Source organism: Chromobacterium sp. ATCC 53434, assembly GCF_002848345.1.
Classification (GTDB): domain Bacteria; phylum Pseudomonadota; class Gammaproteobacteria; order Burkholderiales; family Chromobacteriaceae; genus Chromobacterium.
Map to the genome: position 1 here is coordinate 1392698 of NZ_CP025429.1, position 55855 is coordinate 1448552.

Sequence of the window (55855 nt, forward strand, 5' to 3'; positions counted from 1 at the left end):
ATCGGTCTGCGTTATCTGCGCGCCAAGCGTCGCAACGGATTCATCTCCTTCATTTCGCTGATCTCCATCGCCGGCATCGGCCTGGGGGTGGCGGCGTTGATCATCGTGCTGTCGGTGATGAACGGTTTCCAGAAGGAAATCCGCGGCCGTATCCTCAGCGTGGCGTCCCACCTGGAAGTCAGCGGCTATGATGGCCGGCTCGCCAACTGGCAGGGCACGCGCGACATGCTGGTCAAGCAGCCGCATGTGCTCGCCGCCGCGCCCTTCGTCAGCAGCCAGGGCCTGTTCGTCGCCTACGGCAATGTGCGGGGCGGCCTCTTGCGCGGGATAGAGCCTAAGCAGGAGGACCAGGTGGTCGACGTCGGCCGCCACATGGTGGCCGGCAAGCTGGAGAATCTGAAGCCGGGCAGTTTCGGCATGGCGCTGGGCGTCGAGCTGGCGCGCCAGCTCGGCGTCGGCGTCGGCGACAAGGTGACGCTGATGACGCCGCAGGGCAGCGTCACGCCGGCCGGCATGATCCCGCGTTCCAAGCAGTTCACCGTAGTCGGCCTGTTCAAGGTCGACATGTACGAGTTCGACGCCTCGCTGGCGATGGTCAATCTGCGCGACGCCCAGGTGATGGAGCGGATGGGCGACGCCGTCAGCGGCGTGCGGCTGAAGCTGGACGATCCGCTGCTGGCGCCGCAACTGAAGGCTGATCTGCGGCCGCGCTTGCCGCAGCTGATGGTGACCGACTGGACCGACACCAACGCCAATTATTTCCGCGCGGTGCAGATCGAGAAGCGGATGATGACCATCATCCTGACGCTGATCGTCGCGGTGGCCGCGTTCAATCTGGTGTCGACGCTGGTGATGGTGGTGACCGACAAGCAGGCCGACATCGCCATCCTGCGCACGCTGGGGGCCTCGCCCGCCAGCATCATGAAGATCTTCATGATCCAGGGCGCGGTGGCCGGCGTGCTGGGCACGCTGGCCGGCGCCGTCAGCGGCGTCGTCATCGCGTTGAATCTGGACGTGATCGTGCCGGTGATCGAACGCATCATCGGCGCCAAGATCCTGTCCAGCGACGTCTACATGATCGATTATCTGCCGTCCGACGTGCAGTGGGGCGATGTGTCCACCATCACCGTCATCTCCTTGCTGCTGGCGCTGTTCGCCACGCTGTATCCCAGCTGGCGCGCCGCGCGCACCCAACCGGCGGAGGCGCTGCGCTATGAATAAGGTATTGAGCTGCCGTCAACTCGGCAAACGCTACGAGGAAGGCAAGCTGGCGCTGGACGTGCTGTCCGATGTGAATCTGGAAGTGGGCAAGGGCGAGCATCTGGCCATCGTCGGCGCCTCCGGCTCAGGCAAGAGCACGCTGCTGCATCTGCTGGGCGGGCTGGATACGCCGACCTCCGGCGCGGTGGAGGTGTTGGGCCGCGATCTGTCCACGCTGTCGGAAACCGAGCGCGGCAAGCTGCGCAACGAGGCTATGGGCTTCGTCTACCAGTTCCACCACTTGCTGCCGGAATTTTCGGCGCTGGAAAATGTGATGATGCCGCTGCTGATCCGGCGGATGAACAAGGGCGAGGCCGCCGCACGCGCCGAGGCCATGCTGGAGCGGGTCGGTCTCGGCAAGCGCCTGGCGCACAAGCCGGGCGAGCTGTCCGGCGGCGAGCGCCAGCGCGCGGCGATCGCGCGGGCGCTGGTCACCGAGCCGACCTGCCTGCTGGCCGACGAGCCCACCGGCAATCTGGACGTCCATACCGCGCGCCAGGTCTTCGAGCTGATGCTGGAATTGAACCGCACGCTGGGCACCAGCCTGATCATCGTCACCCACGATCTGGAACTCGCCGCGTGCACGCAGCGGGTGCTGAGGCTGAACGAAGGCCGGCTGTCGGTGTCGGAGACGGTATGACGCTGACCGGGCCGCCATGCTAGGCGGCCCGGCGTTTTGACAAGGAGTCGGAATTGCTGTTGTTCATCCGCAAGGAAATGGATTTCTTCGCGCTGCTCGACGCGCTGCAGACCCGCAACGGCCTGATCGAGCTTTGCATCGGCGCCTTGTGCGTGGTGGCCGCCTTCCTGATCGCGCGCCATCTGTTCCTGCGCTGGTTCGCCCACAGGCCCCAGCGTTACGAGCGCTTCCTGCCCTATGTGGGTTTCCGCCTGGTGCTGCCGCTGTCGGCGCAGCTGCTGGTGATCGCCGCCGGCCTGGCCTGGAGCCATTACGAACACGCGCCGATGCTGGTGTTGCACATCTTCAGCGCGCTGCTGTTCTGGCTGGCGGTGATACGGCTGTGCACGGCGGTGGTGCGGCAGGCCTTTCCGAAGGGGCGCCTCGAGCGCACCTCCGAGCACTTCCTGGCCACGGTGCTGTGGCTGGGCTTCGTCAGCTGGGCGATAGGCTTCGACGTGGCGGTGATGGACTGGCTGGAGTCCATCTCCTTCCATATCGGCAAGACCCGGCTTGATTTGCTGACCATCATCAACGGCCTGCTGTGGGTGACGGTGATCGTCGTGGTGGCGCTGTGGGCCAGCCGCCTGATCGAGGCGCGCATCATGAAGCTCAGGCACCTCGATCCCAATCTGCGCATCGTGTTCGCCAAGCTGACCCGCACCGGCCTGGTGGTGGCCTCGGTGCTGGTGGCCTTGCCGGTGATGGGCATAGACCTGACGGTGCTGTCGGTGTTCGGCGGCGCGGTCGGCATCGGCCTGGGCCTGGGCCTGCAGAAGATCGCCAGCAATTTCGTGTCCGGCTTCATCATTCTGCTCGACCACTCGATCCGCATCGGCGACCGGCTGATGGTCGACAACCGCGTCGGCTACGTCACCAAGATGACCTCGCGCTACGTGGTGCTGAAAGGGGGCGACGGCACCGAGGCGCTGATCCCGAACGACGCGCTGATGTCCAATACCGTGATCAACCAGTCGTATTCCGACAAGAATATGTGGACCAGCCTGCCGGTGCAGGTGGCCTACGGCACCGATCTGGACCTGGCGCTGGAGCTGCTGAAACAGGCGGCCGAGCAGCCGCGGGTGCTGAAGACCCCGGCGGCCAACGCCTTCGTCACGCTGTTCGCCGACAGCGGCATCAATCTGGAGCTGGGTTTCTGGGTGGCCGATCCGGAGAACGGCTTCATGGGCCTGAAGTCGGACATCAATCTGGCGATCTGGCGCTTGTTCAAGCAGCATGGCATCGACATCCCGTTCCCGCAGCGCGAAGTGCGCATCGTCGGCGACAAGCCGGCCGGCAGGGCGGACGCGGAGGCATCATGAGCGCGAAACGGCTGGCCATCATCGACGACGACGAGGCGGTGCGGCAGGCGTTGTTGTGGCTGCTGGACGGCCAGGGTTATCTGGCCGACGGCTTCGACAGCGGCGAGGCCTTCCTGGCCGCCGGCAGCGGCGATGAATACAATGGCATCATCCTGGACCTCAGGCTGTCCGGCATCAGCGGCATCGTGCTGCTGGAAAAGCTGGCCGATCGCCCCTACTGTCCGCCGGTGATCATGCTGACCGCGCACGGCGACGTGCCGCACGCGGTGGCGGCGCTGAAGCTGGGCGCGCTCGATTTCATCGAAAAACCGTTCGACGACGTCCATCTGCTGCAGCGGGCCGCCGCCGCGGTGGAGCTGGACGAGCGCAACCGCCGGCTGCACGGCCGCCAGCGCAAGGTGTCGGCGGCGCTAGCGCTGCTGACCGAGCGCGAGCGCGAGGTGATGGGGCTGATCCTGGCCGGCAAGCTGAACAAGCAGATCGCCGAGGAGCTCAGCATCAGCATGAAGACGGTGGAAGTCCACCGTTCCCGGGTGTTCGAGAAAATGGGCGTCAAGTCGGCGGTGGAGCTGGCCGGCATGCTGGCGGCGGGAAGCGAGATCTAGATGGGCAGCAAGCAGCCGGTATCGGTACTGGTGGTGATACACAGCGCGGACGGCAGGGCGTTGATGCTGGAGCGGGCGGACAAACCCGGCTACTGGCAGTCGGTGACCGGCAGCCGCGAGGGCGGCGAGGAGCTGATGGCCACCGCGCGCCGCGAAGTGGCGGAGGAGACCGGTCTGGACGCCTCCCGCTTCGAACTCAGCGACTGGCATCTCGCCAACCGCTACGAAATCTACCCGCATTGGCGCCACCGCTATCCGGAAGGCGTCACCCACAACGACGAGCACGTGTTCGGCCTGCTGCTGCCCGAGCCGTGCGAGGTGGCGCTGGCGCCGCGCGAGCACCTCGGCTATCGTTGGTTGCCGTGGGACGAGGCGGCCCAACTGGCGTTTTCGCCATCCAACGCCGAGGCGCTGCGGCTGTTGCCCGAAAGGCTGGGTCTGAGGGTCTGAGGCTCGTCTCGTCTGGATTTCCACTTCGAAACACCCGCTGTCACAGCGGGTGTTTTTTCGTCCGGCTTCATGGGAAAAGTCTGAAAAGCACCGCTCGCTGCCTGAGTAGGCCGGGTGGGGCGCCCAATTGCTGCAATGATTCCCGGATGTTCGGTGCCAGGCGCCGCATGGCGACGGCGTTTTCATGCATGGCCGAGGCGGCCGGGAGGGTGCGATGTCCTATGACTCCTTTGAATTTGTCTTGCAGGATCTGAAATACGCCGTCGTGCATCGTCCGGGCATAGACGGCGCCTTGGGCGTGCCGGTGCATCTGCACACCACGTCGATGGAGTATTGTCTGGCGGAGATGAAAACCTCCGGCCTCCATATCGCCATGCATCCGAATGGCGATTTGCTGGAACGATCGAACGCGGTGCCCGGCGCGCGGGCGATGCGGCTGGGCGGGCCTGCCGGCGCGGAGCGCAGGTGGGCGGTGACGCTGCAGGGGGCGGACAGGGTCGGGCACGCGGTGCTCGCCGTCGGCGCCGCCGGCGACATCCTGCTGAATGCGCGGTATCCGATGGTCGACGCCGACGACGAGTTCGTCGGCGCCGGCTATGCGATATCGGTCTGGCGCGAGCCGCCGTCCGGCGCCGCGTCGCCTGAGCTGCGCTGGCAGTACCGGCTGCCGAACCGCCGCATCGGCCACGGGATCGTCGAGGCCAATATGGGCAGTCCGGTCATCGCCGACGATGCCGTCTACCTCTCTCATGTCCAGCTGAGCGGGGACGGCGGCGAACAGGCGTCCACCGTCACCGCGATTTCGCTGGCCGACGGGCGCTTGAAATGGGCGCGCGAATACCCGGGAAAATATATCGGACAACTGCGCCTGCTCGGCGATCGCGCGCTGTACGCGTCGTTTCGCGCCGCGCCGTCGACGGTGCGGGACGGCGGGGTGGTCGAGCTGTCGATGCGGGACGGCGGAGAGCGGCGGATTCTGGCGCGGGGCGCGCCTTATATCGGCATGGCGGCGGCGGACGACGGAACGGTCTATGCGTTGACCGGAAAAAAGCTGGCGTCGTCGGGGCATTGGCGCGCGTTGGCGCTGCATAAGCTGATACCGGTCGGCACAGGCTATGAGCAGCAGACGCTTTTCACCTTCCCGGCCGATTTTGAAAGCGCCGGCTACCATCCGGCGTTGATCATCGGGAGCGGGAGACGAATATATTTCGCCGGCAGCCGCGTCGTGTCCGGAGCAGGGCGCCGGACGGCCCGGGCGTCGGAGGTTTATGCCTTCAAGGACGACGGGACGGTGTCATGGCGGCATTTCGCCGACGGGGACATCTGCGGCGTGCCGGCGCTGGCCGTGGATGGCACGCTGTATTTCAGCCTGAGGCTGAACCCATCGGCCGACGAATGCCGGCAGCAGGTGACGCAGGGCGAGATCCGGGCGGTCTGCGCCGAGAGCGGAGAGGAAGAGTGGCATACCGTGATCGGGGACGTCGTCGCCGACGTCGGCAACGGCGACCCCTTGCTGACTTCGCCGCTGATCACCGCCGACGGCATCGTGTATGTCGCGGCGATGCTGGCGAAGAAGACGCTGGGCGGGCAGACGTACAATGGCTGCGTCATCGGCCTGAGGGCGCGCAAGCCGATGCCCGCCGCAAGGGTGGGACGAATCTGAAAAATCAAACTCCGCTGAATCCGGGCCGGTCTCGAGCCTAAGCTTGCGCCGCAATTCTTGAAGGGTGGCGCTGTGGCGCAGGCGATCGTTGTCGATAGCCCGCCGAACAGCAAGTCAAATACGGCCGCCGTCTGTTCAGCCAGACGGCGAGGCCGGCACTTACAGGAGTTTGATCATGTCTTTCACGCTATCCGATCTGAAATACACCGTTAAGCGCGCGGAAAAAGTCGAGGAAAAGCTGGGCGAACCGCTGGCTCTGCTCAATTACTCCTCGCTGGAGCATGTCAGCGAACTGAGAAACGCAGGCATGCAGATCGCGATGCACCCCAACGGCACCATTCTGGCCAAGGCGACCTGGGATCAGAACATTCACGCGCTGTCGCCGCATGCGTCGGAAGGGCTGCGCACGAAATGGACGCTCGCGATTCCGTCAGACGATCAAAAGCTGCAACGCCTTTGCGTGGGTTCGAACGGGGATATCCTAGTCAATTCGCTATACACGATCGAGCACGCGAATATCTTCCTCGGCTTCGGATGCCGGATCAATCTGGTGCGCGAGGATCACGACAAGCCGTCGTCAGTGGCGATGCATTGGCATCACGATGTGTCGAACCGGATTTCGAACGGCACGGTGGTCAGCCAGAACATGTCGTGGCCGACCATCACGAATGACAGCATTTATTTTTCAAACGTGCAGTTCACCGATGGCGGCGGGCAGGGGACGTATTTTCATCGGCTCTCGCTGACGGACGGCAAGGTCCTGTGGGAGAAGACCCGCGCCGAGCGCGGTTTCGACAAGATCGCGCAATTGCGCTTCGGCGAGGATCATGCGCTTTACGTGCCGCTGTGCGAGGACCAGGGCGGCGCGGGGGAGATTCTGAAGGTCTCGCCCAGCGACGGCCTGATCGAAACCGTAGTCAAGGGCAGCGGCTGCTGCTGCATAGGCTTGAATGCGGGCGGCAGCATGTATGGACTGACCGGTACCTACGACGAGGGCATGGGCGTGTGGAGCCATCTCGCGCTGTCCAGCTTCGTCCCGGACAACAAGACCTACGTCAAGAAAGTCCTGTTCACCTTCCCGGAGGATTTCACGACCACCGAGTATCATCCCAGCCTGATTCTGGGGCCGAAGAAAACCGTCTATCTCGCGTTGAACCGGGTCAAGTCCAATGTCGGCGAGGCACAGATCTACGCGATCCGGGAGGATGGTTCGCTGCTGTGGATGCAGCACGTCGACGGAACGGTGTCGGGATCGCCGGTGCTGACCGAGGAGGGGACCCTGTACTTCAGCGTCGTCAAGACCCCTTCCAGTGCGGAGAAGGCCCGCTTTGTGCACAAGGGCGAGATCGAGGCGCGCAACGCGGCCACCGGCGCGCCGATCTGGTCGACGACGATAGAAGGCATCGCCCATGACTTCGGCAATATCAATCCCTTCCTGACCTCGCCGATACTGGCGCAGGACGGCACGGTCTATGTCGGCATCGTGCTGGCGCGCGACGACAAGAGCAAGTCCGAGGGCATGACCTTCAATTCGTGCGCGCTGGCGCTGCGCGCGCATCAGCAGCTGGCCAGCGCCGACGCCGCGTGGCCCATCGCGCACGGCACGGCCGGCCATTCCGGCATCAGTCCGCTGTGGCCGCTGTGATGTCGTCCTAGCCGCGGAGTGCGGGAACCGGTTTCCCGCATTCCGCCGGCCCAGGGCCGCACTCCGGAACTTGCGCTCTTTATGGTTTTGGCATTGATGGTATGCTTGCCGACTGGACACTGTCAGGAGAGGGCGCATGACGTCTAGTGATCTGTTGCCGCGCATCGTCGCCGAACTTGAACGCGATCCGCGGCTGCACACGGTCTTGCTCTACGGTTCGCGCGCCGACGGCAGCGCCAATCAGGGCAGCGATTACGATATCGCGGCGTTCGGCGCGCTAGAGCAGGTGGCGCGGGACACCCGCCGCATCGATGGCGAGTATCTGGACTTGTTCCTGTACCCGGACAGCGTGCTGGACGCGCCGACCGAAGAGCACCTGTCCTTGCGCGGCGCGAAAATCCTCCGCCAGCGCGGCGAGGAGGCGAGCCGTTTCCTCGATGGGCTGGAGGCGCTACACGCCGCGGGACCGCAGCGGCTGCCCGACGACGAATTGCAGGCGCGACGGGATTGGGCGCACAAGATGGCGGCGCGGATCCAGCGCGGAGACGTCGAGGGCGACTATCGCCGGGCGTGGTTGCTGATGGCCTTGCTGGAGGATTACTTCGCGCTGCGCGGCCTGTGGTTCGAGGGGCCGAAGAAGGCGCTGCGCTGGTTGGCGCTGCATGACGAGGACAGCCGGCGGGCGTTTGAACTGGCTTTGAAGCCGAATGCCGGATGCGAGGCGATCGCGCGGCTGGTGCTGAGCGTGGCGGGGCCGCTGCGCGAATGAGGGCCCCGGCTTGAGCCGGGGCCTGGGCGCGCGCTAATCCGGGCTGGCGCCGGGTTCGGGCAGCGGCTCGATGCGGCCCAAGAGGAAGACGAAGGCCAGAATGCCGATGACCAGCATGCAGCCGGCGACCAGGAAGGCATTGGCGAAGGAGTGGGTGGCGCCGACGATCAGGCCGGTGACGATGGGGGCGACGGCGCCCATCATATTGTTGGCGAAGTTCATGATGCCGCCGACGGTGCCGGTGCCGCCGCGCGGCGCGATCAGCGACGGCAGCGACCAGCCCACCGGCGCGGCGGCGGCCAGGCCGCTGAGCGCGATGGTGATCCAGACGATGGCGACATAGGGATCGGTCGTCGTCGTCGCGCCGAACACCGCCATGCCCATGGTCATGCCGCACAGCAGCACCGTCTTGCGGACCCGGGTCTCGTCGCATCCGCGCGCGATCAGCCGGTCTATCAGCCAGCCGCCGACGAACAGGTCGGACGCGGTGGCGAACAGCCAGGGGATGGCGGAGAACCACGCCGATTTCAGGATATCCATGTGCATGGCCTGCACCAGGTAGCCGGGCAGCCAGGTCAGGAACAGGTAGAACACATAGCCGTAGGCGGCGAAGCCTATCGACAGCCCCCATACCTTGCGCTGGCGCAGCAGATAACCGAGCATCGCCAGCGAATTCTGCCCGCTGACGCCTTCCTCGGCCGCGCCGCCGTCGACGATGTAGCGGCGCTCGGTCTCGCTCAGCTTGCCGTCGGCGCTGGGGTCGCGGTAGATCAGGCAGAAGGCGAGGAAGTACAGCACGCTGAGTACCGCCGACACGCCGAAGCCCCAGCGCCAGCCCAGGTGCACGACGGCCAGCGCCACCAGCGGCACGCCTATCACATTGGAGAATTTGGCGGCGGCGTCGAAGATGGCGGTGGCCATCGCCCGCTCGCGGCGCGGAAACCAGTAGCCGGTGGCCTTGGAGCTGACCGGGAAGCCCGGCGCCTCGGCGACGCCCAGCAGCACGCGGGCGGCGAAGATGCCGGCGAAACCGCCGGCGCAGGCCGTCAGCGTGGCGGCCACGCCCCACAGCAGCGCGCCGATGCGGCCGACGCGGGTGGTGCCGAAGCGGTCCAGCACCAGGCCGGTGGGAATCTGCAGCAGCGCATAGCTCCAGAAGAAGGCGCTGAACAGCAGGCCCAGCTCGGCGTTGCTCAGGCCGAACTCGTGCTGCAGCTGCGGCGCGGCCACCGACAGGCTGATGCGGTCGAAATAATTGACCAGGATGCCTATGCCCAGCAGCCAGCCTATGCGCCAGCGCCGGGTCGGAATCTTGAAGTGGTGCGGGGACGGGGCGTTCATTGTTGTTCTCCTCCTAGATACTGCCTTTGCGTTGAAACGGTCAGGGGCGGCCCAGCGCCGCCAAGAGCTGCGCCAGCATCGCCTCGGGCGGCTGGGCGATGTCCAGCTGGATGGCCCGCTCGTCGGCCGTCGGGGCTTCCAGGTCGCGAAACTGGCTGTCGAGCAGGCTTTCCGGCATGAAATGGCCGCTGCGCTCGCGCATGCGGCTGGCGATCAGCGCCCGGTCTCCGGCGAGATGGACGAAGAGCAACTCCGGATCGGCGCCGCGCAACAGGTCGCGGTAACGCCGCTTCAAGGCCGAACAGCTCAGCACCAGCGGCGCGCCTGCGGCGCGGCCCCGGCGCAGCTGATCGGCCAGATTGGCCAGCCAGCCGGCGCGGGCCGCGTCGTCCAGCGGGATGCCGGCGCGCATTTTTTCGATATTGGCCAGCGGATGGTAGGCGTCGCCCTCGATGAAGCCGGCGCCGAGCGCGTCGGCCAGCAGGCGGCCGACGCTGCTCTTGCCGCAGCCGGCCACGCCCATCACCACAATGTTGCGGATATTCATGTTAGCGCTAACATCAGAATGTAAGACAAAGCCGGCGCGGGGCCGGCGACTCGTCAATGATGTTAGCGCTAACAAAACGCGGGGAACAAGCAGTCGGATCAAGTTTCGCATTGTCGGACAAGACAATGTAGTCGGCGCACCACAGCGCCCGCCGCGGCCGGAGGGGAGAGGTTTTAGCTGCTGCGGCGCAGCATCAGCTTAAAGCCGAGGTCGGCGCGCAGCGTCTCCGGCTCGCCGCCGTCCAGCCGCGCCAGCAGCGCGTGCGCGGCGCGGACGCCGATCTCGCGCCGCGGCGTCGCCACCGTGGTCAGCGACGGCGTGCACCAGGCCGCCGACTGCAGATCGTTGAAGCCGGCGATCGCCAGCCGCTCCGGCACCGCGACGCCCAATTGCTGGCAGCGCGCCAGCGCGCCTATGGCCAGGTCGTCGTTGCAGCAGAACAGCGCGTCGCAGTCGGGCCGCGCCGCCAGCGCGGCATCCAGCATGTCGGCGCCCATCCGCATGCTGGACGGCGCCGGATCCAGCCATTCCAGCCCGGCGTCGGCCAGGCCGGCCTCGGCCAGCGCCGCGCGGTAGCCGGCCAGCCGCTTCAGCACCCGCTCGTCCAATTGCGCGCCGAGAAAGCCGATGCGGCGCTTGCCGCGCGACAGCAGGTGGCGGGTGATGGCGGCGCCGGCGTCCTCCTGCGAGAAGCCGACGCAGCAGCGGCCGTCGTCGGCCAGGTCCATCATGTAGACCGCCGGCAGCGCGTGCCGGCGCAGCAGCGCCTCCACCGGTTCGGCATGGGACAGCCCGGTCAGCAGCACGCCGTCCGGCCGGTGTTGCAGATAGGCGCGCAGCAGCTTCAGCTCGCGCGCCTCGTCGTAGCGGCTGTCGCCTATCAGCATCTGATAGCCGGCGGTGTCCAGCACCGTCTCGATGCCGGCCAGCGTGTCGAGAAACACGGTGTTGCCGAGCGACGGGATCAGCACCAGCACCGTGCGCGAGCGCGCAGACGCCAGCGTGCGCGCCGAGCGGCTGGGCACGTAGCCCAGCGCGTCGACGGCCCGCATCACCTGTTCCCTCAGCTGCTCGGACACCTGCTGCGGCTGGTTCAGCGCGCGCGACACGGTGATGGCGCTGACGCCGGCGGCGCGGGCCACATCGTGCATGGTGGCGCCGCTGCCGGAGCGGATGCGCGGCTTTCTCGACATGTTTTTCCCGCATGGAGGATGTGGACCGCCGCCATTGTAGCGCAGCCGGCGGCGCGCCGGCTTGCCATCGCATGACGCTCGCTTGTAATGTCTGAAATGTCGAACTTTTCCGGAGCGACGCGATGTATCTGCCCAGACATTTTCAACAGGACGACGCCGACGCGCTGCTGCGCCTGATCGCGGCGCGGCCGCTGGCGACGCTGGTGGTCAACGGCGCCGACGGCCCGCTGGCCAACCATATCCCGCTGCTGGCCGAGCGGGACGGCGAGACCTTGACGCTGCGCGGCCATGTGGCGCGGGCCAATCCCTTGTGGCGGCTGTTGGACGGCGGGATGCCGGCGCTGGCGGTCTTCCACGGCGACGACGCCTATGTGACGCCGTCCTGGTATCCGGCCAAGGCCGAGCACGGCAAGGTGGTGCCGACCTGGAACTACGCGGTCGCGCACGTCCGCGGCCGGCTGCGCGCCATCGACGATCCGGCCTGGCTGCACGGCCTGCTGCGGCGGTTGACCGACACGCGGGAGGCCGGCTTCGCCGCGCCTTGGCGCGTCGACGACGCGCCGGCGGACTATCTGGACCAGCTGCGGCGCGCCATCGTCGGCATCGAGCTGACGGTGGACAGCCTGCAGGGCGCGTACAAGCTCAGCCAGAACCAGGACCGGGCCACGCGGCGGCAGGTCAGCGACGGGCTGTCCGCGCTGGGCGACGCGCGGGCCGGCGGCGTCGCCGCGGCGATGAAGGAGGCCGAGGACAGGCGCTAGCGCCGGAACCGCGCCAGCAGCGTCGCCACATCGCCCTGAACGTGGCGCTGTCCCTGCCGCAGCTGCTGCAAAAAGCCGTCCAGGAAGCCCGGCAGTTGCGCGGCGGACGAGGCGACCGCGCCGACGCCGGCATGGTCCCATTCGCATACCAGGCCCTGCAGATAGGCGGTCAGGCGGTTGCTGTCCTGTTGGAAGGAATGATACAGGCTGATGGCCGGCGCGCCGCGCAGATGGTAGTAGTCCAGTAGGCCGGGCTTGTCCAGCCTGGCGCGGCTGAGGATGTCGCGGCTGTCGAATTCGACGAACAGCGGTTGCATGGCCTGGCTGCGGCGGCTGTCGCCGCGGTAGGCGCGCGACACGATGCCGATGCCGGCCGGCAGCGGCGGCGCCGGCCGCGGGCCAAGCGCCGGATAGCCCAACAGCAAGGTGAAGGCGCTGGACAACGGGTCCGGCGGCCCGGCCCGGCCCAGCTCGAAGCGGTGCGCCACCGGGTGGCGCGCCAGCCAGGCTTCCGGCAGATGGATGGCGGCGATGTCCAGGTGCTGCGGGCTGGCGCAGGCCAGATCCTGCAGCGGCCATTGGCGGCCGTCGGCGCAGGCGACCGCCTTTTGCCGGTGCGTCACGCAGATTTCGGACAATGCCGCCTCGGCGGTGACGATGAAGGTCTCGCCGCGATATTCCAGCAACAGGCCGCTGCCCAGGCAGGGCCCGGTCTTGCCACCGGTTTTCTTCGGGTGCAGCGACACCACCATCGGATTCAGCCGCTGGTAGATCTGCTCCAGGCACTGCAGGGGATCATCCAGATCGAACAGAAACTCCATCCCCGGCTCCTCGCGCGAACGGTCGTTACCGCTCAAGCATAGTTCAGATGCGAACCGGTCGGCGGTCGATTCGGCGCCCTGACCGGCTTGGCCGGCGCGGAATGCTATACCGGTAGTGGACATGCCCGCGCGCGCCTTGGCGGCGGCAATCGCCGGACCCGTCCGCCCGGCCCGGAGACGACAACGCCATGCAGATGAGTCCGCGCACCCGCTTCTCGCTGCTCGCCGCCGCCAGCTACGTGCTGTTCGCGCTGGGCTGGGTTTTCTTCTCCGATCAGTTGCTGGCCGGCGTCGCGCCGGGCCGGACCGGCGATTTCACCACCGCACGGGGCGTGCTGTTCGTGCTAGCCACCACCGCCTTGTTGCTGGCCGCCCTGCGGGCGGTGCCGGCGGCGCAGAGTTCGGCGCCGCCGGATTGGCTGAGCGCCTTGCCCGGCGGCATGCTGCCCGGGCGCTGGCCGGCCTGGTGCGCTTATCTGCTGGCGCCGGCGCTGACCGCCGGCGCGGTCGGCTTGCGGCAACTGTTGCTGGGGCCGGAGGCGGGCGAGCATCCGATGCTGGCGTTGTTCCTGCTGCCGGTCATCCTCAGTTCGACGCTGGGCGGATTGGGACCCGGCCTGCTGGCCACGGCGCTGGCGGCGCTGGCGGCCGATTACGGCGTGCAGCCCTATCTGCACGCGGCCGAGGCGTCGTGGTACGGCAAGCTGCAACTGGCCTTCCTGGTGGTGGACGGCCTGACGGCCAGCCTGCTCTGCGCCGCGCTGCGCAAGGCCTTGTCCCGGGTGGAAGTCAATCGGCGTCTGTTGGACGCGGTGGTGTCCAGCACCTCCGACGCCATTTTCGTCAAGGATGTCCAGGGGCGCTATCTGATGGCCAACCGCGCCGCGCTGGCCGTCGTCGGCAAGAGCGACGGCGACGTGCTCGGCCGCGACGACCGCATGCTGTTCGACGAGATCACCGCGCGCGACCTGATTTCCAACGACCGCGCCATCATGCAGTCGGGGCGGGTGCAGACGCGGGAGGAGTTCCTGACGCTGTTCAACGGCGACCAGCTGGTGTTCTTGGTGACCAAGGGACCGTTCTATTCGCCGGATGGACGGCTGGGCGGCCTGTTCGGCATTTCGCGCGACATCACCGAGCACAAGCAGGCCGAGGACGCGCTGCGTGAAAGCGAGGCCGCCTTGCGGCTGGCCCAGCAGTTGGCCGGCATCGGCAGCTGGAGCTGGGACCTGAACGGCGGCGGCCAGAAATGGTCGGTGGAAACCTACCGGCTGTTCGGGCTGGACGGCCGCGATCCGCCGCCCGACTACCTGGCCCTGAGACGCTTTTTCACCGCCCAGAGCTGGGCCGAGCTGGATGAGGCGGTGGAGCGCTGCCGTTCCATCGGCCTTGGCTACGAATGCGATCTGGAACTGCCGCGGCCGGACGGCTCCTTCAGCTGGATGACCGCGCGCGGCGAGGCGCGGCGCGACGACAGCGGCCAGGTGACCGGCGTGTACGGCACGGTGCAGGACATCACCGCGCGCAAGCAGATGGCCCTGCAGCTGAAGGCCAGCGAGTCCCGGCTGCAACTGGTGGCCGAGGCGACCAGCGACGGCTTCTGGGACTGGGACCTGCGCAGCGGCCGCGTCTACCGTTCGCCGCGCTATTACGAGGTGACGGGCACGCGGGCCGAGGACGACAGCGGCGATTTCCGCTTCTTCCGCCAACTGGTGCACCCGGCCGATCTGCCGTTCGTGCTGCAGGCCATCGAGGCGCACCGCCGCAACAAGACGCCGCGGGTCGAGCTGGAGTTCCGGCTGGCTAACCAGGACGACGGCGTGCGCTGGCTGCAGGTGCGCGGCCGCGCGGTGGAGTGGGACGAGAGCGGCGCGGCGGTGCGGCTGGTCGGCAATCTGTCCGACGTCACCGAGCGCAAGCGGGTGGACGAGGATCTGAGACTGGTGTTGAACGAGGCCGGCGACGCGATCTGGGTCACCGACGCCGAGGGCTACTACATCTTCGCCAATCCGGCCGCCTGCCGGCTGACGGGCCATGGCATCGACGAGTTGCGCGGCATGCATATCCGCGACCTGGTGGCGCCCGAGTGCCTGCCCATCCTGCCGGCCCATCTGGCCAAGCTGAACAACGCGCCGTTCCAGCGCTCGGAATGGCTGCTGCGGCTGAAGAAGGGCGGCAGCATCTGCGTCGATCTGACGACCGGGCGGCTGAAGGACGGCCGATACATGGCCTTCGGCCGCGATCTGACCGACCAGCACCGCGCCGAGCAGGCGCTGCGCAACCGCGAACAGCAACTGGCGCGGGTGATAGACGGCTCCGACCAGGGGTATTGGGACTGGAACCTGAAATCCGGCGATTTCCAGGTCAGTCCGCGCTGGGAAAGCATGCTGGGCTATGGGCCGGGCGAAATGCGCGTCAACGCGGAAAACTGGTACGAGCATGTCCACGCCGACGACGTGGCGCGGGCGCGCGACTCGATCCGGCGCAATCTGGAAGGCGGACTGGCCAGCCATGAGGTGGAGATACGCTGCCGCACCCGGCTGGGCGACTGGCGCTGGATACTGTCGCGCGGGCGGGTGGTCGAGCGCGACGACGACGGCGTGCCGCTGATGATGTCGGGCACTCATACCGACATCACCGAGCGCAAGGTGTTCGAGCTGGCGCAGAAGGAGGCGGCGGCGGTATTCGACAGCAGCTACGAAGGCATACTGGTGGTGAGCCCCGACGGCGTGATCACCAAGGTCAACCAGGCCTTCACCCGCATCACCGGCTACGAAGCCGGCGAGGCGGTGGGGCAGCGCCCCAGCATGCTGTCTTCGGGGCAGCAGGCGGCCAGTTTCTACGAGGAGCTGTGGAGCGAGGTCCGGGGACACGACTTCTGGCGCGGCGAATTGTGGAACCGCCGCAAGAGCGGCGAACTGTACGCCGAACTGCTGTCGATCTCGGTGGTGCGGGATCAGCAGGGCCAGATCCAGCACTATATCGGCATCTTCTCCGACATCACCCAGCTGAAGCAGCACGAGGCGGAACTGGACCGGGTCGCCAATTTCGATCCGCTGACCGGCGTGCCCAACCGCCGCCTGTTGTCCGACCGGCTGCGGCAGACCATCGTCCGCGCCACCCGCAGCGGCAAGTCCTGCGCGGTGTGCTTTCTCGATCTAGACGGCTTCAAGGCGGTCAACGATCAGCACGGGCACGAAGTCGGAGACAAGCTGCTGGTGGCGGTCAGCAGCCATCTGAAATCCATTCTGCGCGGCGATGACACGCTGGCCCGGCTCGGCGGCGACGAATTCGTCGTGCTGCTGTCCGATATCGGCTCGCCGGAGGAGTGCATGCTGGTGCTGGACAGGGTGCTGGCCGCGGTGGCGACGCCGGTGCCGGTCGGGGAGGGCGAGGTCAGCGTCACCGCCAGCATAGGCGTCAGTCTTTATCCGCAGGACAATGCCGATCCGGACACGCTGCTGCGCCATGCCGATCAGGCGATGTATCTGGCCAAGGAGGCCGGCAAGAACCGCTACCAGCTGTTCGATCCGGAAAACGACCGCAAGGCCCAGGAGCACCGGCAGTTCCTGGAGTCGCTGCAGCAGGCGCTGGCGCGCGACGAGTTCGCGCTGCTCTACCAGCCCAAGGTCGATTTGCAGGGCGGCGAAATCATCGGCATGGAGGCGCTGATCCGCTGGCGGCATCCGCAACGCGGCCTGCTGGAGCCGGCCGAGTTCCTGCCGCACCTCTACGGCAACGAGCTGGAGACCGCCTTCGGCCTGTGGGTGCTGGACGCCGCGCTGGAGCAGGCCGAGCGCTGGCGGCGGGAGGGCCTGGACCTGGGCGTCAGCGTCAACGTCAGCGCCCATCATCTGTTGCGCGCCGATTTCTGCCGGCAACTGGAAGAGGCGCTGGCGCGCCATCCCGGCATCGATCCGGCCCGGCTGGAGCTGGAGTTGCCGGAAAACGCGGCCTCCGACGTCGAGCAGACGGTGGCGGTGCTGCAGCGTTGCCGCAAGTTGGGCGTCGGTTTCGCGCTGGACGATTTCGGCACCGGCTATGCGTCGCTGACCTATCTGCGCCGTCTGCCGGTGAACACGCTGAAGATAGACAACAGCTTCGTGTGCGACATGCTGGTCAATGAGGACGACCGGCGCATCGTCGAGGGCGTGATCCAGCTGGCGGCGGTGTTCAAGTGCGCGGTGATCGCCGAGGGCGTGGAGACGCTGGAGCACGGCGCGCTGCTGCTCCGCCTCGGCTGCCGCCATGTCCAGGGTTTCGGCATCGCCCGGCCGATGGAGGCCGCGGCGGTGCCGGACTGGTGCCGCCGCTGGCGCGAGGATGCGACCTGGGGCCGGCTGGACGGCGAGGACGGCTGATTCCAGCCCTTGTCCTCATGGCTTTCTTCCGGTTCCGGGCTGGAATGCCGCCGATTTTCACCGCGGCCGAGCCGTCAGGTCGCGGCGTCAGCGTTGCAGATAGGTGAACAGCGCCAGCAGCACGATGCAGACAATGACCATCAGATTGAGGGCGACTTCCTCCTGCAGCGGCTCGAAATGATGCTTGTCCTGGACGGACAGGCGCGTGCCGGACAGCTTGTGCAGCCAGTATTGCAGCAGATTGCGCGGACTGGGGCCGTCGGGGTCGGCTTTCATGAGGGTTGGCCTGTGTAAAGGAAAATTGATGTTGCGGCCATTCTACTCTTCCCGGCTATGCTTTCAACATTTTTTCGAAATGGAATAGTCGATTGTTCGAAAGCGAATTAACAATGGGACGGCGCGCGCCGGGCGCCGTCGCGCGGCGGCGGGACTGGTCTACACTACGGATACGTATTTCCAGCTAGCGTGGCCGCCAGCATCGCCGGCGGCCGCGATTTTGCACCGGACGGGGAGGGGCGATGCGAGGGGCAATGATAGGAGGCGCGCTGGCATTGGCGGCGGCCACCGCGCTGGCGGTGCCGGCCCATTACCTGTCCTACACGCTGTCGGTGGAACCGTGGGGCGTGGCCGATACCGATCGCGGCGTCGGGCCGGACTTCATCCGCTTTCTGGCCGCCCAGGCCGGTTTCGCCGTCACCGCGGAGACGCGTCCCTATCTGCGCGTGATCGACGGCATGCGCAGCGGCGAGAACGCGATCAACCTAGGCATTCCCACCGCCGAGCGCGAGCGCTACGGCATCTCCATATGCACGATAGGCTCGGTCAAGGTGTCGCTGGCCTATCTGAAGGCGGCGGGGCGCGAACACAGGACGGCGGCCAGCTTCTCCGGCCTGAATATCGGCGAGCTGCGCGGCAGCCGCACGCTGGACGAGCTCGACCGCGCGGTGCCGCACAACCGGGTGCTGATCAGCGACATGGCCCAGGGCCTGCGCATGCTGGGCGCCGGGCGTCTGGACGCCACCATCTGTGTCCGGCCGGGATGCGGCAATCTGCTGGGCGAGGCCGGCGTCGACGAGGCTCAGGTCGGCGAGTGGCTGTTCAGCGAGCAGCCGCTGGCGATCTATGTGTCGCGCGAGAGCGCGCTGTCGCGGGACGCCGCCGCGATGCTGCGACTGCGGCTGGCCTGCGATTCCTATGCCGGCCGTCAGGAAATACGCCGCTTGCTGGCGCCTTACCATTAGTTTGACGATACGATGAAAAACGGACGCCGGCAGGCGTCCGTTTTGCGTCTGGCCGGCTCAGGCCGACATCGACATCAGCAGGCTGGAGATGTCGCTGGTGCCGGCATTGGCCTGGTACAGGCTGAGCATGGCCTGCATCTGCTGCTGGCTGGCGCTGCTGCTGGCGGAGCTGGACGCGCTCGACGAGCCGGCGCTGCCATTGCTCGCGCTCAGCAGGCTGTCCAGGCCGTTGTTCTGGCCTTGCTGCTCGCCGCCGCCGTGATGGTGGTGGTGATGGTGGCCGCCGGCCTGCTGGCCCGCTTGGGTGCCGTCGGCCTGTTGCAGGCCCTGCTGCAACTGCTGGAAGGCCTGTTGCGCCTGGCTGAGGTTGCCGGCCTGCAGATCCTGGCCCAGCGTGTTCAGCAGCGAGGACACCGAGCTGCCGCTGCCGGCGGTCGAACCGGTCTGGCTGGCGTTTATGGCGGCGAACGGGTCGCTGGCGCTGGCGGAGCTGGTGGCCGAGGCGCTGCTGACGGCGTTGTTCAGCGCCGAGGCGAAGTCCTGGCCGCCGTTGCCGGAATTGGCGCCGTTCAGCTGCTGCAGGGCGGCCAGCGCCTGTTGCGCGCCGGTCAGGTCGCCTTGCTGGACCGATTGGGTCAGATTGCTGAAATCCTGGCGGCGCTGCTGGTGCAGCGACTGCATTTGCTGCCAATAGCTGTTGGAATCGCTGGTGTTGCTGATAGACATGTTGCCTCTCCTTGAGAACGGGTTTTCAGGCCAGAGCTTGCACGGATCAGCTCGTGTCCCTGGCAGCGGCAGGCGTTGACCACCTTGGCGCCGATCTGCCGGCAATTGTTGCCGCCTTGCCGTTTGTGCTTGCCGCCATTCCGGCCCTTGTGGCCGGTTTTGGCGTTTTTTTCCAGCAAGAACAATGGCTTGGATGCGTAGCTATCAGCAAGAGGCGTGCCAGCGGGCGAGGCTGGCGACGAGGAGATGTTTACAGATGTTGCGGCTGTCGGAACCGGTCAGCCGGGCCGCTTGCTCAACAGCGGCGCGCCGTCGCGGAACAGCAGCAGCTCGCCCGGCGCCAGCGCGGTCCAGCTCTCGTTGTCGGTCAGCGGCTGGGTGGCCACCATCGCCACCTGGTCGCGGGGCGTGGTGACGGTGGCGAAATCGACGCTGACGTCGTCATCGACCAGATGGGCGGTGTTGAACGGCGCGCGGCGGATGATGTAGTGGAGATGGGTCGAGCAGTGGGTGAACAGCGACTCGCCGTTGCTCAACATGAAGTTGAACACGCCGCTGGCGCTGATCTCGGCCGCCAGCCGCGCCACTTCGTCGAACAGCGCCTCCAGCTCCGGCGGTTCGGACCACTTGGCGCGCAGCCTTTCCATCAGATGGCAGAAGGCCAGCTCGGAGTCGGTGCTGCCCACCGGATGGAAGTATTGGCCGGTCGCCGGCGCGAATTTCTCCAGATTGCCGTTGTGGGCGAAGATCCAGTACTGACCCCACATCTCCCGCATGAACGGATGGGTGTTGGCCAGATTGACCTCGCCCTGGGTGGCCTTGCGGATATGGGCGATGACGTTTTCCGACTTGATCGGATAGCGCCTGACCAGATCGGCCACCGGCGATTCCACCGACGGCTTGTCGTCGAGAAACACGCGGCAGCCCTTGCCCTCGAAGAAGGCGATGCCCCAGCCGTCGGCATGATGGTCGGTCAGGCCGCCGCGGCGATGGAAGCCCTCGAAGGAAAACAGGATGTCGGTAGGGGTGTTGCAATTCATGCCCAGCAGCTGGCACATCGGCTTGATTCCACGTCTTGTCAGGGTTGTCACGTCTTCGGCGGATACCGAAGCATTCATGTAGCTGAGCTTAGGCGATCTGGCGGCGGCGGGCAATCGCCGCGCGGCAAGACCCGGCGCCGGCGCGCCGGTTCGTCCGCCAGCGGCGCGAGCCGGCTTCCCTGACAATCGTGTGGATGGCCTCGGCCTATATCGCGGCGAGCAGCTGTTCCGCCAGGCCGAGCAGCGGCGTGGCCAGCGTGCGCGCGGATTCCGACAGCAGACTGAATTGCACTTTCGCCAGTGCGAGCAGGCCTTCGGCCAAGGCCTTGTCTTTCTTGGCGACGCCTTGCTCGAATTTGACGAGATAATGCTCGAGCTCGCCCAGCTTTTCCTTGTCGTGGTCCATCGCCATCAAATCCTTCGACGCGGTCTCGAAGGCGGCGGCGCTGAATTCCTGCCGCAACACGGTCGCGACGGACTGCATGGCCTGATTCACGGTCTGGGCCTCCGCGGGCAGGTTCTTGCGCTCTTTTTGAGCGCTTTCAAAATCGAGACGGGCCTTCTCCATCCATTCGGTCCGTTTTTCGGGGTGCGCCTGCGCCGATTCGATCTCGTTGAGCGCCAAAGACAAGAAATATCCCAGGCCATTCCAGGCCAGATACCTGTCGTTACTGTCCTTCAGCGCCTTGTCGAACGCCGCCATCGTTTCTTCTAGCGTTGCCATCGAAATCCTCCGGTGAAAGAAAACGGGCCGCCTCTCGGTCGGGTCGCCGGCGGCCATATCCCGATTCTGCGGTTCCGGGCGGGCCGCATGGTTTTATCCGACCGTCCACGGCGGACTGTTCCGGGAGTCTATTTTCACCGGGGCGCTGAAAGAGGCGGCGTCAATTCAAATCGGATCGATCCTAGCGAGGACTGCCCGCGCGAAAGGGCGGCGGCAGGCGAGGCCCGGGACTGGGCCTAGGTCCGGTCCCACGGCGCTTGCGGGCCGCCGAACTTCTCCACCAGGAAATCCAGCAGGCTGCGCAAGGCCAGCGGCAGCAGCCGCCGCGACGGGTAGAGCGCATGGATGCCGAGCACGGCCGGCTGCCATTCGGGCAGCAGCGCCACCAGCTCGCCGCGTCGCACGTGCGGCGCGGCCAGATAGCTGGGCTGCAGGCTGACGCCGGCGCCGGCCAGCGCGGCGCTGAGCAGCGCGCTGGCCTCGTTGGCGCTGATATTGCCGGCCACCCGCACCCGCGACTCCTGCCCCCCGCGGCGCAGCCGCCACTCGCTGCGGCCGAAGTTGCTGTAGCTGAGGCAGCGGTGGCGCTCCAGTTCCTGCGGCTCCCGCGGCGTGCCGTGGCGCGCCAGGTAGGACGGCGAGGCCACCAGCAGCGACAGGCAGTCGCACAGCCGTCTGCCCACCAGGCCGGGATCGGGTTCGTTGGTGATTCGGATGGCGAGGTCTATTCTTTCTTCAATCAGGTTGACGGTGCGGTCGCCCAACTGCAGGTCCACCCGCAACTGGGGGTGCAGTTCGCCGAATTCGGCGATGACGCCGCCCAGCACCGCGAGGCCGAAGGAGGTGCTGGCCGCCACCCTGAGCAGGCCGCGCACCTGTCCGTCGCGCTGGCTGGCGTCGGCGCGCACCTCGGCCGCCAGCTCCAGCATCTGCTGGCAGCGCGCCAGACAGGTCAGGCCGGCGTCGGTCAGCGTGACCTTGCGGGTGGAGCGCTGCAGCAGCCGCGCGCCCAGCCATTGCTCCAGTTCGTCGACGTAGCGGGTGACCATCGGGCGCGACATGTCCAGCTTGTCGCCGGCGGCGGTGAAGCTGCCCAGCTGCGCCACTTCGGCGAATACCTGCATCGCGGTCAGCCTGTCCATTTATTTGCTCGATTTTTGAAACAATAATGTGCAGTTTAGCGTATTTATTGGTTCGATTCGTGAGCTTATAGTGTGCGCATCCACTGAAACACAGTGCAAACCGCCGGCGGGCGCCGGCATTAGACCCAAGGAGTCAACCATGATCCGTCAAACCCTGATCGCCGCCGCTCTCGCCGCCGCCGGTTTCGCCCACGCCGGCGACCTGAAACTGTCGGTCTACAACGCCGACGGCAACAGCTTCAACGTTTCCTCCGTGCTGGTCACCGGCGACAAGGACGCCGTGCTGATCGACACCGGCTTCACCCGCGCCGACGCCTACCGCATCGCCGCCAAGGTGCTGGACAGCGGCAAGAACCTGAAGACCATCTACGTCAGCCAGGCCGATCCGGACTACTACTTCGGCGCCTCGGTGCTGAAGCAAATCTTCCCGAAGGCCGAACTGGTGGCCGCGCCCGAGACCCTGGCCCACATCAAGGGCAATGTGAAGGGCAAGGTGGCGTTCTGGGGGCCGAAGATGGGCGCCAACGCGCCGCAGGCCAAGCCGCTGCTGCCGACCGCGCTGAAGGCCGACACCATCACGCTGGAAGGCAAGAAGCTGGAAATCAAGGATAGCCACGGCATCCTGGGCCATCGCAGCTATATGTGGATTCCGTCGATCCGCGCCATCGTCGGCAATGTCGGCGTCTACTCCGGCATGCACGTGTGGACCGCCGACACCCAGACCGACGCCGAGCGCAAGGCCTGGTTCAAGCAGCTGGACGACATGGAGGCGCTGAAGCCGGAAACGGTGGTGCCGGGCCATATGATCGCCGGCGACAAGATGGATGTGTCCACCATCCGCTTCACCCGCGACTATCTGAAGACCTTCGAGGCCAAGAACGCCGAAACCCGCGACAGCGCCGCGCTGATCGACGCGATGAAGCAGGCTTACCCGAACGCGGCCGAAGTCTCCACGTTGGAGCTGGGCGCCAAGGTGCGCAAGGGCGAGATGAAGTGGTAACGGGCATGAAACTGCATTATTTCTACGACCCGCTGTGCGGCTGGTGCTACGGCGCCTCCCCGCTGTTGCAGGCGGCGGCCGCGTTGCCGGGCCTGGTGGTGGAGATGCACGCCGGCGGCATGCTGGACGAGGCGGAGGGCCGCACCATCACGCCGGAATGGCGGTCCTATGTGATGCCGCACGACAAGTGCATCGCCCAGATGAGCGGCCAGCCTTTCGGCGACGCCTATTACGATGGTCTGCTGAACGACGTCGGCGCGCCGCTGGCGTCCGATCCGCCCATCGCCGCCGTGCTGGCCGCCGCCCGGCTCGGAGCCGATCCGCTGGCGATGCTGGCCCGGATACAGCGCGCCCATTATCTGGAGGGCCGGCGCATCGCCGAATTCGCCGTGCTGTCGGAACTGGCCGCCGAGCTGGGCATCGCCGCCGAGCGCTTCGCGCCGGCCTGGCGCGAAGCCCGGACCGAGGCGGAGCGCCATATCGACGACACGCGCCGGCAGATGGCCAAGCTGGGCTTGCGCGGTTTTCCGTCGGCGGTGCTGGAGCAGGACGGCAAGCTGGAACGGCTGGAGCTGTCCGGCTGGCTGGGCAGGCCGGTCGAACTGGCCGCCGCGCTGGCGGCGCGCCTGCCGCAGCCGGCCGCTTCCGGCGACGACGCGCTGTTCTGCACGCCGGAAAACTGCCGCTGAGCGCGCTGCATCCCGTCCAACCGCCGTTCCATTCGGAGCGGCGGTTTTTTCATGCGCGCGGACAGGCTGACGCCGCGGTTTGCAAAGGCTCTAATCGCGGGGGGCGAGATCGGCGGCGATGGCCGTCAGCGTTCTTCGCGCCAGCGCGCGCATGCTTTCCCCGGGCGCGGCGCTGAGCGGCAGGTCCGGCGAAATGCCGGGGACTTCGTCGCTGCCGTCCGCACGCAGCCGCACGCAGTCGGGGATGCGGAAGCGCAGGCCAGAGTGGGGCAGGATCAAAGGCTGGATTTTCCCCATGAAGCCGCAGCCGTCGCCGCCCGTGCCTTGTCCCGCCGTCTTGGCCAATCGGTTGTCCCGGCTGACGGCGGTGAACATTTCGGCGGCGGAGTAAGTCCGTCCATTGGTCAACAGATAGACCGGCCCTTGCCAGGCGCCCTGGCTGCCGAACGATTGCGCGGGCCAGAACAGCGTCTCGGACACGATCCGCGAATAACGGCCCGGCTCCAGATGGTCCACCGCGCCGGACGCGTAGCCTACCTGGACCAGACGGCTGTGCGCCGCGCCGGGATCGAAGACGCGTTGCTCGCGCCAGACCCAGCTCATGTCGACCGGCGGCGCCTGGCGCAGTCGCGCCGCCTGGGCGCGGAACGCATCGAGAAACGGCTGCAGGGCGGCCCTGTCCGCCGCCGTGGCCTCCGGCGGCAAGCCGGTACTCAAGGTCTCCACCCATTCTTGCAAGTAGGCCTCCCCCTGGGCTGAGCGCGCCAGCCATAAGGGCGCGGAGCGGACCGGGCCGTTGCCCAGCAGACGGGACATCGCGTCGCCGCTGTCGTTGCCGCCGGAATTGTCGCCGACATCGACGATCAGCGCGCGGGCGCCCGCCGTGTGCAGTTCGCGCAGGCGCTCTGCGGTTTCGCGATACCAGGCGCGCATGGTGTCGGTAAACAGCTTGCCGGCGTCGATGCGGCCATCTCGTGCGCGCATCGCGTCCCAGGCCGGCTGGCACAGCTGCGGATAGTTGAGCGGGTTGAACGATGGAATGCGCAGCAGCGCCAGCTTGCCGGCCGGCCCCAGATCGGCGATGCCGCTTCGCATCGGGCGGGCCAGCCCGTCGGCGGTCAGCGTCACGCCGGGAAGGGACTCGAAAGGCGAGGAAAAGGCGATGGCGCCGCTGTTGACATAGCCCAGCGCGGCGCAGCCGTCGAGGGCGCTGTCATGCGACAGATCGCGTGCCGGCGGCTCCGCTCCCGGCGATGACGGCTCGATCACCGGTTTGAGCGGGGCGAAATGGCCGTCGTGAAAGCCGCTCTGGAAATCCAGGATGGCCTGCCTGGCCTCGGCGTCGTCGCGAGCCCGTGCCAGCGCGGCCCGCGCCCGCCGGTCCAGGCGGGGGAGATCGACGCCGCTGCCGGGAGAGGCCATCCAGGCCAGGTGGGAATAACGTTTTTCCAGTTCCCGTTTGAGCAAGCGGTAGTCTTGCCGCCAGGCGCTCCGGTCGAAGGCGGCGGCCGCGTCTGCAACGGACGAGGAGCAGGACAGGGCTGCCAATAGCAGGATGCGGGCGAGTCTGACGGCGGAATTCTGCGGCATGGCGCGATTGTGTGCGAGATGGAGCGGCCCATCGTACGCGTGGCTTTCTGTAATGCCAATGGCGTTTTGTCGATACATAGCCAGTTCTAATGCATTTCCAGAATGTCATTGATATTTATTTGGGATTTTTGACTTGAAAGATATTGTCTACGACATACCATTAAATACCAATATGATACCAATTGCTCACGATGAGGAGATGGAGATGCGCAGAACGACAGGCAGGGCGATGGCGATGGCTGTGTTGCTGGCCCTCGGCCAGCATGTGTGGGCCGCCTGCCCGAACTGGACCGAAGGCACGAGCTACAAGGCCGGCGACGTGGTCAGCTACAACAATGCCAACTACACCGCGCTGGTGGCGCATACCGCCTATGTCGGCGCCAACTGGAATCCGGCGGCCTCGCCGACGCTGTGGACGCCGGGCGGCAGCTGCTCCGGCGGCGACCCGACGCCGCCGACCCCGCCGGATCCCCCGACGCCGCCCGGCCCGCCGGGAAACACCGTGCCGTTCGCCAAGCACGCGCTGGTCGGCTACTGGCACAATTTCGCCAATCCGAGCGGCAGCGCCTTTCCGTTGGCGCAGGTCAGCGCCGACTGGGACGTGATCGTCGTGGCCTTCGCCGACGACGCCGGCAACGGCAATGTCAGCTTCACGCTCGATCCCGGCGCCGGCAGCGCCGCGCAGTTCATCCAGGACATCCGCGCCCAGCAGGCCAAGGGCAAGAAGGTGGTGTTGTCGCTGGGCGGGCAGAACGGCTCGGTGACGCTGAACAACGCCACCCAGGTGCAGAACTTCGTCAACAGCCTGTACGGCATCATCGTCCAGTACGGCTTCGACGGCATAGACCTGGACCTGGAGAGCGGCAGCGGCATCGTCGTCGGCGCGCCGGTGGTCGGCAATCTGGTCAGCGCGGTCAAGCAGCTGAAGGCCAAGGTCGGGCCGAACTTCTACCTGTCGATGGCGCCGGAACATCCATACGTCCAGGGCGGCTTCGTCGCCTACGGCGGCAACTGGGGCGCCTACCTGCCCATCATCGACGGCCTGCGCGACGACCTTTCGGTGATACACGTCCAGTACTATAACAACGGCGGCCTGTACACGCCTTACTCCAACGGCGCGCTGGCCGAGGGGTCGACCGATATGCTGGTCGGCGGCAGCAAGATGCTGATCGAGGGCTTCCCGATCGCCAACGGCGCCTCCGGCAGCTTCAAGGGCCTCAGGCCGGACCAGGTGGCCTTCGGCGTGCCGTCCGGCCGCAGCTCGGCCAATTCCGGCTTCGTCACCACCGACACCGTGGCCAAGGCGCTGAGCTGCCTGACTGCGCTGCAGGGCTGCGGCGCCGTCAAACCGGCGCAGGCCTACCCGAGCTTCCGCGGCGTGATGACCTGGTCGGTCAACTGGGACCGCCACGACGGCTACAACTTCTCCAAGCCGGTGGCGGCCAGCCTGCACCAGCTGCCGCTCGGCAATGCGGCGGCCAAGAAAAAAGCCGTCCGCGCGGCGCGGACGGCTTGGTGAGCTTGAGCCGGATGGCCGTCGCTTAGGCGGCGGTCATCTGGTAGCCGGTGATCTGGGCGGCCGACACCAGGCTGTTCAGGTACTCGTGCATCGCCTGGTTGAACGCCAAGTCGGTCAGGTACTGCTGCAGACGGTCCTTGACCTCGTCGAAGCCGATCTTGCCGCCTTCGACGCGCTGGTCCACCTGGATGATGTGGTAGCCGAACTGGGTTTCCACCAGGTGCGGGGTGATCTGGCCGGCTTCGGTGCCGAATACGGCCTGTTCGAATTCCGGCACCATCTGGCCGCGGCCGAACTGGCCGAGGCTGCCGCCCTGCTTGCCGGACGGGCAGGTCGAGTGTTCCTGCGCCAGCGCGGAGAAGCGCGACGGGTTGGCCTGGACTTCAGCCAGGATGCCTTCGGCCTTGGCCTTGATCAGGCTGGCTTCCAGGCCTTCGCCCTTGGGCAGCAGGATGTGGCTGGCGACGGCGCTGTCGCCGCCGGCGAAGCGGTCCGGATAGCGCTCGTAGAAGTCGCGGCAGCCGGCTTCGTCGATCGGCTCCACTTGCAGCTTGCTGTCCAGCAGCGTCTGAATGGCTTGTTGCTCGTCGGCGGCTTCGATGCCTTCGGCCTTGGCCTGCTGAACCAGCAGCGTGTGCAGGATCAGTTGCTGGACCGCGGTGTCGCGCGGGCTGGGCGTGTCCGCGTAGTGGTCCAGTTGGGAGGCGATCATGTCTTCGCTGATTTCAACGCCGTTGACGGTGATGGTCATGTGAGTTTCCTGTGAGGGAGCGGCCAGTCCTGGCGTTTCCGTATGGGGCTGCCGGCGGCAGCGCTGACAAGGGCAGGGCGGGCCTGCCTGCGGATGTGCGCGAAGGTAAGCGCGGCGGGGGGCGCTGTCAAGCAAAACGGGGACGGCAAGCCGTCCCCGTCGCGCTGTCGGGCGCGTTTACTGCTGGATCTGGGCCTTGGCCTTCAGATCGGCGACGTACTTCTCGATGCGGGAACCCATCACGCGCTGGGTCAGCTGCGGACGGATTTCATCGAGTTGCGGCACGTTGCGCTGGGTGCGCACGTCGTCCAGCTTGATCACGTGCCAGCCGTACTCGGTCTTCACCGGCTTGACGGTCACTTCACCCTTGGCCAGCTTGCTCATCGCCTCGGAGAACGGCGCGACGAAGGTGCCGGCTTCCTGCCAGCCCAGGTCGCCGCCATTGGCCTTGCTGCCCGGATCCTGCGATTTTTCCTTGGCCAGCTTGTCGAAGGACTTGCCCTTCTTCAGCGCGTCGATCACCGACTTGGCTTCGGATTCGCTCTTCACCAGGATGTGGCGGGCGTGGTATTGCTTGGTTTCCGGCACCGAGGCGACCAGCTTGTCGTATTCGGCCTTCAGATCGGCGTCGCTGATCGGGTTGGCCTTCTCGAAGTCCTTGACCAGGCGGTTGGCCAGCGCCATCGCCTGCATGTTCTGCAGCTCGGCGGTGAATTCCGGCGACTTGTCCAGACCCTTCTTCACGGCTTCCTGGCGCAGCACTTCGGCGGTTACCAGCTGGTCCTTGATCTGGTCGCGGGCCTGCGGCGTGACGTTCTGGCCCTGGGCTTCCATCATCTTGGCGACCGCGTCGATGCGGGCGTCGGTGATCTGCTGGCCGTTGATGGTCGGGCCGGCGACGGCGATGGCGCTGCCGGCGAAGGCGGCGACGAGGGCGGTTTGCAGCAGGATTTTACGCATTATGTTTTATTCCTGGATCGGGATGGGGTGGATTACTGGATCTTGCTCTTGGCGCGCAGATCTTCGACGGCCTTGGCAATCGACTCTTCCTGCAACTGGCGGCCGAGCTGCGGCTTCAGCTGCTCGAGCGGCGGCACCTGGGCGTCGCGCACGTCGGCAACCTTGAACACGTGCCAGCCATACGACGACTGGTAGGGCTTGCTGCTGATCTGGCCTTTCGGGATGGCCTTCAGCGCCGTGGCCAGCGCCGGGTCCATGCGGGCCATATTGCCCCAGCCCATGTCGCCGCCGGTCTGCTTGGCGTTCGGGTCCACCGAGCGGGTCTTGGCCAGTTCTTCGAACTTGCCGCCCTTCTTCAGCTGGGCGATGACCTTCTGGGCATCGGCTTCGTTGGCCAGCGTGATCTGATAGGCGTGGATGTCCTTGGTGCCGGCGAACTGGGCGGCGAGCTGGTCGTAGCGGGCCTTGATCTGGGCGTCGCCGATGGCGGCCTTGTCGGCGATGTCGGCGAACAGCGCGTCGCGCAGCAATTCGGCGCGAACCTCGTCCATGCGCTTGACGAAGGCCGGCTGCTTGTCGAGGCCGCGGCGCGTGGCTTCCTGCAGGATCACCTGGCGGTTGATCAGCGAAGTCTTCAGCTGTTCGCGCAGCTCGGGCGTGTCCTGCTGCTTGCCGCCGCTGCTTTGCACCACATTGGCGACGGCGGCGTCGAGTTCGGATTTTTCGATGGCGACGCCGTTGACGACGGCCACCGATTCGGCGGCGGCCGGCAGGCTGATCGAGGCGGCCAGCAACAGTGCGGCGATGCGGGAATGTTTCATGTTAGCCCTTTGCAGAATTCACAGTTCTTCTGGGGTGAGCGCGCGGATGGCGAGCGCGTGTACGCGACCGGCCATCAGTTCGCCCAGCGTTTGATAGATCAGCCGGTGGCGCTGCACGCGGCCCATACCGGCGAAACGGCTGCTGACTATCGTCAGCGTGTAGTGGCCGCCACCGCCCTTGGCGCCGGCGTGTCCGGCGTGCAGGGCGCTGTCGTCCTGAATGTCTAGGTGTTCCGGCGCGAGCTGTCGCAGCGCCGCCTCCAGCAGTTGCACGGTATCGCTCATGCCGGGAACACCTGGCGGAAAGGCTTGACCTCGACCGAGGCGTAGACGCCGGCGGCGCGGTAGGGGTCGGCGTCGGCCCAGGCGCGGGCGTCGTCCAGCGAGGCGAACTCGGCGACGATCAGGCTGCCGGAGAAACCGGCCGGGCCGGGATCGACGCTGTCTATCGCCGGAAACGGACCGGCCAGCTTCAGGCGGCCGGCATCCTGCAGCGCCTGCAGGCGGGCCAGGTGATCGGGGCGGGCGGCCAGGCGCTGGGCCAGCGTGCCGGGCGCGTCCTGGGCCATGACGGCGTACAGCATCATTTCTTTTCCTCGATGTACTTGCCCAGGAACAGGCTTTGCGCGATCACGAAGACCAGCATCAGCCCCATGCCGCCGAACAGCTTGAAGTTGACCCAGACGTCTTCGCTGAAGCGGTAGGCGACGAACAGGTTCAGCGCGCCCATGAAGGCGAAGAAACCGGTCCAGATCCAGGTCAGCTTGCGCCATACCGGGTCCGGCATGCTGATCTGCTGGCCCATCATCATCCGCAGGCCGTTCTTGCCGGCGAACTCGCTGATCAACAGGCCGACGCCCATCACCCAGTACAGCACGGTCGGTTTCCACATGATGAAGTGCTTGTCGTGCAGCAGCAGCGTCGCGCCGCCGAGCACCACGATCAGCCCGAGGCTGATCCATTGCATCGTGTCCACCTTGCGGTGTTTGAACCAGGCCCAGCCGACCATCAGCACGGTGGCGGCGATGGCGACGCCGGTGGCGACGAACATATTGCGCGTCAGCCAGTAGGCGCCGAAGAACAGCAGGACGGGGAGGAGGTCGGTAAAAAATTTCATGCGGGTGATTATGGGGGCAGGCGTGGCCAGATTCAAGCCACGCCGGGCCTTATGGCGGGATTAACGGTTAGTTTGTTTGATGACGCTGAGCGCGCTGGCGACCAGTCCGCCGACGTCGGCGACATTGCTCGGCATGATGATGGTATTGTTTTCCTTGGCCAATTTGCCGAAGGCGTCGATGTATTGCTCGGCCACTTTCAGGTTGACGGCCTCGACGCCGCCGTCGGCGCGGACGGCGCCGGCGACGCGGTTGATCGCGTCGGCTGTTGCGTCGGCCACCAAACGTATCGCCTCGGCCTCGCCCATCGCCTGGTTGATCGCGGCCTGCTTGCTGCCCTCGGAGTTGTTGATCGTCGCCTGCATCTCGCCCTGGGACTTCTGGATCGCCGCCTCGCGCGCGCCGGTGGCCAGGTTGATCTGCTCAACCTTCAGGCCCTCGGACTGGGCGATGCGGGCGCGCTTCTCCCGCTCGGCGGTGATCTGCGCCTGCATCGCGTGCAGGATGTCCTGCGGCGGCACCAGGTCCTTGATCTCGTAGCGCAGCACCTTGACGCCCCAGTTGATCGCCGCCTCGTCCAGCGAGGCCACCACGCTGCGGTTGATGTCGTCGCGCTCCTCGAAGGTCTTGTCCAGTTCCAGCTTGCCGATGACCGAGCGCAGCGTGGTCTGCGACAACTGGGTGATGGCGATGATGAAGTTGCTGGTGCCGTAGGAGGCCAGCTTGGCGTCGGTCACCTGGAAGTAGAGGATGCCGTCCACCTTCAGCTGGGTGTTGTCGCGGGTGATGCAGATCTGGCTCGGCACGTCGAGCGGGATTTCCTTCAGGCTGTGCTTGTAGGCAATGCGGTCGATGAACGGCGTGATGATGTTGAGGCCGGGCGTCAGCGTCGCGTGGTAGCGGCCCAGGCGCTCGACGATGTAGGCGTTCTGCTGCGGCACCACCGCCAGCGACTTGAAGATGAAGACGACGACGGCCACGAACAGGATCAGGGCGATTTCCATGGATTTATTCCGGTTGTTGAGACGAGATCTTGAACAGATTGCCTTCGCGGCCGGCGATATAGCCGGTGGCGCCGGCATCCAGCGCCGGGTCCAGCAGCAGCGCGTCCCATTCGGCGCCGCGGTAGTGGATGCGGGCGCGGCCGGGCGAGGTCAGCGCGACGACGGCGACCGGACGTCCCCAGTCGGGATCGTCCTGCGGCCGCTGGGCCGCAGGCGGATTGCGCCGGCGCCGCTGACGGATCAGCAGCACGCCGGCCACGCCGCAGACGCTGGCGATCAGCCATTGCAGCGGCGGCGGCGCGCCCAGCCAGGCGGAGGCGCCGCCGCAGGCCATCGCCACGGCGATCATCAGCAGGTAGAAGGTGCCGGACATGAATTCGGCGATCAGCGCGACCAGCGCGCAGCCGAACCAGAAGATCAGGGCTTGCGACATGCGAGTTTCCGTTCAATGGCCATGACGGGCATTGTCCGGCCAATCGCCGTCGATGACAACGTCAGACGTGGTCGCGGTCCGGCAGGTGGCGGGACAGGTGGATGGCGTCCTCGCTGTCCAGCCAGAATTTGCGGATGTACAGCCACAGGGCGGCCACGGCCAGCGCCGCGATCAGCAGCAGGGTTTTCATGGCGACCATCCTTCCACGCGGATATCCGTTTCCAGTCTAGACGGTAAACGCGCGGACAGCAGGCCGGCCCGGCGTTACAATGCCGGCCCGTTTCAGACAGCAAGGCGCAAGAAATGTTCCAGTTGCAAGCCAGGACCGTCGCCGAGGTGGAAATCCGCAAGAGCCGCTTCATCGCGGTGCTGCTGCCGGTGGAAAGCCGCGAGCAGGCGCTGCGCGAGCTGGCCGCCATCCGCCAGCGCTGGCCGGACGCGCGCCATTACTGCGCGGTGTTGCTGTGCGACGGCGATTCGATGCTGGACGACGACGGCGAGCCGTCGGGCACCGCCGCGAAGCCGATGTACAACGTGTTGCGGCACAAGGACATCGTCAATGTGCTGGCGGTGGTGGTGCGTTATTTCGGCGGCATCAAACTGGGTGCGGGCGGCCTGGTCAGGGCCTACACTCAAGCTGTCAACGCCGCGCTGGCCGAAGCGAGGCTGCTGCCGCTGCGGCGGATGCGCCGGATGCAGCTGGCGGTGGATTTCGCCGACGAGGCCCGGCTGCGGCACGCCTGCCGCGAAATGGGGCTGGCGGTGAGCGGACAGCGCTACGCCGAACGGGTCTGGCTCGGCGTCGAGCTGCCGGACGACGAATGGCAGGCCAGGCTGGCGGAGCTGGCCGACAGGATGGCCGGCGCGCTGGAGGCGAAGCCGGACGACTGAGACAACGCGGGTGTAACCGGAGGCAAGCAGATGACGCAGAAAAAGTATCGTTTGGTGACGCGCAGCGATTTCGACGGCCTGGTGTGCGCGGTGCTGCTGAACGAGCTGAACCTGATCGACGAGGTGAAGTTCGCCCACCCGAAGGACATGCAGGACGGCAAGGTGGACATCGGCGGCGGCGACATCACCACCAATCTGCCGTATGTGGCCAAGGCCCATCTGGTGTTCGACCACCACCTGTCGGAGACGCTGCGCAACGCCACCGATGCCGACAACTACGTCATCGATCCGCGCGCGCCGTCGGCGGCGCGGGTGGTGTACAACCATTATGGCGGCAAGAAGGCCTTCCCCGGCATCAGCGACGAGATGATGGAGGCGGTCGACAAGGCCGACTCGGCGCAATTCAGCATCGAGGAAATCCTCAATCCCAAGGGCTGGGTGCTGCTGAACTACCTGATGGACGCGCGCACCGGCCTGGGGCGCTTCCGCGAGTTCAGCGTCAGCAATTTCCAGCTGATGATGGATTTGATCGGCTACTGCCGCAACCACTCGATAGAGGAGATCCTGCAACTGCCTGACGTGCAGGAGAGGGTGGCGCTGTATCGCGAGCACGAGACCGAGGCGAAGGCGCAGATCCTGCGCTGCGCGCGCGCGCACGGCAATGTGGTGGTGCTGAACCTGCTGCGCGAGGAAACGATACACCCAACCAACCGCTTCATGGTCTACGCGCTGTTCCCGGACTGCAGCGTGTCCATCCACGTGATGTGGGGCCTGAACCGGCAGAACACCGTGCTGGCGGTCGGCAAGTCCATCGTCAACCGCAGCTCGCACTGCAATATCGGCGCGCTGATGCTGCAATACGGCGGCGGCGGGCACGACGGGGCCGGCACCTGCCAGGTGGGGCACGATCAGGCCGAGGACGTGCTGGACGAGTTGATCGCCCGCATCCGCGGCCTGGGGTGAGCTACAGCGAGCGTATCAGCGCCAGCGCCTGGTGCAGGTCGCCGCATACCGCCAGCGCGGCGGCGCGGTCCTCGGCGCTGGGGGAGAGCAGGTCCGGCACCATGATGACCCGGGCGCCGGCGGCCGCGCCGGCCTGCAGGCCGACGCTGGAATCCTCCAGCACCAGGCAGCGGCCGGGGGCGACGCCCAGCTTGGCCGCGACGTCCAGGTAGACGTCCGGCGCCGGCTTGGTGTGCTCGACCTCGTCGCCGGCGGTGCTGATCTCGAAAAAGGCGCCCAGCCCGCTGCGGGCGAGCTTCAAATCGGCGATCTGGCGCCGGGTCGACGTGGCCACCGCGCGCGGGATGCCTTCGGCGCGCGCCCACTCCAGCAATTCGACGATGCCGGCCTTCAGCGGAATGTCCTCGTGCTGCAGCATGTGCGAGTAATGGCGGTGCGAGCCCTGTTGCAGCAGATCCGCCTGGCGCGAGTCGCCGAGATAGTCGGCGACGAAGCGCACGCAGCGGGCCATCGACATGCCGACCATCGCCAGCAGCATCTCCTCCTTGATTTCGATTCCCAGCTCGACGCCGGCGCGGCGCCAGGTCTCGTTGGAAATGCGTTCGGTGTCCAGCATCAGGCCGTCCATATCGAACAACAGCGCGTCGAAACTGCGGGGCATTGCTTCTCCTGGTTCATGGCGCGTGGCCGATTGCATTCGATTGTGCGGTCGCGGCGGCCCGCTGTCGAGTCGCGGCCGTCATCGGCCGCCGCGGCTCGGTATGGCTCTGGTATAGTGGACAGGTCACGGCAATGGGGGAGGATGAGGTGCGGTCGGTACTGATAGCGAATCCCAAGGGCGGCAGCGGCAAATCGACGCTGGCCACCAATCTGGCGGCCTATTTCGCCGCCGGCGGCAGCAAGGTGATGCTGGGCGACGTCGATCGTCAGCAGACCGCGTTGAACTGGCTGGCTCGACGCGATGCCGCCTTGCCCGGCATCGCCGGCTGGGAAGTGGAGCCGGACCAGCCGAAGCGCCCGCCGCGCGGCACCGAGGTGGTGGTGCTGGACAGTCCGGCCGGCCTGCGCGGCAAGAAACTGTCCGCGCTGCTGTCCCAGGTCGGCCATGTGATCGTGCCGATACAGCCGTCGCCGTTCGACAGCTGGGCCGGCGAGGCCTTCTTCGAGCAGATGCTGGAGGAAAAGGCGATACGCAAGCAGAAGGCCTTCATGGCGGTGGTGGGGATGCGGGTGGACCCGCGCACGCGCTCGGCGCGGGAGTTGGAGCAGTTTCTGGCGCGGCATGACGTGCCGGTGCTGGGCTGGCTGCGCGACACCCAGCTGTATGTGCAGGCCGCGGCGGCCGGCATGTCGCTGTTCGATCTGCCCGATTCGCGCACCGCGCGCGACCGCGAGGCCTGGCAGCCGATTCTGCGCTGGCTGGGCGACGACCCGCGGGCCTGGTGCGACAAATAAAATTTTTACCTGAAGACTATTGACGTCGAGAAACAACAGGCGTAGCTTTGTCTTGTAACTGCGTGCGAGCCGACCACAGGCATCGCAGGGATAGCTGCAAATGGGAGCCGACAGGGCTCCCGTCTTTGTTTGGGGCCCCTGTTTTTTTATTCCAACCCGTTCTGTGGGAGCACACGCATGATCAAGACCGAACTCAACTACGGCGACGTATATCTGGTGCCGAAGAAAACCGTCGTGGACAGCCGCAAGGCGTGCGACACCTCGGTGCAGTTCGGCCCGCGCCGCTTTGCGATGCCGGTCTATCCGTCCAATATGAAGTCGGTGGTGTCGGCCGAAGGCTGCGAATTCTTCGCCCGCCAGGGCTGGTTCTACACCATGCACCGCTTCAACGTCGACGCGGTGGCCTTCACCCGCGACATGCAGGACAAGGGCCTGTTCGCGTCGATCAGCGTCGGCGTCAACGACGATACCTATGAGCAACTGGACGCGCTGAAGGCCGCCGGCCTCACTCCCGAATACATGACGCTCGACGTCGCCAACGCCTGGTGCGTCAAGGCTGAGCGCATGATCAAACACATCAAGCAGCATTTCCCGAACACCTTCCTGATCGGCGGCAACGTCGCCACCGCCGAGGCCGCGCTCGACCTGGAATCCTGGGGCTGCGACGCGATCAAGGCCGGCATCGCCGGCGGCCGCGTCTGCATCACCAAGAACAAGACCGGCTTCCACCGCCCGATGATTTCCACCGTGCGGGACTGCGTCGCGGCGGTCAAGGTACCGGTGATCGCCGACGGCGGCATCGTCGAACACGGCGACATCGCCAAGGCGCTGGTCTGCGGCGCGGCGATGGTGATGGCCGGCTCGCTGTTCGCCGGCTACGACGAGTCGGCCGGCGACATCGTCGAGATCAGCGGCAAGCACTACAAGGAATACTTCGGCAGCGCGTCGCAGTTCAACAAGGGCGCTTACGTCAACGTCGAGGGCAAGAAGATCCTGGTCGAGTACAAGGGCAGCATAGGCAAGCTGCTGCGCGAATTGCAGGAAGACCTGCAATCGTCGGTCAGCTACGCCGGCGGTGCCGATCTGGCCGCGCTGCGCGGCGTGGAGATGATTCAGGTCTACCGCTGAGCGACGGATGCCCGGCCGTGCCGGCGGCCGTTTGATGTCCGCGCGTTCTCAGTCCGCCGCCGGCCGGCATTGCAGCCAGAGCGCCGATTCCAGCTGCATCGCGGTTTCGCCGCGCTGGTTGCGGGTGGTCCAGCGCACCTTGACCACGCCGAAGCCGGGCTGGCTGCCGGAGCGGCGCATGTCCAGGATTTCCACTTCCACCTGCAGCGTGTCGCCGGGCCGGGTCGGCCGCGGCCAGCGCATGTGCTCGACCTGCATGCCGATCAGGCCGTTGGCGGCCTGACCCAGCTCGGACTCGGTCACCAGCCGCATCGACAGGCTGCTGGTGTGCCAGCCGCTGGCGGCCAGGCCGTTGAAGAAGCTGTGCTCGGCCGCCTGCGGATCGGTATGGAAGGGCTGGGGGTCGAACTGGCGGGCGTAGCGGACGATCTCGTCCTCGCTCAGCGTGTGGCTGGGGCTGAGGAAGCGCTGTCCGACTTGCAGATCTTCGAAGTAGAGCATGGCTGGGCTTACGTTAACGTCATGTCGGGTCATGCAGCATAGCGCCGGCGACGGCAATGGTCAAAGTCCGGATGGTTTGGTCCGCAGGCGTTCAGGCGTCAGACGCGCAGCGCGGCGATCAGCGCCGCTTCCAGCGCCAGCGCGGTCTTGTCGTCCTTCAAGGCGCCGCCGGAGACCAGGAAGGAGTCCTCGGCGCGGCTGCCCAGCGTCATGATCTTGGCCGACTGCACGTCGAGGCGGTAATCGGCCAGCACCTTGGCGATGCGCGCCAGCAGGCCGGGGCGGTCGCCGGCGACGATGGACAGCACATAGTAGTTGTCCTTGTCGTCCGGGCGGATCGACACCTGCGGCGTGATCGGGAAGTGTTTCAGATGGCGGCTGATGCGGCCGGGCGGCGGCAGCGCCAGCGGCTGGTCGGCGGCCAGGGCCGCGGCCAGCTCGAACTCGATGAAGTTGATCATGTCGCGGTAGTCGCCCTCGTGGTGTTCGGGGACGAACACGTGGAAGGTGTCCAGCGCGTAGCCGTGGCGGGTGGTGTAGACCCTGGCGTCGGCGATGCTGTAGTTGGTGCGGCCGAAGAAGGCGCAGGCGCGGGCGAACAGCTCGGGCCGGTCGGGCGAATAGACCAGCACCTGGATGCCGTCGTGGTCGTCGGCCAGCCGCGCGCGCACCAGCGGCGCCTGCGGCGCCAGCTGGCGGTTCAGCACGCGGGCGTGCCAGGCGATCTCTTTGGCCTCGTGGCGCAGGAAGTAGACGGTGTCCAGCTGGGCCCACAGGCCGGCTTCGACGCCATCCGGTATCGCGTGCAGCCTGAGCAGCGCGCGCGCCTGGTTCTTGCGCGCCTCCAGTTCCGAGGCGAGGTCGGTCTCGCCGCCGCGCGACAGCACCCGCAGCGTCGCGTGGTACAGATCTTCCAGCAGCTTGGCCTTCCAGGTGTTCCACACCTTGGGGCTGGTGCCGCGTATGTCGGCCACGGTCAGCAGATAGAGCGCGGCCAGCCGGCGCGGCGTAGCCACCAGATCGGCGAAGCGCTGCACCGTTTCCGGGTCGTAGATGTCCTGTTTCTGCGCGATGCTGGACATGGTCAGGTGCTGCCCCACCAGCCAGGCGACCAGCCGGCAATCTTCTTCCGCCAGGCCGTGTTCGCGGCAGAAGGCGTCGGCGTCGGCGATGCCGAGCTGCGAATGGTCGCCGCCGCGGCCCTTGGCGATGTCGTGGAACAGGCCGGCCAGATACAGCGTCTCCGGCCGTTCGAAGTCGTTGATCAGCCGCGACATGAACGGGTATTCGTGGTTGTAGGCGCTGATGGCGAAACGGCGCAGATTGCGCACCACCATCAGGATGTGTTCGTCGACGGTGTAGACATGGAACAGGTCGTGCTGCATCTGGCCGACGATCTGGCCGAAATTGGGCAGGTACTGGCCCAGGATGCCGTACAGATTCATCCGCCTGAGCGTGCGGGTCAGGCCGGACGGCTCGCGAAAGATCTGCAGAAAGGTCTCGCGATTGCGCGCATCCTGGCGGAAGCGGTCGTTGATCAGGCTGCGCCCATGCCACAGCGCGCGCAGCATCCGCGGCGCGAAGCCGGACAATTCGGGGTGGCGCTGCAGCGTCAGAAAGGCTTCCAGTATCGCCGGCGGGTGCTTGTCGAAGGCGTTGACGTCGCGTATGCCCAGCATGCCGTTGACGGCGTGGAAGTATTCGTTGATGTGCTGGGTGACGCGCGGCACCTGCGAGTAGATGCGGCCGCGCAGATTGGGCAGCAGGATGCCGTTCAGCTGATTGACCGTCTTGGCGGCGCGGAAATACAGCTGCATCAGCTGTTCGCTGGCGCGCTTGGCCGGCGTGTCGGCCAGGCCCCAGGCCTGCGCCACCTGCTGCTGCAGGTCGAAGATCAGCCTGTCCTCGCGGCGGCGCGCCAGCAGGTGCAGATCGATGCGCAGCTTCTGCAGCTGTTCCTCGCTGTGCTTGATCAGCCGCGCCTCGGCCAGCGTCAGGATGCCGCGGCGCACCAGCGAATCCCAGTTGTCGCCCAGGCCGGCCGCCTTGCTGATCCACAGTATGGTGTGCAGATCGCGCAGGCCGCCCGGGCTCTCCTTCAGGTTCGGTTCCAGATTGTTGCTGACGCCGAACTGGCGGGTATGGCGCTGCTGCTGCTCCCGCGTCTTGCCCTCGAAGAAGGCCAGCGGATCGCGTTGCGCCTCCAGCCGCGCCATCAGCTCGCGCCAGGGCTGCTCCGGGCCGGCCACCAGCCGGTTTTCCAGCAGATTGGTCTCTATGGTGATGTCGCCGGCCGCCTCGCGCAGGCACTCGCTCAGCGTGCGCACGCTGTGGCCTATCTCCAGGCCGATGTCCCACATCAGGCCGATGAAGTGGCTGACCTTGTCGTTGACCTCGGCCGGCGTCGGGTCGGGCAGCAGGATCAGGATGTCGATGTCGGAGCCGGGAAACAGCTGGCCGCGGCCGTAGCCGCCGACCGCCGACAGGCTGGCCTGTCCGTCCAGGCCCTGTTCGCGCCACAGCGCCTCCAGCGCCTGGTCGACGACGCGGCTGTACGATTTCAGATAGGCTTGCGGCTCGCGGTCGACGCGGTAGCGTTCGGCCAGCTGCCGCCTGGCATCGGCCAGCGTCTGCCGCCAATGCAGCGGAGCGGCGGCGCCGGCCGTCATGTCAGCGCCTTTCCTGCTTGGCGATGATGGCGATGCCGCCGACGAGGAAGAGCAGGGTCGGCAGCGTGGCCGACAGGATGGCGTTCCAGTCGTACAACAGGCCCAGATGGCCGAACAGGCGGTTGACGAAGTGGAAGCTGACGCCGAGGCAGATGCCGGCGAACAGCTTGATGCCGAGCTGGCCGTGGCGGCGTTGCTGCGGCGTGAAGGCCAGCGCCACCAGCGCCATCGAAATGCAGGCCAGCGGGTAGAACAGCTTGCTCCACAGCGCGATCTCGTAGCGCTGGGTCTGCTGCTTGTTCTTTTCCAGGTGTTCGATATAGGTCAGCAGGTTCAGCGCCGACATCTGTTCCGGCACCACCAGCAGCACCGACAGGATTTCCGGCTCGACGATGGACTTCCATTTCAGCGACGGATAGCCGCGGCTGACGGTGTGGTCGCCGGCCAGCTCGGTTTCCTTGACGTTTTCCAGCAGCCAGCTGTGTTCGCCCTTGTCGAAGGTGCCGCGCTCGGCCAGCCGGGTGCGCTCCAGCTTGAAGTCCTGGTTGTAGGTGTAGATGCGTATGCCCAGCAGGGTGTTGTCCGGCAGCATCTCGTGGACGTTGATGAAGTTCTGGTTGTCCTTGACCCAGATGCCGGAGCGGAACTCCTGGGCCACCATCGAGTGGGTGGCCGACAGCTTGTTGCGCTCGGCTTCCTGCATCGCCCACGGCGCGACGAACTCGCCGAGCAGGATGGTCAGCACGGCGAAGCCCAGGCCGAATTTCAGCAGCGTGGCGGCGATCTGCCGCAGCGTGACGCCGGAGGTGCGGATCACCGTGTATTCGCTGGAGCTGGCCAGCTGCGTCATCGCCACCATGCCGCCTATCAGCACGGCCAGCGGCATCAGCTCGTAGGCGTGGCCGGGCGCCAGCAGCGCAACGTAGCCGGCCATCACGCCGACGGTGTAATTGCCGGTGCCGAGATTGGGCACCTCGGCCAGCAGGTCGAAGAAGCCGTACAGGCCCAGCAGCGCCAGCAGGGTGAACAGCGTGGACTGGGTCAGGGTGCTGATGATGTAGCGGTGTATCAGTTTCATCGGGATTCTGTCAGTTTTTGCCGAACATCTGGGACAGCGATTGTCCGAACGGAATCTGCGGCTTGTCGCGGTGCTTGAGCAACAGCAGCGCGATCAGCAGCATCGCCGCGTGCACCAGCGCGATGGTCCAGACGCCGGTCTTGTCCTGGGCGATCCAGTTGCGGGCGATGGTCAGGCCGTTCTGGTAGACGAAGAAGGCCAGCAGGGCGAACAGCAGATTGTAGGTGTGGCCGCTGCGCGGGTTGTAATACGACAGCGGCAGCGCCAGCAGCGCCAGGATGACGCAGCTGATCGGCATCGACAGGCGCCAGGCCAGTTCTGCCCGGTATTCGGGGTTGGCGCTGCCCAGCAGCTGGCCGGTGGGAATCGATTGGCGGTTGCTGGCCGGACCGACGGAGACCTGGCTCTCGCCTATGCTGGCGCTGTAGCGCTTGAACGAGCCGATCTGGTAATCGGCCTTGCCCGGCTCGCCGATGTAGCGTTGGCCGTCCTCCAGCACCAGCAGGCGCTCGCCGTCCGGCTTGATGGCGATATAGCCGTGCTTGGCGAAAATGGTGCTGACTTTGCCGTCGGTCATGTCCTGCATGAAAATATTGGAAGCGGCGCTGTGCAGGCCGGAATAATTCTCGATGAAGTAAACCTTGGTCGACGAGGCCGATTCCTTGAACACGCCGGGGGAGATCGCCGATATCTCTTCGCGACGTTTGATGATCTCGGCGTAATCCTGGCTGCGCTGGTCGGCCCAGGGGCCGACGAACAGCGTGACGCCGGCGATCAGCATCGCCAGCGGCACGGTAAAGCGCATGATGGGCCAGATCCAGTCGCGCAGCGACAGGCCGGAGGACAGCCACACCACCATCTCATGGTCGCGCCAGGTGCGGGTCAGGACCACCAGCACGCTGACGAAAACCGTCAATATCATCAAGACCGGGAAGAAGCCCAGCGTCCAGAAGCCGATCAGCGCGGTGACGGCCTCGTTGGCGATCTGACCCTCCGCCGCGCGCCCGAGCAGGTTGATCGCCTGAGTGGAGATGATGATGGCCAGCAGCACGACGAATACACCCAAGGCGGTGAAAGTCAATTCGCGTGTCAGGCTTTTTTGAAAAACCATTTATTCAGTGCCTTTTTGACTTTTTGTGAAAAGCATTGTGATAATTCGATGAGACAATTCTGAAGCGCCATTTCCGGCAAATTTGGACCAATACAACAATCCTGCGTTCACCGGCGGCGAAGCCGTCCGTCTGCCCCGAGCTTAGACGGCCGTCATGAGGTGGAGCAACGACACTCGTTCTACAGCGGAGTACTTATGGAATTTAACATAAAAAGCGGCAGCCCGGAGAAGCAGCGCGTCGCCTGCGTGATCGTCGGCGTATACGAGTCGCGCAAGCTGACATTCGCCGCCGACCTGCTCGATCGCATCTCCAACGGCTTCATCAGCGACGTGATTCGTCACGGCGACATGGAGGGCAAACTGGGCAGCACGCTGGTGCTGCATTCGGTGCCGCATACCTTGTGCGACCGGGTGATGCTGGTCGGTCTGGGCAAGGAGCGCGATTTCCGCGCCAAGGAATACCGCGAGGCGGTGCGCGCCTCCATCCGCGCGCTGACGCAGACTTCTGCCGGCGAGGCCGTCAGCTACCTGTCCGAATTGACTGTCAAAAAACACGACGTCGAATGGATGATAGAGCAGGCCGCTGTGGTGACGCTGGACGCGCTGTATCGCTTCGACCGCTTCAAGAGCAAGCTGGACGAGTCCGTGCGCGAGCCGCGCAAGCTGACGCTGGCGGTGCCGCGTCGCAGCGATCTGGCCGACGGCGAGAAGGGCCTGCAGCGCGGCCTGGCCATCGGCAATGGCATGAAGCTGGCCAAGGATCTGGGCAATCTGCCGGGCAATGTGTGCACGCCGTCCTATCTGGGCGACGAGGCGCGCAAGCTGGCCGAGGCCTTCGGCGCCGAAGTCGAGGTGCTGGGTCCGCGCGAAATCGCCGAACTGGGCATGCACTCCTTCCTGGCCGTGGCCAAGGGCAGCAGCGAGGAGGCGCGGCTGATCGTGCTGAAGCACCATGGCGCCAAAGACAAGAACGACAAACCCATTGTGCTGGTGGGCAAGGGCATCACCTTTGATTCCGGCGGCATTTCGTTGAAGCCGGGCGAAGGCATGGACGAAATGAAGTACGACATGTGTGGCGCCGCCACCGTGCTGGGCGCCTTCCGCGCCGCGGCGGAGATGAAGCTGCCGCTGAACGTCATCGCCGTGGTGCCCAGCTGCGAAAACATGCCGAACGGCAACGCGGTCAAGCCGGGCGACATCGTCACGTCGATGGCCGGCCAGACCATCGAGGTTCTCAATACCGACGCCGAGGGCCGGCTGATCCTGTGCGACGCGCTGACCTATGCCGAGCGCTTCCAGCCGTCCACCGTGATCGACGTCGCCACGCTGACCGGTGCCTGCGTGGTCGCGCTGGGCCATATCGCCACCGCCTTGTACAGCAACCAGGACAGCCTGGCGCGCGAGATGCTGGCCGCCGGCGAGGAAGTCGCCGACCGCGCCTGGCACATGCCGCTGTGGGACGAATATCAGGAACTGCTGAAGAGTCCGTTCGCTGACATGGCCAATATCGGCGGCCGGGCCGGCGGCAGTATCACCGCCGCCTGCTTCCTGTCGCGTTTCGCCAAGGCCTACGACTGGGCGCATCTGGACATCGCCGGCACCGCCTGGAAGGGCGGCAAGGACAAGGGCGCCACCGCGCGTCCGGTGCCGTTGTTGGTGCAGTTCCTGCAGGATCGCGCCGATATCGCGCTGGGCAATGTGGTCCGTCGCGGCCGTCCGCGCCGCGAGGCGCCCGAAGTGGCAGAAGATGACCAAGATTGATTTCTACACCAATGTCGCCGATCCGCAGGAATTCGCCTGCAGATTGGCGGACACCGTGCAGCGCAAGAAGGAACGGTTGCTGATCTGGCTGGACAGCGAACGCGATGTCGAAGTGTTCAGCAACCGCTTGTGGAGTTTCGGCGATACCCGCTTCGTGCCGCATTGCCGGCTGGAGGCGCCGCAGGCCCAGGAGACGCCGGTGTGGCTCGCCGCCCGGCTTCCGGACGAGCTGTCGCACCCGGTATTGTTGAATCTGGGTTCGCAATTGCCCTATGAAATAGACAGGTTTGAGCGCATTCTTGAGATAGTTGGGCGGGATCCGGCCTCGCTGGCGACCGCCCGCGAGCGCTTCCGTGCCTACCGTGAGCACGGTTGCGCGATCGAACATCACGACATGAGTCAAACGCCAACATGACCGAGTCGCAGAAACCGAATGAAGCCGACTGGAATGCCCTGAATCTGCCGGTGTTGACCGACGTGGTCGACGATGCGGCGGTGCCTACGCTGGCCGAAGAGACGCCGCCCGAAGGCGGAGACGTCCCGGAATTCGATTTCTCTTCCGAGCTGGATCTGCTGGCCTCCGAACTGGACGGCGCAAGCCCGCCCGATTCGCCGCAGCTGGAAATACCGGAACTGACGCTGGAGGATCTGCTGGCGGCCGACGCGACGCCGGTGGAGGAGCCGTCGCCGCTGGACTTCAGCTCGCTGCCGTCGCTGGAGCTTGCCGACGGCGATGGCCAGCCGGAGGCGGATACCGGCCTGGATTTCGTATTGCAGCCGCGCGCGGCGGAAGCGGAAGCCGAGGCCAGCGGCCTGGCCGCGCTGATGGCGCGGGCCAGTCCGGATCAGGCCGCGGCGTCGACGGAGCCGGCATCGGCCGGGGACACGCAGCCCGAGGCGGTGGTCGAGGGCGTCGGCGGCGAGGACTTGAGCTGGGCCGATGTCGTGGCGGCGACATCGCAGCCAGAGCCGCTTGCGTCGCTTGCGGCCACCGACGAGGCTGCTGCGCCCGAACCCGAACCCGAACCCGAACCCGAACCCGAACCCGAACCCGAACCCGAACCCGAACCCGAACCGCCGGCCTTCACCTCGATTTCGCTGGACAGCCTGCCCAGCGGCGTATTGGGCGGCGGCGTCGGGCGCGAGCAGACGCCGACAGGGCTGGAATGGCTGTCGACGCTGCCGGCGCCGCAGCCGCCGGCGGAAATGACGATGCAGGAAAAGCTGCAGCAGGCCGAACGCACGCTGGCCGAGGAACGCGCCAAGCAGGCGGCGGCCGAGGCCGAGAAGCAGGCTGCCGCCGCGGCCGCGCAGCCGCTTCCGGAGCCCGACGTCGCGCCGGCATCGGCGGAATCGACGGCGCCGCCGGCGTTGACGATCCAGGAACAACTGGAGCAGGCCGAACGCACGCTGGCAGAGGAGCGCGCCAGGCAGGCGGCGGCAGAGGCCGAGAGACAGGCTGCCGCCGTGGCCGCGCAGCCGCTGCCAGAGCCCGATGTTGCGCCGGCATCGGTGGATTCGACGGCGCCGCCGGCGTTGACGATGAAGGAACGGCTGGAGCAGGCCGAACGGATACTGGCCGAGGAGCGCGCCAAACAAGCGGCGACCGAGGCCGCGAAGCGGGCGTCCCCGCCGCCGGTCGAAGCGGGCGTCGCGCCCGAGCGTGCGCCGGCGGCGATCGAACCGGCAGAGCCGCAGCCGGAGATGCTTGAAGCAGGGATGCCTGAACCAGGTGTCGAGGAAGCGATATTGGAGCCGGAGTCGGCGGTCGAGGAACTTGCCGTGCCGGCCGCCGAGCCGGAAGCGCTCGAAGCCGCGCAGCCGTCGGCCGAGACGCTGCCGGAGATTCCGGAGCTGGTCGCCGAGGCGCCGGCAGTCGAGCCGGAAGTGCCGTCGCCGGTAGAGGAGCTTGCCGTTTCGGCCGCCGAACCGGCAGCGGCGGAAGCCGCGCAGCCGCAGGCCGAGGCGCCGTCGGAGATTCCGGAGCTGCTTGCCGAAGCGCCGGCAGTCGAGCCGGAAGCGCCGTCGCCGGTAGAGGAGCTTGCCGTTCCGGCCGCCGAGTCGGAAGCGGCGGAAGCCGCGCAGCCGCAGGCCGAGGCGCTGTCGGAGATTCCGGAGCTGCTCGCCGAAGCGCCGACAGTTGAGCCGGAAACGCCGTCGCTGGTAGCGGAACTTGCCGTTTCGTCCGCCGAGCCGGAAGCGGCGGAAGCCGCGCAGCCGCAGGCCGAGGCGCCGTCGGAGATTCCGGAGCTGCTTGCCGAAGCGCCGGCAGTCGAGCCGGAAGCGCCGTCGCCGGTAGAGGAGCTTGCCGTGCCGGCCGCCGAACCGGAAGCGGCGGAAGCCGCGCAGCCGCAGGCCGAGACGTTGCCGGAGATTCCGGGGCTGGTCGCCGAAGCGCCGGTGGTCGAGCCGGAAGCGCCGTCGCCGGTAGAGGAACTTGCCGTTTCGGCCGCCGAACCGGCAGCGGCGGAAGCCGCGCAGCCGCAGGCCGAGGCGCTGTCGGAGATTCCGGAGTTGCTCGCCGAAGCGCCGACAGTCGAGCCGGAAACGCCGTCGCCGGTAGAGGAACTAGCCGTTCCCGCGGTCGAGCCGGAGACGACGGAAGCCGTGCAGCCGCAGGTCGAGGCGCTGCCGGAAATCCCGGAATTGAGCGTCGAGGCCGCCGCGTTCGCGCCGGAGGCGGAGACCTTGCCGGTCGACGAGGCCGAGCTTGCCGAGCCTGTGCCGGAAGTTGATGCGGTCGAATCCGGGCCGTCGCCGGAAATGCCAGAGCGGCTTGTCGAGCCGGAGGCGACCGACGAGACTGCGGTTTCCGAGCTTGCGCCGGCGGAAGCGCCCGGGGCAGAGCCGCAGGCCGACGACGAGGACCTGCCGGCCCTGTCCGGCCTGTTGGGCAGGCGCGCCGATCCCGAGCCGGTCGAGGCGGCTGCCCAGTCGCCGGAGGTCCCTCAGGAGGCCGAGGCCGTCGCCGTGGTGAAGATCGCCGCGATGAGTTCGGGCGCGGCGGCGGTGGGCCGCCAGTTGCCGGCGGGGCCGCAACTGGACGAGCAGGCGCTGTTCGATTCGCTGTACGAGCAGATGCTGCCGCGGATGAAGGTGGAGCTGTCGCTGTGGCTGCAGGACGCGATCGACGTGCAGGCCAAGCAGATGTTGTCCGGCATGATGCACCAGCTGAAGGAGGACTATGAAATGCTGTTCGGCGACGCCTTGAAGGAAAGCCTGCGCCAGGCATTGAACGACGCCGGCGCCAGCGGCAGGGACGGCGAGCGATGAGCGACAGATTGTCCAGCATCATCACCCGCACCGGTGACGACGGCACGACCGGTCTCGGCGACGGCAGCCGGGTAGCCAAGGACGGCGCTCGCATCGAGGCCCTGGGCGATGTCGACGAGCTGAACTCGTCGATAGGCGTGCTGCTGGCCGAGCCGCCGCCGCAGCCGATGGCGGAATGGCTGGCCGAGATCCAGCACGATCTGTTCGATCTCGGCTCGGAACTGGCGGTGCCCGGCTACGCGGCCATCACCGACGGCCATGTGCAGGCGCTGGAGGGGCTGGTCGCGTTCATGAACGAGGAGCTGGGGCCGCTGAAGGAGTTCATCCTGCCAGGCGGCCTGCGCAGCGCGGCCTTGGCGCATCAGGCGCGCGCCGTCTGCCGCCGCGCCGAGCGGGCGGTGGTGGCGCTGGCGCGCGAGGAGGCGGTGTCCCAGCCGCTGCGCCGCTATCTGAACCGCCTGTCCGACTTCCTGTTCGTGCTGGCGCGCTATCTCAATCGCGAAGGCGGCGTGCCGGACGTGTTGTGGCGGGCCGGCCGGAAGCGCTGAGCGGCGTTAGGTTTTGATCGCCAGGGAACGCACCGCCTCGCGCGGGGCGTTTGTCGTTCTCCGCTCTCCAGCCCGATCAGGCGTAGAACTTCGATTTCCCCTCGCGGGTGCTGGCGACAAAGTCCCGCACATGATCGAGAAACTTGTCGTGGCGCCCCAGGCGGCTGTCGTCCGAGCCGTGGTCGGCCGGAAGCTGGTACAGCTGGCCGACGTGGCGGACCGACAGCAGGCCGTCCAGCGCCGGCACGATATCGCCTTTGACGCAGTAGTGGCGGATATCGGCCGAGGCCGCGCGGGCCTGTTCCTGATCGCCGCCGTGTTGGGCGAGCAGTTCGCGCTGCAGGCCGCGGCCGAACTGGGCGCTGCTGAAGCACTCGGCGCGGATGGGAGATTGCGGCGTGGACAGTTTCATCGCGGCGTAGGCCGCCATGCCGCCGCCCAGCGAATGGCCGCCGGTGGAGACGGTGTAGGCCGGCTCCCCGGCGCGCATCAGCGGCAGGCCCGCGGCGAGCTGCTGCAGCTTGTGGGTCAGCTGGGCGGCCTGGCGGTAGCAGGCCGGGCGGCCGCCGAAAACGGCGTTGCTGATATTGGCGCGCCATTGCCGGGTGACGCTGCCGATATTCTTCAGATTGCGCGGCGCCAGATCGCCGACGCCGCGACCGCTGGTGGTGCCGCCGAACACCAGCCGGATTTCGCCCTCGGCCTTGTTGCGGAACACATAGGCCACCAGGCCGCTGTCCGGGTCCAGCAGGCGGCCTTGCTGCGGCTGGTATTCCAGCTTGCCGCCCTTGGCCAGCAGTCTTGCCAGTTCGGTGTCCGGCCGCCACTGGGTGTGTTTCAGGCTGTCCAGGTCCCGGCTATAGGGGAAGTTGGCCAGCAGGGCGCTGTCGCCCAGCTGCCGCCGGGCCTGCGGATGATCGAAACATTCCAGCGTCTGGCGCACGCACAGGCCGTCCAGCGGGTTGCTTGCCTGGGCCTGGCCGGAGGCGGCCGGGCGATTCTCGGTCTGGCGCAATTGCGTCGCCAGTTTGCCGGCGACGGGAGCGTCGGCTGCCGGGGCGGCGGTCTGGGGCGTGATGGGGCGAAGTCCTTGTATCTGCATGTCGGTGGCCGGCGAGAAGAGGGATGCGCAGTATGCTAGCGGCGCGCGGGCGTCCAGCCTTGCAGATTTTATCCATGCCGGAGCGGCGAGTCGAATGGCGGCGGGCGCCATCGCCATTCGACCCGCCGGCATCCGAACGCTTGCCGCCTTGACTGGCGATCAGGGTTTCTCTTGCAAAGAGAAGGGGTCGGCTTTCGTCGGATCGTACTTGACCACCGGTGGGGCAAGCTGCTGAGTCACGCCGGTGGCCTTCATATACTGGGTCTGGTAGGTGAAGGCCCCGGCATTCGACTGGCCCGCCATGAAGAAGAAGGCTTCGATCGGCAAGTGCGCGACATCGGCGGCCGCCTTCGGATAGCTCCGGACCATGCCCTCGTTCCAGTTCAAGTAGTAGTACAACGGCGAGGCGAGAATCGCGGCGTGGAATTGATTGGCTTTCCGGGTGCTGAACGAGCACCGGTAATGCCCGTCCATCCTCTGGCTTTCCTTCCAGGCGTCGAAAAGCTGTGGTCCCGTAGCGTTGTCCAGCGTCAGTCCATGCTGGTCCAGATAGGTCTTTAACGGTTTCGAGTCCTGGCAGGATGACGGGTCAGTCGGATTGGCGTGATCGTTGAAATACGCGCTGATGGTCGCCTTGAGGGGCGAGCGGGGATTCATCGTGCAGAATGCCGTGTGCGGATCGAACAGCTGTTCGGGCTGATCGATGGCGTAGTTCGAATCGACATCGGACGGATACAGGCAGGCGAAATCGGCGTTTTGTCCGTCCTGTTGTTGATCGTCTGTCGATTTGAACACCACGCCCTGCTGGCCGACAAGCCCCCCCAGGTTCTGCAGCAGCGAATTCGTGTCCCTGCGCAGGTAGACGAAGGAAATGCCGGCCTTGTCCCGGTGCGGCTTATAGTCCCACACCGGGTATTGGCCGGCCGCCGCCATGTGCACCAGCAGGCCGGAGCAGTGATGCGCCGGCTTGCCGCCGCAGTCCGTCACCGTGTTGTTGAAGCGCCGGTTCAATTCGGCTACGACGGTCTGCCCGCTCCGGCGCGGCGTCGGATTGTCGTCGTCCAGGTACTTGAAGCCGTGGCCCGGCGCGTCGAAAGCCAGCACGGGAATATCCAGTTTCCAGTCGTTGTACAAGGCCAGCCTGGTCGACCGGGCTGCGCTGCGGCCAGATTCGGAGCCCGCCGCGTAGACGACGGCCCGGGTGGTCATGCCTTTCAAGTCGGTGGCCCGCCATTCCTGCATCGGCAGCACCAGCGGAACGGACAGCTTGGCGCCGGTCAGCAAGGCCTGCTTGAATTCCGCCTGATCTCGGGTACTGAACGAGCATGCCGGCTGCCCATCGGCGCGCCGCTTCAGCCAGTTGTCCATCGTCACGTCGCATCCGTACTTCACCATCAGTTTGCCGCAGGACGACGGATCGGAATCTATGGCCTGGCCCGCCTCGGCGGCCGGCCAGCATCCGCCGGCCGCGCGTTGTCCATCGGCGGGATCGCCGGCCAGCGCGCAATCGGGCAGCGTCGCGTGCTGATTTGCGTCCATCGGCAAAACCAGTCCGACCAGGCCCGGCTTGTCGGTAAACGGATTGGCCGAGGCCTGGTTCAGATACCAGGTCTTGCCATCGACGGGAAGCGCGCCGGCTTCCCGGAGCAGCAGGCCGTTCGCGCCGTCGCAGGCGCTGGGGGCCCTCTGATACAGGCCGCTGAGCCGCTTGGCCAGCTCCGCCCCGCCGAAGGCTCCGCCGGCGTAGGCGGGAAGGCTGCCGAGCAGCAGCAGGGCGGCCAGATAGATTTTAAATCGCGGGAGGGTTTGGTTTTTCTGGAAGAAAGACATGCGGCTACCTCGTTAAAAGCTGACTGGTAAAGTCAGACTACTTGCGTGTCTTGATCTATTTGTGGCGGCAGTTGAAATTAAGATCGATCTGATTCGTTTTGCCATTTTTCTGTCAATCATCGCCAGGCTAGGCCGATAGTTTTTGCTGACGTGAGTCCCTTGCAAATGAGGGCTGGGATAATGAATGAGCTCCTGCGCCAACGTGAATGGTTCGCTTATTCATTGTTGCTCCAAGTCATTGGATAGAAGAATTCAGGCACAAGCTTGTTTCGGTGCGGGAAAGTCGAAGCTAATTGTCCAAGTGAGCTGTGGAATTGGGCTCAGACCTGATTGGATTGTTTCAAGCAATATCTTCGGGAATTCCAATGGCCTTTTAGGCGTGGTGTCCGGAATATGTTAATCGAATGGCGGCATCGGTGGGTATTGCGGCCTGGCAAGCTGGGGTGAGGCGAGTCGTGCGACCTGCTCGTTGGCGCATCGAAAGCAAAGTGAATGACGATAATGGGAATGTTGAATGAATATTTGAAGGTCTGAGCAGCGATTTATTAGCACGTGGAGTAAATCTAGATAATCCAAGGCAAGCTACAGTGTATGAAGGCGATAGTATTAAAAAGTGGATGGGAACGAGAGGGGGCGCACTAAAAAATAAGCCAATCACTAATAATTAATTTGTGAAAAATGGTGATTTGCAATATTGTAAATTGAATAAGAATGGACGGTTTGAGTTAAAATATGGGTATGAATTTGTAAATGGAAAATTAAGGATAAAATGAGCGATATTGGATAGGCGTAGCGAGAAGTGTGCCATCGTTGCTTTGGAGAGGTTGAGCGTATGATCTTTCTGGGATGGAATGGCGCTACCCTCATTTTTAATGAACAAACCTCATTGCTTGGATGGTCGGATTGCTCCGACCATCCACCTTTTCTTGCCAGGATCGATATTGCACGCTTGCTTCGCTGAGTGCCTTTCGTAAGCTTATCACGGATGTCTGGTTTATCGCTCGTTCGACTTGAAAGCGAGGAGTGCCAAGCAAATGCCAAGCCTTCAAATCATTATCTGGATAGACTAGAAAAATTTCTCATTCCAGAAAAATTTCTTCCCCCGGCACTACTTAACAAGTCAGTCTTTTTTTCCACGTTGACATCGGCAAGCAATAAGCGGTCATTTATCCAGCGACGTGTTTCTGCGTATAATTCTAATCGGCTACGCAAATTATCGCTCGACATATCATTTCCAGAGGTGTGAACATGGCTTATATAATAAAGCATTTCGAATTCGGCATCGTAGCAAATAGATCCTCTCCCTTCAAAAGCAAGAGTCGTGTTCATGTGAAGAGCATGTTCCATCATGGTGTTATTGATTTGAATTTCATCCAATGCGGAAACCAGAACAAGCCCATTATCTCTTATGAGAAAGCTGTAAATTTCATTGCCAATTAGTGCACTTCCAATATTGCCATCCAGATCGATGTTTTCACCTAAAGCCTGCTTCAGCAAGCTCGAATTTGCTTCCATAGCAATCTTGTCACTCATGATGGATCCCCTGAATCGTTAATTGATGTTACGGATAAAGTGACGGGATTTTGCCTCGTTTACTTTCAGCATCGATTGCGCGGGATCGGAAGCATTGTTTTCCGCCCTGATGAAACCTTGAGGGCTTGCGGTTTGGGCAAGTTTCTGAGGGGATGATGCCCCTATCGGCCACATGACTTTTGCGCCATTCATGTCAATATTGGAGAATTTTCTCAGCATGCGCAGGCATAAACCTGCGCAATTGACTGATGAAGCTTTCCATTCTCCTGCTATTCTATCAGTAGAGATGCCTATAATATTGGCACCATCGGCATGTGAAAAAGCTTGCTGGCGTTTTTTGGCATAATGTTCGGATTGATTATTCAAATAAGCATCGATCTTTTTACCTGAGTGACTTTCTCCTGGTCCTTTCAAGGCTATAAATGCATTTCTTGCAGCTAAAAATGCTTTTTCTTTTTCTTTATAGCCAGTGGAGTCCTTCATGTGATCCGGTATGCATGTTGTCCCTTCTCTAAACAACCTTTCCATCTGGACTTTGGGTGTCAAGATGTTAAAGCCATCCTCATCCTCGGTAGAGTCAATTGCGTCATCTAAATTCGATAAGTATGATGAAAGGGATAGAGTTTGCTTTATATAAGTATCCAATGCCGTTTTAAAATCAATCTTATCAATTTTATTCTGCGCCTGTTCTTTCATCGCGGAATAATAATAAAGTCTTGCATCTTGCTCTTTGTCGATGAGCTGTATTTGCTGCAGGCATTCTGCCGTAAGCTTTTTAATGTCCAGGGGGGTTGGCTTGGTGGGGGAGCTTAATTTCTCAATTAAGCCTGATAGTAATGTCTTGAATTTGAAAAGAAGAGAATTTCCTTCCTTGAAAGTCTCTATCTCTTTTTTGAATTCGGAAAGTTTATTTTTGATGAGCTCATGCTTGTCTGTGTCCTCTGCCTCGGCGGTAATTTCCTCAAATCTTTTTGAGAAATTATTCATTTGGAATGTTTTTATTTTATCTAACTCAGTTTGTGCGGAGCGCTTCATTGTTTCCAGCTCTGTCTTGCTATTTATCCCCTCCCGTATTTGATAAATAGGTAAGCCAGATTTGGTGCCATCCATATGTTTGGCAGCGAAAATATAATCCGTCATTTTTTTTATCTGATCAATTGGCAACTCTAAGGTCAAAAACTCATTCGTGCCCAGAAGCTGTTTGTCTGCATAAGAGACAGCATCCATCGAGTAATTGCCATCGCTACAGAATTTTCCATCATTTGCATTAAAGACAGTTTCTTTGATGCCCAAGTTCGCCGTATGTCGGTTATTGAAAATGGCTTCCCTGCTTGGATTGAAATCAGCGGGCCGCCCAGATGGAAAAACAACACCAAAAGTAGCATGGATCAGACTGTGTCTTTTCCAACCGCTATTCTCTTTGCTAGCGGTTTCGATAAACAGGTCAGCATGTTGGGCTCCCTGTTTATTGGCGATATGCACCAGGCCATAGCCGGGACGAATTGGTTTATTACCATACCGGGATATGGCATTGGCTGTGGAGTTGATTTCCACCGTTTCATACGGCTTGCGCATCATGCCGGCCCCAAGCATATCTTTTAGCGCTATGCGATGGATGTCTTGTAGTGTGCTTCGACTTAAGGCTTGCTCGCCGGATTCAATTTTGGCAAGCAGTGAACCCGCATCCGCCTTGAATTTTGCAATCTTGCCATCCAGTTCAGTCCAGGAGGAAGCGCCATCCCGCTTAAAAAAAGCCTCAATGAATGCTTTCTCCACACTGGCTCTTAGCTGCTTGCGATCATCGATAACCATAGCCTGGCCATCTTTTGCCTTTTCTTTATCAGATTTTTCATAAAGCTGCTGGAGAAGCGTAAAATTCTGTTGTGAAAATTCATTTGTAATCGGCATGATGCACTCTTTAAATATTAAATTATTCAATTAAAAATTGAAGTGATATCGAACTCAATGCGATATGGATCTGATGGACGCGTGGTTCTACTCATACAATAATGCTTGCTTAAATTTAGTTTTTACTTTCCATGATTTTTAATTCAAAGATTTAAAGGTGCCCATTTTGATTATGCTATTGTTGAATTTTCAAAGGAGGAAGCCATTTTTATCAATATTACCTTGGCGTGCCCAGTGTGGATGACGTCACTGCTGTCATTGTTTTTAATTGAATGTAATCATTCTCAACAAAAGATTCTGGTAATGCCGGAGTGACGGCGAGGCCCAGAGTCTTGATATTTTCACGGCATGACAGATGTTAGGCCGACTCTTAGTAAAACCCACCTTGGGAAGGCGCGCGGCTCCATCTCGCCTTTGTTCCGGACGGTCAATGACGATGCGCTATTGTGGCTTCCCGATATGTGTCCGGCATGTGCGGTCTGCTGCGAGACACAACGGGGATAGTAGGGGGAGGGGGGAGCGAAAACTTTTGAAAATCGCTTACGACTCGCAGGTTGCGGCGGCCGCGCGGGGAGAAGCCCGGATGAGCAGCGTCGCGCTGCTGACGGCGGGCATGGCGAAACAGCGAAGTGAGAGTCACGCCGGCACGGCGTGTTGCGGAATCATCGGCAAAAGCGAAACGGGCCTTTCAGCAGCGCTGAAAGGCCCGTGGAATCTGGTGCCGGCGGCAGGAATCGAACTCGCGACCCCCTGATTACAAGTCAGGTGCTCTACCAACTGAGCTACACCGGCGAAGAGGTGCGAATTATGCCGCGCTCAATCCGGCTTGGCAAGAGCCCTAGCGTTTTTTATGGTGATGAGCGCGATGTTTCTTCGCCGGCTTTTTGTGATGCTTGCCCTTGTGGGCCTTGGCCGGCTTGTGCGGTTTCTTGCCGGCATGGGCGTGGGCTTTCTTGCCGTGCTTTTTCACATGGGCGTGTTTGGCGGCGTGCGCGCGGGCCTTGCCCGCCTTGTGCTTGCCGTGGGCCGACTTCGCCTGCCGGTGGCCGGCCTTGGCGTGGCGCTTGGGCTGGGCGGATTTGGCGGCGGCGTGCGGCTGGTGCAGCGGTTTGGCGGCGGGCGCCGGCTGGAAGTCTCCGGGCAGAGGCTGGTCTTCCGGCTCGGCGCGGCTCAGCGGGCTGGCCAGCGCGAGGCCGACGGCGACTAGGGGAGCGATGAGCTTGATCAGTTTCATGTTCGACTTGTTCGGATAAATGGGACCGGCGATTGGGATCGCGCAGGTATCTGCCTATATTAGCATGAGTGCGGCATGCGGCCAGCGACGGGCGGCATGCGCGAGTGTGACGAGGATGTACTGGATCAGGAGTGACGGCGATGAAGCTTTCCACCCGCCTGGGCATTCTGGTGCTGAACGCCGGCCTGGGATTGACGGTTCTGGCAGCGGTGGCCTTGTACGGCCTGCATGATTCGCTGCTGGACAGCCACCGAACGCAGATTCACACATTGCTGACGCTGGCGGGCAAGCAGGTGGCGCATTTTCAGCAGCTTGAGCAGGACGGCAAGCTGACCCGCGGGGAAGCCCAGCGACGGGTGGTGGAGGCGCTGAGCAGCCTGCGCGACAAGGGCACGTATGTATTCGCCCGGGACGGCAAGGAGCTGGTGCTGGTGCATCCGGACAAGCGCAAGCTGGGCAAGGCCGATCCGGGCGAGAAGCTGCCCGACGGCCGCACGCTGGTGCAGGCCTACCACGACGCGCTGCGCGACGCCGACATCGGCTTCGTGCAGATCCGCACCCGCCGTCCGGACGGCGACGTGCCGTTGCCGAAACTGAACGCGGTGATGCGCATCCACGGCTGGGACTGGACCATAGGCACCGGCGTGTTCCTGGACGATGTGGACCGGGTGTTCAATCAGCTGGCGCTGAGGCTGCTG

The 55855-nt window shown here is 64.7% G+C and carries 51 protein-coding genes, 1 tRNA gene and 1 pseudogene (2 of these 53 cut by a window edge); 23 read left to right on the plus strand and 30 right to left on the minus strand.

Annotated elements, in window-relative coordinates; genetic code table 11:
• The 8 genes from CXB49_RS06705 to CXB49_RS06740 all read left to right on the plus strand — a co-directional run.
• Positions 1 to 1221 carry the 3' portion of a lipoprotein-releasing ABC transporter permease subunit gene (locus tag CXB49_RS06705; RefSeq protein WP_101707672.1) on the plus strand. The gene continues 18 nt to the left of window position 1, outside the view, so the window shows 1221 of its 1239 coding nt (coding positions 19–1239); its start codon lies beyond the left edge, outside the window; its stop codon occupies positions 1219 to 1221.
• A complete protein-coding gene (lolD, locus tag CXB49_RS06710; RefSeq protein ID WP_101707673.1) occupies positions 1214 to 1900 on the plus strand; it encodes a lipoprotein-releasing ABC transporter ATP-binding protein LolD in 687 nt (228 codons plus the stop codon). The genes CXB49_RS06705 and lolD overlap by 8 nt, the downstream gene beginning before the upstream one ends.
• Before the next feature lie 53 nt (positions 1901 to 1953).
• Positions 1954 to 3261, plus strand: coding sequence for a mechanosensitive ion channel family protein (locus CXB49_RS06715; protein WP_233492965.1), 1308 nt, complete (start codon positions 1954 to 1956; stop codon positions 3259 to 3261).
• Positions 3258 to 3866, plus strand: coding sequence for a response regulator transcription factor (locus CXB49_RS06720; RefSeq protein WP_101707674.1), 609 nt, complete (start codon positions 3258 to 3260; stop codon positions 3864 to 3866). Before CXB49_RS06715 ends, CXB49_RS06720 begins: the two co-directional genes overlap by 4 nt.
• The gene (gene nudB / locus CXB49_RS06725; protein WP_101707675.1) at positions 3867 to 4316 is read left to right on the plus strand and encodes a dihydroneopterin triphosphate diphosphatase; all 450 of its coding nucleotides are present in this window, start codon (positions 3867 to 3869) and stop codon (positions 4314 to 4316) included.
• Between the two features lie 214 nt (positions 4317 to 4530).
• The gene (locus tag CXB49_RS06730) at positions 4531 to 5979 is read left to right on the plus strand and encodes a hypothetical protein (RefSeq protein WP_158300641.1); all 1449 of its coding nucleotides are present in this window, start codon (positions 4531 to 4533) and stop codon (positions 5977 to 5979) included.
• 175 nt (positions 5980 to 6154) lie between these two features.
• The gene (locus CXB49_RS06735) at positions 6155 to 7624 is read left to right on the plus strand and encodes a PQQ-binding-like beta-propeller repeat protein (protein ID WP_101707677.1); all 1470 of its coding nucleotides are present in this window, start codon (positions 6155 to 6157) and stop codon (positions 7622 to 7624) included.
• 136 nt (positions 7625 to 7760) lie between these two features.
• Positions 7761 to 8393, plus strand: a complete 633-nt coding sequence (locus CXB49_RS06740) for a nucleotidyltransferase domain-containing protein (RefSeq protein WP_101707678.1) — start codon at positions 7761 to 7763, stop codon at positions 8391 to 8393.
• 33 nt (positions 8394 to 8426) lie between these two features.
• On the opposite strand, the gene CXB49_RS06745 is transcribed toward CXB49_RS06740, so the two are convergent.
• From CXB49_RS06745 to CXB49_RS06755, 3 genes are all read right to left on the minus strand, one after another.
• Positions 8427 to 9734: an MFS transporter gene (locus CXB49_RS06745; RefSeq protein WP_101707679.1), complete on the minus strand. Its 1308-nt coding sequence runs from the start codon at positions 9732 to 9734 to the stop codon at positions 8427 to 8429.
• Between the two features lie 40 nt (positions 9735 to 9774).
• Entirely contained in the window at positions 9775 to 10281 is a 507-nt protein-coding gene (locus CXB49_RS06750) for a gluconokinase (RefSeq protein WP_101707680.1), read from the minus strand.
• A gap of 173 nt (positions 10282 to 10454) precedes the next feature.
• Entirely contained in the window at positions 10455 to 11474 is a 1020-nt protein-coding gene (locus tag CXB49_RS06755; RefSeq protein ID WP_101707681.1) for a LacI family DNA-binding transcriptional regulator, read from the minus strand.
• Positions 11475 to 11596: 122 nt separating this feature from the next.
• Between CXB49_RS06755 and CXB49_RS06760 the strand changes: the two genes are divergently transcribed.
• On the plus strand, positions 11597 to 12235 hold the full coding sequence (locus CXB49_RS06760) for an FMN-binding negative transcriptional regulator (RefSeq protein WP_101707682.1): 639 nt from the start codon (positions 11597 to 11599) through the stop codon (positions 12233 to 12235).
• Here CXB49_RS06760 and CXB49_RS06765 read toward each other — a convergent pair.
• A complete protein-coding gene (locus CXB49_RS06765; RefSeq protein ID WP_101707683.1) occupies positions 12232 to 13056 on the minus strand; it encodes a hypothetical protein in 825 nt (274 codons plus the stop codon). The genes CXB49_RS06760 and CXB49_RS06765 overlap by 4 nt on opposite strands.
• Before the next feature lie 188 nt (positions 13057 to 13244).
• Here CXB49_RS06765 and CXB49_RS06770 point away from each other — a divergent pair, with 188 nt between their 5' ends.
• A complete protein-coding gene (locus tag CXB49_RS06770) occupies positions 13245 to 17417 on the plus strand; it encodes a PAS domain S-box protein (RefSeq protein WP_101707684.1) in 4173 nt (1390 codons plus the stop codon).
• A gap of 87 nt (positions 17418 to 17504) precedes the next feature.
• On the opposite strand, the gene CXB49_RS06775 is transcribed toward CXB49_RS06770, so the two are convergent.
• Positions 17505 to 17693, minus strand: coding sequence for a hypothetical protein (locus CXB49_RS06775; RefSeq protein ID WP_101707685.1), 189 nt, complete (start codon positions 17691 to 17693; stop codon positions 17505 to 17507).
• A gap of 242 nt (positions 17694 to 17935) precedes the next feature.
• Between CXB49_RS06775 and CXB49_RS06780 the strand changes: the two genes are divergently transcribed.
• Entirely contained in the window at positions 17936 to 18658 is a 723-nt protein-coding gene (locus CXB49_RS06780) for an ABC transporter substrate-binding protein (protein ID WP_158300642.1), read from the plus strand.
• A gap of 57 nt (positions 18659 to 18715) precedes the next feature.
• On the opposite strand, the gene CXB49_RS06785 is transcribed toward CXB49_RS06780, so the two are convergent.
• From CXB49_RS06785 to CXB49_RS06800, 4 genes and pseudogenes are all read right to left on the minus strand, one after another.
• Complete coding sequence (locus tag CXB49_RS06785) at positions 18716 to 19384, minus strand: hypothetical protein (RefSeq protein WP_101707687.1); 669 nt, start codon at positions 19382 to 19384, stop codon at positions 18716 to 18718.
• A gap of 284 nt (positions 19385 to 19668) precedes the next feature.
• Positions 19669 to 20442 (minus strand): annotated as a pseudogene (locus CXB49_RS06790) (class II glutamine amidotransferase); the annotation flags it as partial.
• Positions 20443 to 20629: 187 nt separating this feature from the next.
• Entirely contained in the window at positions 20630 to 21148 is a 519-nt protein-coding gene (locus tag CXB49_RS06795; RefSeq protein ID WP_158300643.1) for a hypothetical protein, read from the minus strand.
• A 236-nt stretch (positions 21149 to 21384) separates the two neighbouring features.
• On the minus strand, positions 21385 to 22290 hold the full coding sequence (locus CXB49_RS06800) for a LysR family transcriptional regulator (protein ID WP_101707690.1): 906 nt from the start codon (positions 22288 to 22290) through the stop codon (positions 21385 to 21387).
• Positions 22291 to 22429: 139 nt separating this feature from the next.
• Here CXB49_RS06800 and CXB49_RS06805 point away from each other — a divergent pair, with 139 nt between their 5' ends.
• Both CXB49_RS06805 and CXB49_RS06810 read left to right on the plus strand, forming a co-directional pair.
• Positions 22430 to 23290, plus strand: coding sequence for an MBL fold metallo-hydrolase (locus CXB49_RS06805; RefSeq protein WP_101707691.1), 861 nt, complete (start codon positions 22430 to 22432; stop codon positions 23288 to 23290).
• Positions 23291 to 23295: 5 nt separating this feature from the next.
• The gene (locus CXB49_RS06810) at positions 23296 to 23979 is read left to right on the plus strand and encodes a DsbA family protein (protein WP_101707692.1); all 684 of its coding nucleotides are present in this window, start codon (positions 23296 to 23298) and stop codon (positions 23977 to 23979) included.
• A 90-nt stretch (positions 23980 to 24069) separates the two neighbouring features.
• Here the strand turns inward: CXB49_RS06810 and CXB49_RS06815 are convergent, their stop codons facing one another.
• Complete coding sequence (locus CXB49_RS06815) at positions 24070 to 25569, minus strand: S41 family peptidase (protein ID WP_158300644.1); 1500 nt, start codon at positions 25567 to 25569, stop codon at positions 24070 to 24072.
• A gap of 205 nt (positions 25570 to 25774) precedes the next feature.
• Here CXB49_RS06815 and CXB49_RS06820 point away from each other — a divergent pair, with 205 nt between their 5' ends.
• A complete protein-coding gene (locus tag CXB49_RS06820) occupies positions 25775 to 27088 on the plus strand; it encodes a chitinase (RefSeq protein WP_101710635.1) in 1314 nt (437 codons plus the stop codon).
• 22 nt (positions 27089 to 27110) lie between these two features.
• On the opposite strand, the gene CXB49_RS06825 is transcribed toward CXB49_RS06820, so the two are convergent.
• The 9 genes from CXB49_RS06825 to CXB49_RS24250 form a co-directional block, all read right to left on the minus strand.
• On the minus strand, positions 27111 to 27839 hold the full coding sequence (locus CXB49_RS06825) for a peptidylprolyl isomerase (RefSeq protein WP_101707694.1): 729 nt from the start codon (positions 27837 to 27839) through the stop codon (positions 27111 to 27113).
• Between the two features lie 177 nt (positions 27840 to 28016).
• The gene (locus CXB49_RS06830; protein ID WP_101707695.1) at positions 28017 to 28799 is read right to left on the minus strand and encodes a peptidylprolyl isomerase; all 783 of its coding nucleotides are present in this window, start codon (positions 28797 to 28799) and stop codon (positions 28017 to 28019) included.
• A 32-nt stretch (positions 28800 to 28831) separates the two neighbouring features.
• On the minus strand, positions 28832 to 29620 hold the full coding sequence (locus tag CXB49_RS06835; protein ID WP_101707696.1) for a peptidylprolyl isomerase: 789 nt from the start codon (positions 29618 to 29620) through the stop codon (positions 28832 to 28834).
• An 18-nt stretch (positions 29621 to 29638) separates the two neighbouring features.
• Positions 29639 to 29905 carry a BolA family transcriptional regulator gene (locus CXB49_RS06840; RefSeq protein WP_101707697.1) on the minus strand — a complete coding sequence of 89 codons (267 nt, stop codon included), beginning with the start codon at positions 29903 to 29905 and terminating at the stop codon, positions 29639 to 29641.
• Positions 29902 to 30204, minus strand: a complete 303-nt coding sequence (locus CXB49_RS06845; RefSeq protein WP_101710636.1) for a YciI family protein — start codon at positions 30202 to 30204, stop codon at positions 29902 to 29904. The genes CXB49_RS06840 and CXB49_RS06845 overlap by 4 nt, the downstream gene beginning before the upstream one ends.
• Positions 30204 to 30737 (minus strand): septation protein A, encoded by a 534-nt coding sequence (locus tag CXB49_RS06850; protein ID WP_101707698.1) that lies wholly within the window; start codon positions 30735 to 30737, stop codon positions 30204 to 30206. Before CXB49_RS06850 ends, CXB49_RS06845 begins: the two co-directional genes overlap by 1 nt.
• 60 nt (positions 30738 to 30797) lie before the next feature.
• On the minus strand, positions 30798 to 31739 hold the full coding sequence (locus CXB49_RS06855; protein WP_101707699.1) for an SPFH domain-containing protein: 942 nt from the start codon (positions 31737 to 31739) through the stop codon (positions 30798 to 30800).
• Between the two features lie 4 nt (positions 31740 to 31743).
• Positions 31744 to 32172 (minus strand): NfeD family protein, encoded by a 429-nt coding sequence (locus CXB49_RS06860; RefSeq protein WP_101707700.1) that lies wholly within the window; start codon positions 32170 to 32172, stop codon positions 31744 to 31746.
• A gap of 61 nt (positions 32173 to 32233) precedes the next feature.
• Positions 32234 to 32362 (minus strand): hypothetical protein, encoded by a 129-nt coding sequence (locus CXB49_RS24250; protein WP_255409596.1) that lies wholly within the window; start codon positions 32360 to 32362, stop codon positions 32234 to 32236.
• Between the two features lie 113 nt (positions 32363 to 32475).
• Here CXB49_RS24250 and CXB49_RS06865 point away from each other — a divergent pair, with 113 nt between their 5' ends.
• Together CXB49_RS06865 and CXB49_RS06870 are read left to right on the plus strand one after the other, a co-directional pair.
• Positions 32476 to 33063 carry a YigZ family protein gene (locus tag CXB49_RS06865; protein ID WP_101707701.1) on the plus strand — a complete coding sequence of 196 codons (588 nt, stop codon included), beginning with the start codon at positions 32476 to 32478 and terminating at the stop codon, positions 33061 to 33063.
• A gap of 30 nt (positions 33064 to 33093) precedes the next feature.
• Positions 33094 to 34026, plus strand: a complete 933-nt coding sequence (locus CXB49_RS06870) for an exopolyphosphatase (RefSeq protein WP_101707702.1) — start codon at positions 33094 to 33096, stop codon at positions 34024 to 34026.
• A gap of 1 nt (position 34027) precedes the next feature.
• On the opposite strand, the gene CXB49_RS06875 is transcribed toward CXB49_RS06870, so the two are convergent.
• Positions 34028 to 34687 carry an HAD family phosphatase gene (locus CXB49_RS06875; RefSeq protein WP_101707703.1) on the minus strand — a complete coding sequence of 220 codons (660 nt, stop codon included), beginning with the start codon at positions 34685 to 34687 and terminating at the stop codon, positions 34028 to 34030.
• Between the two features lie 146 nt (positions 34688 to 34833).
• On the opposite strand from CXB49_RS06875, the gene CXB49_RS06880 reads away from it, so the two are divergent.
• On the plus strand, positions 34834 to 35481 hold the full coding sequence (locus CXB49_RS06880) for a ParA family protein (RefSeq protein WP_233492966.1): 648 nt from the start codon (positions 34834 to 34836) through the stop codon (positions 35479 to 35481).
• 177 nt (positions 35482 to 35658) lie between these two features.
• Positions 35659 to 36609, plus strand: coding sequence for a GMP reductase (locus CXB49_RS06885; protein ID WP_101707705.1), 951 nt, complete (start codon positions 35659 to 35661; stop codon positions 36607 to 36609).
• Positions 36610 to 36657: 48 nt separating this feature from the next.
• Here CXB49_RS06885 and CXB49_RS06890 read toward each other — a convergent pair whose 3' ends face one another.
• From CXB49_RS06890 to lptF, 4 genes are all read right to left on the minus strand, one after another.
• Entirely contained in the window at positions 36658 to 37110 is a 453-nt protein-coding gene (locus CXB49_RS06890; RefSeq protein ID WP_101707706.1) for a MaoC family dehydratase, read from the minus strand.
• 98 nt (positions 37111 to 37208) lie between these two features.
• On the minus strand, positions 37209 to 39779 hold the full coding sequence (locus CXB49_RS06895) for a [protein-PII] uridylyltransferase (RefSeq protein WP_101707707.1): 2571 nt from the start codon (positions 39777 to 39779) through the stop codon (positions 37209 to 37211).
• A gap of 1 nt (position 39780) precedes the next feature.
• The gene (gene lptG, locus CXB49_RS06900; protein WP_101707708.1) at positions 39781 to 40857 is read right to left on the minus strand and encodes an LPS export ABC transporter permease LptG; all 1077 of its coding nucleotides are present in this window, start codon (positions 40855 to 40857) and stop codon (positions 39781 to 39783) included.
• Positions 40858 to 40867: 10 nt separating this feature from the next.
• Positions 40868 to 41968: an LPS export ABC transporter permease LptF gene (gene lptF, locus CXB49_RS06905; protein WP_101707709.1), complete on the minus strand. Its 1101-nt coding sequence runs from the start codon at positions 41966 to 41968 to the stop codon at positions 40868 to 40870.
• Between the two features lie 195 nt (positions 41969 to 42163).
• On the opposite strand from lptF, the gene CXB49_RS06910 reads away from it, so the two are divergent.
• The 4 genes from CXB49_RS06910 to CXB49_RS06925 are packed head-to-tail and all read left to right on the plus strand — an operon-like array spanning position 42164 to position 47550.
• Positions 42164 to 43729, plus strand: coding sequence for a leucyl aminopeptidase (locus tag CXB49_RS06910; protein WP_101707710.1), 1566 nt, complete (start codon positions 42164 to 42166; stop codon positions 43727 to 43729).
• Positions 43716 to 44144, plus strand: coding sequence for a DNA polymerase III subunit chi (locus tag CXB49_RS06915; protein WP_101710637.1), 429 nt, complete (start codon positions 43716 to 43718; stop codon positions 44142 to 44144). The genes CXB49_RS06910 and CXB49_RS06915 overlap by 14 nt, the downstream gene beginning before the upstream one ends.
• On the plus strand, positions 44141 to 47002 hold the full coding sequence (locus tag CXB49_RS06920; RefSeq protein WP_101707711.1) for a hypothetical protein: 2862 nt from the start codon (positions 44141 to 44143) through the stop codon (positions 47000 to 47002). Before CXB49_RS06915 ends, CXB49_RS06920 begins: the two co-directional genes overlap by 4 nt.
• A complete protein-coding gene (locus CXB49_RS06925) occupies positions 46999 to 47550 on the plus strand; it encodes a cob(I)yrinic acid a,c-diamide adenosyltransferase (protein ID WP_101707712.1) in 552 nt (183 codons plus the stop codon). The genes CXB49_RS06920 and CXB49_RS06925 overlap by 4 nt, the downstream gene beginning before the upstream one ends.
• Positions 47551 to 47626: 76 nt before the next feature.
• On the opposite strand, the gene CXB49_RS06930 is transcribed toward CXB49_RS06925, so the two are convergent.
• The 6 genes from CXB49_RS06930 to CXB49_RS06950 form a co-directional block, all read right to left on the minus strand.
• Positions 47627 to 48652: a hypothetical protein gene (locus CXB49_RS06930; RefSeq protein ID WP_101707713.1), complete on the minus strand. Its 1026-nt coding sequence runs from the start codon at positions 48650 to 48652 to the stop codon at positions 47627 to 47629.
• Positions 48653 to 48811: 159 nt separating this feature from the next.
• A complete protein-coding gene (locus CXB49_RS06935) occupies positions 48812 to 50482 on the minus strand; it encodes a hypothetical protein (protein ID WP_101707714.1) in 1671 nt (556 codons plus the stop codon).
• 1053 nt (positions 50483 to 51535) lie between these two features.
• A complete protein-coding gene (locus tag CXB49_RS23250; protein ID WP_158300645.1) occupies positions 51536 to 52015 on the minus strand; it encodes a hypothetical protein in 480 nt (159 codons plus the stop codon).
• Positions 52016 to 52033: 18 nt separating this feature from the next.
• Positions 52034 to 53923, minus strand: coding sequence for a hypothetical protein (locus tag CXB49_RS23255; protein WP_158300646.1), 1890 nt, complete (start codon positions 53921 to 53923; stop codon positions 52034 to 52036).
• 716 nt (positions 53924 to 54639) lie between these two features.
• Positions 54640 to 54715, minus strand: a tRNA-Thr gene (locus tag CXB49_RS06945).
• Between the two features lie 46 nt (positions 54716 to 54761).
• Positions 54762 to 55157: a hypothetical protein gene (locus CXB49_RS06950; protein WP_101707716.1), complete on the minus strand. Its 396-nt coding sequence runs from the start codon at positions 55155 to 55157 to the stop codon at positions 54762 to 54764.
• Between the two features lie 140 nt (positions 55158 to 55297).
• On the opposite strand from CXB49_RS06950, the gene CXB49_RS06955 reads away from it, so the two are divergent.
• Positions 55298 to 55855 carry the 5' end (the start) of a methyl-accepting chemotaxis protein gene (locus CXB49_RS06955; protein ID WP_101707717.1) on the plus strand. Its footprint extends 1050 nt past the window's final position, so 558 of the gene's 1608 nt are visible here — the first part of the coding sequence; its start codon is at positions 55298 to 55300; the stop codon falls past the right edge of the window.

Excerpts from the sequence above, each read along its gene's own strand:
- lolD (WP_101707673.1), top strand. The coding sequence starts at position 1,214 with ATGAATAAGGTATTGAGCTGCCGTCAACTCGGCAAACGCTACGAGGAA.
- CXB49_RS06720 (WP_101707674.1), top strand. The coding sequence starts at position 3,258 with ATGAGCGCGAAACGGCTGGCCATCATCGACGACGACGAGGCGGTGCGG.
- nudB (WP_101707675.1), top strand. The coding sequence starts at position 3,867 with ATGGGCAGCAAGCAGCCGGTATCGGTACTGGTGGTGATACACAGCGCG.
- CXB49_RS06730 (WP_158300641.1), top strand. The coding sequence starts at position 4,531 with ATGTCCTATGACTCCTTTGAATTTGTCTTGCAGGATCTGAAATACGCC.
- CXB49_RS06735 (WP_101707677.1), top strand. The coding sequence starts at position 6,155 with ATGTCTTTCACGCTATCCGATCTGAAATACACCGTTAAGCGCGCGGAA.
- CXB49_RS06740 (WP_101707678.1), top strand. The coding sequence starts at position 7,761 with ATGACGTCTAGTGATCTGTTGCCGCGCATCGTCGCCGAACTTGAACGC.
- CXB49_RS06745 (WP_101707679.1), bottom strand. The coding sequence starts at position 9,734 with ATGAACGCCCCGTCCCCGCACCACTTCAAGATTCCGACCCGGCGCTGG.
- CXB49_RS06750 (WP_101707680.1), bottom strand. The coding sequence starts at position 10,281 with ATGAATATCCGCAACATTGTGGTGATGGGCGTGGCCGGCTGCGGCAAG.
- CXB49_RS06755 (WP_101707681.1), bottom strand. The coding sequence starts at position 11,474 with ATGTCGAGAAAGCCGCGCATCCGCTCCGGCAGCGGCGCCACCATGCAC.
- CXB49_RS06760 (WP_101707682.1), top strand. The coding sequence starts at position 11,597 with ATGTATCTGCCCAGACATTTTCAACAGGACGACGCCGACGCGCTGCTG.
- CXB49_RS06765 (WP_101707683.1), bottom strand. The coding sequence starts at position 13,056 with ATGGAGTTTCTGTTCGATCTGGATGATCCCCTGCAGTGCCTGGAGCAG.
- CXB49_RS06770 (WP_101707684.1), top strand. The coding sequence starts at position 13,245 with ATGCAGATGAGTCCGCGCACCCGCTTCTCGCTGCTCGCCGCCGCCAGC.
- CXB49_RS06775 (WP_101707685.1), bottom strand. The coding sequence starts at position 17,693 with ATGAAAGCCGACCCCGACGGCCCCAGTCCGCGCAATCTGCTGCAATAC.
- CXB49_RS06780 (WP_158300642.1), top strand. The coding sequence starts at position 17,936 with ATGCGAGGGGCAATGATAGGAGGCGCGCTGGCATTGGCGGCGGCCACC.
- CXB49_RS06785 (WP_101707687.1), bottom strand. The coding sequence starts at position 19,384 with ATGTCTATCAGCAACACCAGCGATTCCAACAGCTATTGGCAGCAAATG.
- CXB49_RS06795 (WP_158300643.1), bottom strand. The coding sequence starts at position 21,148 with ATGGCAACGCTAGAAGAAACGATGGCGGCGTTCGACAAGGCGCTGAAG.
- CXB49_RS06800 (WP_101707690.1), bottom strand. The coding sequence starts at position 22,290 with ATGGACAGGCTGACCGCGATGCAGGTATTCGCCGAAGTGGCGCAGCTG.
- CXB49_RS06805 (WP_101707691.1), top strand. The coding sequence starts at position 22,430 with ATGATCCGTCAAACCCTGATCGCCGCCGCTCTCGCCGCCGCCGGTTTC.
- CXB49_RS06810 (WP_101707692.1), top strand. The coding sequence starts at position 23,296 with ATGAAACTGCATTATTTCTACGACCCGCTGTGCGGCTGGTGCTACGGC.
- CXB49_RS06815 (WP_158300644.1), bottom strand. The coding sequence starts at position 25,569 with ATGCCGCAGAATTCCGCCGTCAGACTCGCCCGCATCCTGCTATTGGCA.
- CXB49_RS06820 (WP_101710635.1), top strand. The coding sequence starts at position 25,775 with ATGCGCAGAACGACAGGCAGGGCGATGGCGATGGCTGTGTTGCTGGCC.
- CXB49_RS06825 (WP_101707694.1), bottom strand. The coding sequence starts at position 27,839 with ATGACCATCACCGTCAACGGCGTTGAAATCAGCGAAGACATGATCGCC.
- CXB49_RS06830 (WP_101707695.1), bottom strand. The coding sequence starts at position 28,799 with ATGCGTAAAATCCTGCTGCAAACCGCCCTCGTCGCCGCCTTCGCCGGC.
- CXB49_RS06835 (WP_101707696.1), bottom strand. The coding sequence starts at position 29,620 with ATGAAACATTCCCGCATCGCCGCACTGTTGCTGGCCGCCTCGATCAGC.
- CXB49_RS06840 (WP_101707697.1), bottom strand. The coding sequence starts at position 29,905 with ATGAGCGATACCGTGCAACTGCTGGAGGCGGCGCTGCGACAGCTCGCG.
- CXB49_RS06845 (WP_101710636.1), bottom strand. The coding sequence starts at position 30,204 with ATGCTGTACGCCGTCATGGCCCAGGACGCGCCCGGCACGCTGGCCCAG.
- CXB49_RS06850 (WP_101707698.1), bottom strand. The coding sequence starts at position 30,737 with ATGAAATTTTTTACCGACCTCCTCCCCGTCCTGCTGTTCTTCGGCGCC.
- CXB49_RS06855 (WP_101707699.1), bottom strand. The coding sequence starts at position 31,739 with ATGGAAATCGCCCTGATCCTGTTCGTGGCCGTCGTCGTCTTCATCTTC.
- CXB49_RS06860 (WP_101707700.1), bottom strand. The coding sequence starts at position 32,172 with ATGTCGCAAGCCCTGATCTTCTGGTTCGGCTGCGCGCTGGTCGCGCTG.
- CXB49_RS24250 (WP_255409596.1), bottom strand. The coding sequence starts at position 32,362 with ATGAAAACCCTGCTGCTGATCGCGGCGCTGGCCGTGGCCGCCCTGTGG.
- CXB49_RS06865 (WP_101707701.1), top strand. The coding sequence starts at position 32,476 with ATGTTCCAGTTGCAAGCCAGGACCGTCGCCGAGGTGGAAATCCGCAAG.
- CXB49_RS06870 (WP_101707702.1), top strand. The coding sequence starts at position 33,094 with ATGACGCAGAAAAAGTATCGTTTGGTGACGCGCAGCGATTTCGACGGC.
- CXB49_RS06875 (WP_101707703.1), bottom strand. The coding sequence starts at position 34,687 with ATGCCCCGCAGTTTCGACGCGCTGTTGTTCGATATGGACGGCCTGATG.
- CXB49_RS06885 (WP_101707705.1), top strand. The coding sequence starts at position 35,659 with ATGATCAAGACCGAACTCAACTACGGCGACGTATATCTGGTGCCGAAG.
- CXB49_RS06890 (WP_101707706.1), bottom strand. The coding sequence starts at position 37,110 with ATGCTCTACTTCGAAGATCTGCAAGTCGGACAGCGCTTCCTCAGCCCC.
- CXB49_RS06895 (WP_101707707.1), bottom strand. The coding sequence starts at position 39,779 with ATGACGGCCGGCGCCGCCGCTCCGCTGCATTGGCGGCAGACGCTGGCC.
- lptG (WP_101707708.1), bottom strand. The coding sequence starts at position 40,857 with ATGAAACTGATACACCGCTACATCATCAGCACCCTGACCCAGTCCACG.
- lptF (WP_101707709.1), bottom strand. The coding sequence starts at position 41,968 with ATGGTTTTTCAAAAAAGCCTGACACGCGAATTGACTTTCACCGCCTTG.
- CXB49_RS06910 (WP_101707710.1), top strand. The coding sequence starts at position 42,164 with ATGGAATTTAACATAAAAAGCGGCAGCCCGGAGAAGCAGCGCGTCGCC.
- CXB49_RS06915 (WP_101710637.1), top strand. The coding sequence starts at position 43,716 with ATGACCAAGATTGATTTCTACACCAATGTCGCCGATCCGCAGGAATTC.
- CXB49_RS06920 (WP_101707711.1), top strand. The coding sequence starts at position 44,141 with ATGACCGAGTCGCAGAAACCGAATGAAGCCGACTGGAATGCCCTGAAT.
- CXB49_RS06925 (WP_101707712.1), top strand. The coding sequence starts at position 46,999 with ATGAGCGACAGATTGTCCAGCATCATCACCCGCACCGGTGACGACGGC.
- CXB49_RS06930 (WP_101707713.1), bottom strand. The coding sequence starts at position 48,652 with ATGCAGATACAAGGACTTCGCCCCATCACGCCCCAGACCGCCGCCCCG.
- CXB49_RS06935 (WP_101707714.1), bottom strand. The coding sequence starts at position 50,482 with ATGTCTTTCTTCCAGAAAAACCAAACCCTCCCGCGATTTAAAATCTAT.
- CXB49_RS23250 (WP_158300645.1), bottom strand. The coding sequence starts at position 52,015 with ATGAGTGACAAGATTGCTATGGAAGCAAATTCGAGCTTGCTGAAGCAG.
- CXB49_RS23255 (WP_158300646.1), bottom strand. The coding sequence starts at position 53,923 with ATGCCGATTACAAATGAATTTTCACAACAGAATTTTACGCTTCTCCAG.
- CXB49_RS06950 (WP_101707716.1), bottom strand. The coding sequence starts at position 55,157 with ATGAAACTGATCAAGCTCATCGCTCCCCTAGTCGCCGTCGGCCTCGCG.